The organism is Variovorax sp. 01T432, from assembly GCF_056398605.1.
In genome coordinates this window covers 1-57,671 of the sequence record NZ_JBFTPS010000040.1, presented here as the reverse complement: position 1 = coordinate 57,671, position 57,671 = coordinate 1, and the positions used below count along the sequence as shown (strand labels likewise).

Below are 57,671 nucleotides of genomic sequence, written 5' to 3'. Positions count from 1 at the left end.
CCAGTTCACCAGGGAGCAGATCTCCCAGTGGACCATGATGAACCCGATCATCCTCGACGTGCACTACGCGATCTCGAGCTGGCTCGGGTGGTTCAACATGGCCCGGCCCATCGAGTGGACGAGTGCCTTCAGACACCCGATCACAAACAAGATCACCGAAGGCTCCGCGCGCGACAGCTGGCATGTGCGCGGCGGAGCGGTCGATGCCCGTATCCCCGGCGTTCCGATTGAACAATTCGGCCGCTTCGCGCAATGGCTCGGCGCCGGCGGCGTCGGGGTCTACGTGACCAAGGCCTTCACCCACACCGATTCGGGCCGCGTACGGAGCTGGCGGTCCTGACGCGTGGCGGGGGCCACCGAAAAACAAATTGCTGTTTGCCCCCCCGACTTCCAGCACGGGCCGCATGTCAGAGCGGATCAGGGAGGATCGGCTGGCCGTTTCCCGCAGCGCATCGTCCACCCGATTGAGGAGCCGCGCGATGCCATAGAGCTGTCGGTTTTCACTACACCCTGAATTTGTTGCACTTAGTTTGAACTCGCGCCCTCCGCGCGGCCTGCCTGCGGCGGCCGCCGGCCCGCCCGTAGCTGCTGCAGCCCGATCTGGCACGCCAGGCAGGGGAGGCAAGAGGGGAAGGAGGCGGGGCCGGCGATGGCGCGGCGGCCGCCACGCGCGCGGCCAGTGGGAGAGGCAGAATGCGGCAACCGCCGGAATCGGCCACAAGCGGACGCTCGAACATGGACCAGAATTCGAGCATCGGCTGTCCAGCGCGAGGGGTTCGAGGTGACGTATCTAGAGAAGATTTGGCAGGGAAGCGCGTTTGTCCAGCACCGAATCTTTGTTCTCGGCGAGTCATGGTACGGTGACTATTCGGACGAACTGGTCACCGATGACGGATACATCCGGGCCTACCTTGCCGGTGGCGTCGTCGATGCGTTGTACACACGAATCGCCAACGCGTGCCAGCTTTCGAGGCAGGATTTCTGGGATGGGGTCATGTTCACGAACTTTGTCCAACGCGTGGGAGCGACACGTGATTTTCGGCCGACGCGCCAACAGTACGATGCAGCTGGCGCTCGGCTCGCAGAGCTTCTAGACCAGCATCAGCCTCGCGGCGTATGGATATTGGGCATTGGTCAGGCCGAATACTCTGCTCCTATCGTGGAACGGGCCGGCATCCCATTCGAGGTGACGGCCCATCCGACAAGCTACGGGGTCAAGAGCGCGACGCTCTACGCCAGTTGGAACTCCCTACTCAAGAAGGCGCGAATCCAGGGGACTCCCGCGCATCGCCCCAATCGGCGGCCTCCCGAAGTACAACCCAATGCCGAGGGGAGGCCCAGTGCCGACAGGCCCAGGCCCGCAGTTGCAAGGAGGCAAGAGGTGACGATGAAACTTCGCGAGGGCTTTCATTCCCGTGACGCACAGCCAGACCAGCGCCTGTGGAAGAATCTTGGATATGGCGGCAAGACCTCGAGCGAGGATACTTGGAGGTATTGGCCGCAGTCGGGGGCCGGCCCTTGGACAATCGCTGCCCCATTGGGAGCCGCTGTATACACCCAGGACACCCTACGCCTGTACTACGAAGGCGAGCTCATCTACGAGGCGAAGGACGGCGAGGGGCAGTGGGACGTCACATGGCAAGCTCTCGCGCACTTCTACGGCGTCCTGGCGCGAAGGGTTGCCAAGGGAATTCAGTTGAGCGACGAACCGAGCGGCGCATGACGGCCAGAAGAAGCCGACCTTCGGCGTCGCCGTCCAGTTTGCTAGTAGGTGAGCTGGACCGAGTACTTCCAGTCGCCGTCTTCCTCCAGCCTGACGGAGTACGACGCGGAGCGCCAAATGGTCTCGCGCTCACGGAAGAGGTCGGCGAGCGCGTAGAGGCTCGCATAGATTTCCTCGGTTGGGCTAACAGGCTCCGGCTGCCCGTCTGGAGACGTGATGATGATGGTCATCCGCTCCTGCGGGCCTTTCTGTTCCCGGTCGGCGACAAGGCTGGCCAACTTCCACCATTCCGGGGTCGCAGCAATAAGGGCATTCGCTACCGCCATGTCGAGCGGAGCTTGTCTTTCGAGCCAATGGTCCATCTATGATTCCAACGAGCCGTGTCGACTCAGAAGTTAGCATGCCGCCGGCGGCAGTCCGCCAGAAGCAGCCCTTCGCACGTACGGCAGAATTCGTCCAAACCGCAGCACCGCTCGCGTCGGACTAACAAGGAGCATCGCATCGTGCCACTGCAGAATCGCGTGAATCCGATAGGTCGCCTGTATGCGAATCCGTCCCGAGCAGGCACCCTCATGGGCAACAGGGGTCGACTGCACAACAAGGACCAGACCCTCAGGACCGAATGGGGCTCGGAGCACCGCTGGATTTACTGCACGACCGACGTCGTGTTCGGGAAGCGCGTTCCCATGGACCCGACGCTCAACTCCTACACCGAGCTCTTCTTTCTCGACACCCCCACTGCTCTGGCCGCGGGTCACCGACCGTGTGCGCAATGCAAGCGAGAAGAGCATCTTGCTTTCAAGAGCTTCTGGCTCGCCGCGGGCTTGAGCGAAGGAAGGGACAACCCGATTGTTGTCATTGATGCTGAGCTCAACAAAGAGCGAGGGGCGGCCCTGAGGTGCAGGCCGGAGAAGCTTGCGAACCTCCCCGCTGGCGCGATGGTTCGCTTGCCAGGAGAAAATGCGTTCTTCCTTGTCACCCCTGAGAACCGGCTGCTTCGGTGGTCCTTCGAGGGCTACACGGCTGGCCCCGAGGTGTCGACCGACCAAGACGTCGAAGTCGTGACTCCACCAAGTATGGTCAAGGTGCTGGCAGCAGGGTTCGCGGCTAAGCCGCATCCCAGCGCGCAGGACCTGATGAGCGTGTAGCCTTGCTCCGTTCGGCGTTCGGTTGTCAACAGCGGCAGGCGGCCAGCAGCGGTCACTCGCCGCCATCCTCCAGTTCACCGAGAACAACGCACCGACACAGCGGCCTCATTCTTCTTGAGGAGGCTTCCTTCCGCCTACGCTGTCAGACATGAAGCGCAGTTCTCTTCTTGACATGGAACGCCGGCTTGTCGCGGTGGTCCGTTCGTCGGACGAGTTGATGGCAGCACTCAGAGCCGTCCGCTCTCTTGGGCTGGCTTCCTGATGCATAGGCGCCGGGGCCGTGCGTCCTTGGTCTGGGATGCCTTGCACGGCTTTGGGCGACCTTCGGTGCTTGAAGACGTCAAGAATTACTCAAGCTGCGCAAGACTAGTGTAGTGCGCTCGAAATAGTTGAACTTAATTTATGCGGCACACTCCGACCTGGACGGAGGTCGAGATGCGCATTGCCCCAAGGATCGAACTGGATGCTGCTGTTCAACGAGAGTTGACTGCCTTGGCGCGGCGAGGCCGTGTCGAGGCTCGGGTGCAGCAAAGGGCCAAGATCGTATTGCTGGCCGCTCAGGGCTGGCAGAACAAGGACATCGCCGCCGAGGTCGATTTGGATCGACGCCAGGTGGCCTTGTGGCGCCAGCGCTTCCTGGAAGGCGGGGTGGAGGCCCTGATGCACGACGCGCCGCGCCCCGGGCGTACCCCCAGCGTGACCACCGCCGAGTTTGAATCGAGCATCGTGGACAAGACGCTTCACGACAAGCCCATCGCGGCCACGCACTGGAGCACGCGCACGCTGGCCGCGCAGCTCGGGGTGGGGCCGACGACGATTCGCCGCGTCTGGCAGCGCAATGGCCTGAAGCCGCATCGGCAGAGCAGCTTCAAGCTCTCGCGCGACCCGCGCTTCGAGGACAAGCTGCTGGATGTCGTGGGGCTGTATCTGAACCCGCCCGAGCGCGCCCTGGTGCTCAGCTGCGACGAGAAGAGCCAGATTCAGGCGCTCAACCGCACCCAGCCGGGCTTGCCGATGAAGAAAGGCCGCGCCGGCACTGTCACGCACGACTACAAGCGCCATGGCACGACCACGCTGTTCGCCGCCTTGAACACCCTGGACGGCACAGTGATCTCGATGTGTCAGCAGCAGCACCGGCACGTGGAGTGGCTGCAGTTCCTGCGCCTGATCCAGCGCAAGACGCCCAGGCACCTGCAGTTGCACCTGATCGTGGACAACTACGGCACGCACACCCACCCGGAGGTTCAAGCCTGGCTGGTCAAGCACCCGCGCTTCGTCATGCATTTCACRCCGACGAGCGCGTCGTGGCTCAACATGGTCGAACGCTTCTTCCGCGACATCTCGGAGAACCGCATCCGGCGCGACAGCTTCACCAGCGTGCCTGAACTGGAATTGGCCATCGATTTGTACGTGGCCCACCACAACGCCAATCCCAAACCCTTCATCTGGACCAAGAGCGCCTCCGACATCCTGGCCAAGGTCACGCGAGCCAAGGCCGCGCTGGCAAGGAGTACAAGATAAGTACATATATGAGTGGCGCACTACACTAGCTCGTCACCAGGCGGTGTGCGGCGGAGCCAACGTAAAGCGCAGCCCGAGCGTGCTAGCGTGAAGTCCGTCACGTATGCTCGTGCGGCGTCGACAGCACAATGCGCGAGCGCCTCCCGAATAAGCGCAGCTCCACAACAAGCAGATAAGGCAATGGCAATCACGCTCACTCGACGAGAAATCGACTCGACGATGCCCAAGATTAAAGAGGGCCTCCAGCAGTACGCTTGGCTGCAGGGCGAAGTCGCCAATGGGGGAGCCTTCCCCGCGGACCCTGATTTTCAGAGGCGGTTCAACCACTTCTATCGTGTCCGTCGAGGCGACCCGTGGCGCGAAGCGTTTTACGACCTCATGGACCGGGCCAGGGGGGAGGAGCTGACGTTCAGCGACATTCTCGACGAGCTTCAGCGGTCAACCGGGCGGCTGGAGGGCTCCTTTGCGAGCAAGCTCTACGCGACACTCGAGCCGTCCGCCCCAGTCATCGACTCCAAGGTGCTGGGAAAGCTGCGCCTGCGCCTGCCGCACGCGGGGCACTCGGACAGGCATACGGCTGTCTGTGATTTGCACACCCACCTCGGTCAGCTATTCGACGCGTTTCTCAAGACAGCAGACGGCGCGTATCTTGTCCGCAAGTTCGACCAGACGTATCCCAAGGAGAAGTCCAAGGTGACCGCCGAGAAGAAGCTGGACCTTGTGCTCTGGAAAGCGGAGTAGAACTTGGCAACACAGTCCCCGAGGGAGCGCCCATGAAGTTCTGCCCGCACTGCGGCATGAAATTGGACTCGCAGGGCAGTCGGTTCTGCCAGGAGTGCGGCAAGGAGCTTCGCGCCCCCTCGCAGGAGCCGCCCCAGCAGCCTGACAACCCCGCCGTCGAAACCGGCTTTCCGCGCGTGACGGAAGAACCGGTTCTTTCGACTGCGCCGCCACTGACCTTCAGTGAGAAGTTCGCGGCAGCATTGCTTCCCGTCTCTGTGCCGACGACTGGACCCATGTCACCTTGGTTCTGGGTCGGTTGCGTGGTTCTGGCCCTTTCCTTCTGGTCCTGGTTGTGGCCTGCATTCGGCGGCTATCCGACGCGAGGCAGTGGGTCGGTAGGGCTGGGCATCGTGGTCGTTGTCGGCTACATGAGCGCCTACCTGTTTCGTCGCTCGGGTCGTCGCCGCAACATTGGCTTTGCGTTCGGCGTTGTCATGAGCCTGATGGTGCTTTGGTGCCTGCGGGTGTCCTTGGGCGGTGCGTTCCTGATGGGGGTCGTTCCGGGCTCATCGACGGTTCCGAGCCCGACCAGCGGTGAGCAGGTTCTCCGCGACCCCAAGGGCTGGACGGAGGAGAGCACGGGTTCCGCGGAGATTGGCCCGTGGCTCAAGGCGTCGCCGAATGGTACGCGCTTCTACCGCGATATCGGGGGCATCATCTACCGCCTGTACCCACCAGGCGTGAAGCCAGACGCTGCGCCCGCCAATCCGTTTGACTTCACCGACAGTACCCCGGAACCCCTTGCCCGTTAAGCCTTAGAGAAAAAGCCGGACACCATGAGAGGTGCCCGGCTTTGGAGAAGTAGTCTGGTCCTCTAGCGGGGCTAGGAGGCAAAGGTGGCCTTGAGGGTACTCAAGCGGATGCCGGCGTTGCGCTGCGCTTGATGTCGCTGCGCGATGCTGGGGGGCATGTCATTTCCAAGGAATCCCCAGAGCAAAAGGCCGCGTGCTGACACCTACGGCGACGTGCGTTCGGCAACAATTAACTGCCAGGCGCCGCTCTTCTGCTCTACGCACGGCTGACTGCGAGGTCGTGTGGCACAGTTGCGCGTTAAAGCGGTCGTTCGCGGCGCGCACCTTATTCTGAGCACAGGCAGACTGCCCAATGCATCGCACAGGGACTCGCGGCTGTTGAAAATCAGCTCGAGGAAATCCCCGCTCCAAGACTACAAGCAGGCAGCGCACTCACAACACCTGCTCGTTAACTCAACCATGCTGCACGAATGCGCCTCGTGTCCGCGGGTGCAGGATGCGCTATTGAGCGGCCATTGAGCTTTGCACTCCCTCCGTCGCTCTGGCGGAGCGGTCGGTCGACCCATCTCAGAAATCGCCAGCTAGCAGCGTTCGCGTGCACACGCACACCTTCTCGTCTGCTGGTGGCACACAACCCACCTTGTGAGGCTTGGAATGACACAATGAGTTTTTTGACCAACGGTTCATCGAGGCCATGATTCTTGAAGCAGGTTCGCTTATCTACAAGTCAGTTGACCCGAAGTACTATCGACCGGGCGAAGAGTTCGACACATCGACCTACAACTACGGCCTAGCCGTCACGCGCCGTTCCGGCCGAGAGCGCGCAGAGTTTGACCAGTTCATGAGTACCTCCAGAGCCACGAGACAAAAGCTGGGCAATTTCCTGACGCCAGCGCTATCACGGGTTGGAACGGGCCTGGAAGGCCGAAGGTACGGAGCTGCGTTTCGAGAGCATTTTCTAGAACGGGTGCGAGCAGAAGTCAGCCCTACGGCGCCGCGCCGAAGAGATGCTGTCTTTTTTGGCATGGAGAAGTCGGACGTAGAAAGGTTCTGTGAACTTGCCTCACCAAAGAACTGGGTATTGGTGACCGTGGAAGTGGTGCACTGCGACGCGATGTTCCTGGGGGACATGGCGCTGCTGGACGAGTTCGAGGTCTTTCAGCACGACTACACGCAAGCTCGATACATTGCTGAGCGCTATTGGCGTGGCGAGCGTGTTCAAGACCCGTGCCTTGAGTTGCTCGCACAAGGTCGTTTCAAGTGGGGCCGCTTGGTCTAGAGGGCCGAAGGGCCCTTTTGAGAGGGCCTGGCATATCTGCTCGGGGACCGATGCTACGCGGCGGACATGGAACTGAGTTCCGTGGGCGGGCACGCCGCCAGGGCAGTCGCTTAGTGCCATGTGCCATAGGTCTCGAATGCTTCCACCGAATGGCCAAGTATGCCGCGCCGGCGTCACGGGTCGTGTGACACAGTTCGGCCAGAAGCAATGACCACGAGGGCACGCAGCGAATGACCGCTTTCCGCTGAGTACGATGACCGCTTTGGGCCCAACACGGCTGTTCGCGACCCGGCCGCCGGTGGCGCGTGACCCCTCGCGCGGACGGGAAGATTCAATGTAGGGTGAAAACCCACCGGGAAATGCAAACTATGCTGAAGAACCAGTTCAACGTAGGTTGGTAGATTTGTACGCAAGGCCTTGATGTGCATGGGCCACCCAGGTTCAGCCCTGGTCGCCCATCGACAAGAGCTTTCAGCTACTGGAAGAACGCCCCTGGGCCCGCCATAGTCCGCTCTGGGCTTAAGTTCCGCAGGAGCAAACATGGCGACCGAGGACTTTGCTTTACCGCTCTCGATCTTCAGCTGTTTGTAGTCAGCGGGTTCGTAGGGCACAACGAACCAGCGAATCATTGAACAGCTGTACACCCTCGTAGTGGCCATCGGGCCAACGAACGTTGCTCCAATGGCACGTTGTCGTCCAGCCAGGTGTAGGTCACCATCCAGTTGCCTTCGGGCGGGGTGGGCACAGGAGATAGACCCCTCGGACATAAAGACGGCGCTGCCAGTGGAGATCGATCTCCATCAACCAAAGACCGGAACCACGAACCAGAACGGGTCAATCAAGGCCAAATTGCGAATGGTTGCCAGCGGCTGGGAGTAGGCTGCGTCGCGGCGCCGGCGGCTCGCCCTGCCTGAAAACATCCGTCACGATCCGTTGGTTCGCCCATAACATTGCGTCATCGCGCCCGCATCCCGCGCGGGCTGCATCGACAAGCGAGCCTCCCATGACCCCACCATCCGCCACCGAGATCGCCGTCGTCCGCCTGGGTGAAGGCGACACGGCCCAGTTCGCCATTGGCGCCCTCCCCCGCGCCGGGCGCCTGCCGTTCACCAAGGTGGAGGTACACGCGACGCATCTGACCGTGACCGGCCGCGACGGCGCCACCGAAGAACTGGGTTCGGACGCCGAGCCGCTCGCCCCGGAAGTGATCGAACAACTGTTGTCCCCCGAGGGCCTGGTCTTCGCTGAGCTCGACCAAGACACTGGCGTGCCCCTGGCCATCGAACGCATGAAGGGTTGAGGGCCGGCAGTGATGGAAACAAGCATTTTTGGCGGCACACCGCCAGCAGTCGAAGTCGAGGTCCGCGGCAAGAGCCCCAAGCTAATGCGGGCGGCAGCACTCTTCGCCACAGGCCTGGCTGCTACCGCGGCGATGATGGGGCCTGGAGCCCACAGGATCGGGGAGGTCATCGCTGAGATGGCGTCCCGCAGCGAACAGGCCAAGCAGGCTGCGCCGGCGGCGACCGCTCCAGGCTCATCGCCGACGGCTGCAACCGATGCGGCAGTAGCGCCGGCTCCCGCGTTCACGGTGACTGAGACGGATCGCGCCCGCGTGTTGATCCTCAGCAGGCCCGTGCCATCGGACACAAAGGCCGCGGCCGAGATGAGCCGCTCCATCTCAATCCCGAAGGATACGAAGGTCGAACTGCCATCGGCCGAGCAAACGAAGGTGCTCGAGTACGGGCAGTTCGCCCCTATCGCCGCCCGCGTCTACAACAACGCCACCAAGCAGAAGGAGACCCATTGGACCTTGCACCCTTGGGACGTCGCGCGGCTGGCTGACCAGGCGTCGGCCGAGCTGTATCAGGAACGCCGCATCCGCGTGGAACCTCGACTCATCGCTGGTGCCTACTACACCGAGAGCAGCGGCGTCGTGCAAGTCGGCTTCGATCGCAAGGGCGTGGAGCTGCTCAACCAGGGCATGAGCACTGCGGCCGTCGTCGAGAGCGGTGCCAAGGCCAGCTTTGGCCTCTTTCAGATCGATCAACAGCACCCCGGCGCCACGGACCTGGATCCGGTACGCGGCGCCAAGAAGGCCGCCGAGTTCTTGGCCGAAGGCCAGGAGAATCTGAAGCGCTACCCGCAGCTAGGGATGATCGCGGTCTCCGCCACCTACAACGCCAGCAGCAGCCTGCGCGCGAAAATCTTCGCCGGCGCCGAGCTGAATCCGCGCGAGCTCGAGTCCTTCGAAGGCGTGCGCGATCACGCCGCAAGCATGGCCTACGGTGCCGCGCTCTACGACATCGCGCATCGGACATACCAGCAGCACCTGGCGCAGGCGCACAAGATGGGCGTCCCGGTTGCCGTCGCGGCAAACACCGCGAAGCGCGCCGATCCTCTGAAGGAAGAACGCGTCGACGCGATCTTCGCTTTGACGGGGCGCAAGCTGGAGAACCCGGTGGCAACGGCCACGCCGCCGGCGACCGTGGCCCCCACCGTACCGACCGCACTCGTCGTCGCCGCGGTAAGCCCGTCGACGATGTCGCCAGAGCGGGTTGCCGCTTCGGCTGTCGCCGCACCCGACACAGGACCCAACAGCGCTACACCGGCCAAACCGTCGCTGCGAGAGGCCGTCAAGGCGGCGGCGCCCCCCGGGCAAATTCATCAGAAGGCCGCTCCGGCTAACCACGGTGCGGGCGCGGCGCCTTCACCGCGCGAATATGGCGCCGTGCAGCCCGTCGATCAATTCATCCTCGGGACCGCCTCAAGGTCGGACGCACGCACCCCAACCCCTGAACGCGCAATCGTCGTCTCGCCCCAGGGGCCATCAGCAGCGCGCACAAGGGCGGCACTGGACGCCTCGGTCAGCGAGTGGAAGAACGGCGCGGCATCCCTGCTCGGCAGAGTCGCCGCCTTCCATGAACAGCGCACGCGCGAAATGGCGCAACAGCGCGAAGCCCCTTAGGCCGGAAGCGATTCGCCTCTCGGCGGCGGTAGGTCGTCAGGCGCGATTGTTGCGAAGATTGTTTCGCGGCGAAACAATGAGCGAAACAATGACCCGTGATCGGAGGGCTACCCAGAAACCCGGACCAGCTTGAATTGCGGGGATTGCTCACCGCGCACCGAGGTCTGGATGGCCGCCACCTTGCCCGGGACCACCGACCCGAGCACTTCCTTGTCGATGCGCATCTTCCGCACGGTGCCGTCGAAATAGAGCGAATCCAGGCCCAGCAGAATCTTGGTTCCGCAGTTGGCCAGAAAGTCCTCCGAGAAGTGCGTCGGACTTTGGCTCGCCGCGATCAGCGCGATGCCGAACTTGCGAGCCTCCTTGGCCAGTCTGTCGAGTATGTTGGTGTCCTTGTCGGCGAAGAACTGGTGCGCCTCGTCGACCACGATCACGTCGCGCAGCTCCGCGGCGCCCTTGACGATCCCTCGTTCGCGCGCGTGCTCGAAGATCTCGGTCAGCCGAGTCCAGACGAACATCTTCTGCTCGGTGCCAGAGAGCGCGGTAAGGTTGTATCGCCACACCGGCGCCGTGTCATCGAAGGGCGGCTCGGCGCTGCGATAGATCCCGCTGGCGACGATGGTCTCCAGGCGGTTGACGATCGACCGCATCGTGTCGAGGGTGTCGTAGCGGATGAGGGCATCGAGTTCCTTGCCGGTCGCGATGCCCGCGACGTACTCGCTGAACGACTCCATCACGCCGTCCGCCCCCTGCTCAACTTCCTTGCGGGCTTCTTCAACATCCTCGCCATTGCCCAGTCCTGCGCCGAACTTGCGGGCCTTCGCCTGCCAAGAGACCACGCGCTTGTTGTGCTCCTCGAGCAGCCGCGTCGCCTTCGTCCCGCCGCCGGTGGTCAACGAGCGGAGGCGAGTCTTGGCGAACGCGGCTGCGTCAGCGAGGGATGGATAGTGTTTGCCAAAGCGCTTCCTGGGGTAACGCTCGAGCGGACCTTCGTGGCGATCGGTCCACCAACAACGCGCGTCACGATCGAACTGCAGCGCGAGTCCGGCCGCGCGTGCCGCATCCTTCGCGCCGTCCTTCGATTCGAATGGGATCTCCAGGTAGATGCGCCCTTCGCCCGGCGGCGTCTCGCCCGGCTCTTCATGCCAGGTCGAGGCATCGTCGGCCCGGAATCCATGCTGCGCGAAGAGATCCTGGAGCAAGTTGCGCAGCGATGCCACCTGCCGATCGCCCATCGGTGTGCGGCTGGCGTCGTTCACCATCTCGATGAACGCCTGGATCCTCTTGCGCACGCCGCCGTAGTGCGGATTCGATGAGAGCTTGAGCGGGTTGATGCCGTAGGGCGTCGACTCCGAAAAGATGACGGTCGACGCATCGTCCAACTCCAGGTCGCCGTGCACGTCCATCAGGTGAACGCGCACGTTGCGCTGCGCTCGAATGATCTGGCGGACGATTCTGCGCAGCGTAAACGTCTTCCCGCTGCCCGACTTGCCGGCGAGCAACATGTGGCCGTTGACCGCGTCGGCCTCCGACCAGGCCACCGGGACCTGCTGCCCGCGCTGGAGCAGCGGGTCATCGAACCCGAAGATGATCCGCATCGCGCTTGGAGACCCGGCAGCCGCCGCAACGGGCGTCAGCGGCCTCGAAGTCAGTTCGACATCGGAAATCGCCACGGAGAATGCGCGACCTAGTATTTCGAGGTCGGCCCGGCGCCGATTTCGGGTGCGACGCGATCGCTCCGAGCCTCGTCAAGCATGAGTGCGAGGTGTCCGCGCGTCTGCGGCACCGACAGGCCCTGGTTGGGATCGGTGAGCAAGAGGCGCTGGGCCATCTCGGGGTCGCTCGCGAAGAACTCCTGCCGGTCGTCGATCACCACGATCTCGGCGAGCGTGACCTCGGGAACGTGCGCCTCCCGACGCGCCTCATTGATCCAATCGAGCGATTGCCGGATGAACTCGGGGGCGGGGGCGTTCATATCCACGAAGTAGGACGAAGGCTGGAGCACCCGATCATGGAGATCGCCAAGCAGACTGGCCAGGGTCGCCTGGCCGAACTTCCTGCGCCAGGTCGAATGCACGAGGATTGCCACGTCGGGCCGATCCGCCAGCACGTCGGCCAGGTGGTCAAGCCACACCAGCCGCCGTTGAGCCTTCATCTGCACCGCCAGGAGCGGTCCGCTCACAGGGCCGTCGGCAATGTGGATCGCGTCCGACGCGCGATGAAGAACGCCGTCGAAGTCCAGGCAGAGGATCGTTTGGCAGGATAACTGGAGCGGCGGCATGAGCATCTTTATTCGTTCGCTGGATTGCACCGAGACGGACGTATTGTCGTCACATCTGCCCTACTTCGAGCGGAAGATTTCTCCCCAGCCCCGATTTTCGACGGGCCGTCACCCGATTCGGGAGCACGAGGGTCAGCCAAAATGCTTCGTTCAGCCGGTATTGTTGCGCCGATTGTTCCCCAACGAAACAATACGCGAAACAATCGCACGCAAACCCGTTCTACTTCCGTAGCATGACTCTTTCCCAAATGAAAGAGGCGCCTCGATCCCGGCGGAATGCACATGGACCTGAATCTGATCACCGACCCGCATAAACGCGAACTGGCCTTCCACATCGGCATGGCAGGGACGCAGGAAGGCATCACGATCGGCGCGCTGATGGAGAAGTGCTCGACGGTTCAGGATGTCGCTTCGGGTATCGAGCGCACCGCCGTCTGGCGCCGCCTGAAGCAGCTCGCTCAGGAAGGACTGGTGCAACTGATCGACGCCGGCAGCCGCCGCAGTGCCTTCTACATCCCCACGGACGGTCTGCGACGCGCTGCGCTCCACATGCACTTCGAGTCTCAGTCGTCGAATCGGCAGCGCGTAGCGTACGACCACGACCTCCTGGACAGCTACATCCCGAATACGAGCCATTACCTGCGAGGAAGTGAACTGGCCGCTCTGCACGCCGCGTGCGCGCCGGGAAGCTGGGAGCGCGGCCCGCGACAGGACCGTGAGATGCGGCGCTTCATGAGCGACCTCTCCTACGCTTCCAGCCGCCTGGAGGGCGTCGACTACGGACACCTGGCCACGAAGAACTTCTTCGAAGAGGACTCGCCCATCACCAACCTCGCGCCGCGAGACCGGAAGGTACTGATGAACCATCTCCAGGCGGCCAAGTTCATCGTCGAAGGCATCCACCATCCGAGTCGCGAGGGCGATGTCGGGATCACCGAACACGACATCCGAAGCGTACATGCCATCTTGTCCAGCGGCCTGCTTACAAACCCGATGCGCCAGGGCGCCATGCGTGCCACCGCGGTACGGATCGGCGATAGCAGCTACATCCCGCCCACCATTCCGGCCGAGGTGAAGCGCCTCTTCAGCGTGGTCGTGCAGAAGGCCGCACAGGTGGCCGATCCGTACGAGCAATCCCTGTTCCTGCTAGTGCACCTGCCCTATCTCCAGCCCTTCGATGACTGCAACAAGCGGGTCGCACGGCTCAGCACGAACATTCCGCTCCTGCGAAATGGCATCCTGCCAATCAGCTGGCTGGACGTTAACAAAGACGAGATGGAGCTCGGGCTCGCAGCAGTCTACGAGCAGCAAGACCCGCGGATCCTCGCGGAGGTGTACGTCCAGGCCTGCCACCGCTCATTCGAGAGCTTTTCGATCACCCAGTCCGAGCGCGACCCGGATGGCATCGACCTGCGCTACGACAACGAGCTGCGCCTGGCCGTGCGTCACCGGGTTCTTGAAGGTGGCGACGTCAACGCGCCTGCAAGCATCGACCTGGCCGATTCGGCCGAGTTCATCGACCGGGTCACCCAGATCGTGAACGCTTGCATCCAGAACCCCTTTGTTGGGGCTGCATATGGCCTTCGGGATGCAGACATTGAGCGCTTCGTTCAGCGTCCTGAATCGGAGGTCGAGCAAGCCGGCGAAGGGACTCGCCCGGTGGCATAGGGGAGCCGCCCCGACCTTGCGCCGAGGGGGCGTTCACTCAATGAACCGGGCCTGCTTCAAGCTTCATGGCGCGGCCATCGCCCTGTACCGCCTGTACTCGTTGGCGGCGGCCTTATCCCTCAGGTCTGACCGAAGCTGGGCGAGCACCCTGTCTTCCTTTTCCCTTGACGCGCGAAGACGCTGAGCGTCGGCGACATAGCTCGAGCAGTCGGCCTTCGGAATCACGCCGATGTTCGGTCCGCGCTCCGTGATCATCCTCTCGATCTCGGTCGCGGAGACGTTGCTGCCCGGCTGCACGAGCGAGTCCACGTAGTAGGCCGACGCCTTGATGAAAGCGATTGCCGCGGCCTGGGGGGCGCACTGAGCAACCGAACTGCGCAGGTTGGCCTCGAGCTGCACGAGCTTGTCGAGATCCATGCGAGCGCCGCCGTCTGCCGCAGCAGCTGTGATGCCGAAGGCGGCCAGTAACGTGCCCGCGACGATAGCCCCCACCTTATTCACGGTTGCGTTCATTCTCACGAAGGCTTGCATCAGTTGCCACTTTCATTGCCAGCCGGGCGCCGACCTGCCATTCAGTGCGACGCGACGTATAGCTCGTGCGGCGAGGGATCCGGCCTCGCGAACACCTGCCGCATTCGGGACGCTTCTTCGGCGGGGCCGCGGCCGAACATCCGCTTGAACTCACGACTGAACTGGGACGCACTCTCGTATCCCACCTGGGCACTCGCGAGAGAAGCGGTCACCTCATTCCTGACCATGATCAGCCTGGCTTGGTGAAGGCGCGTCGCCTTGAGGTACTGGATGGGCGATGTCGCTGCGACCGCCTTGAAATGCGCGTGAAAGGAGCTAGGGCTCATGCCCGCCTCTTCCGCCAGCTGGCCTATGTCAAGCTTTTGGTCGAAGTTCGCATGAATCGTCCGAATCGCCTTCGCGATCTTGGCGAACTGACCTTGCCGAGTCAGCGCAGCCCTCATCGAACTTCCTTGCTCGCCAGTGAGAATGCGGAAATAGAGTTCGCGCACCAGGTAAGGACCGAGGATTGTGGACTCCAGCGTGGAATTCATCGCCTCGAGAAACCGCAGAACGGTATGCGCTACACGCTCATCCATGGGCGTGGACATCAACCCCTTCGGGGCCGCTTCCTCGGCAGCCCCGTACTCGTCGAGCTTCATCATGAGTTCCGCGACAACCTTGAAGTCGAGTCGAAAGTAGATCGCGAACAAGGGCTCTTCTGCCGAGGCGTCCGTGTCCATCGAAAAAGGCACGGGAACCGAGACGGCCAAATAGTGCTGCGCATCGTAGAGATAGACCTCGTCGCCCAAGAACCCGCGTTTCCGGCCTTGCAGAACAATGACGAGGCCTGGTTCGTACAATACCGGTGCCCTGCTCAGTGCGCGATCGGATCTGAGAATGCGGACATCGGGCAGCAGCGTCAGGTTGTAGCCTTCAACAGGCGCCAGCGGCTTCACCAGATTGATCATCTGCCTCTGCACGGCCTCGACCGGTAGCGATGTGGATTGCATATGGAAGTCGTTTCGTTTGTGCATCTATTCGGCCACATCGCGCGCGGCGGTCCGATCGCTTCGTAGTTATTGGCAAGCTATATGTGCGACTCGGCATATTCCTTTGCTGGTTCGATCTCTACGATCAGGCTTCCACCATCAAAAGAGCCGACCATGACCCAATTTCAACCTAAAACGTTCCTCATTACGGGCGTCAGCTCCGGATTTGGACGAGCGTTTGCGGCAGCAGCACTCGCAGACGGGCATACAGTGTTCGGGACCGTAAGAACGGACGGCAGCAAGGCTGCGTTCGAGAGCACTGCGTCGGGACGTGCACGCGCCGTCGTGCTCGACGTAACAAATTTCGACGCGATCAACACCACGATTCCCAAGCTCGTGGAAGAGCACGGCCAGATCGATGTCCTGGTCAACAACGCTGGTTATGGTCACGAGGGGACGCTCGAAGAGTCCGACCTCTCGGAGATGCAGCGCCAGTTCGACGTCAACGTCTTCGGCGCGGTGGCAATGATCAAGGCCGTGCTGCCGTCGATGCGTACCCGTCGCTCGGGACACATCATCAACATCACTTCGATGGGCGGCTTCATCACAATGCCCGGTATTGCCTACTACTGCGGGAGCAAGTTTGCGCTCGAAGGAATCTCCGAAGTACTTGGAAAGGAAGTCGCCGGGTTCGGGATCAAGGTGACCGCGGTTGCGCCTGGCTCCTTCAGAACGGATTGGGCCGGCCGCTCGATGGTGCGCTCCGATCGAACAATTGAAGACTATGACTCGTTGTTCGACCCGATCCGGCAGGCAAGGCAGACGAAGAGCGGTGCACAAGCCGGCGACCCTGCGAAAGCGGCCCAGGCCCTCCTGGCAATCGTCGCGCATCCTGGTCCTCCGGCACATCTGCTGCTGGGCAGAGACGCGCTCGAACTTGTAAGGTCCAAGCTCAAAGCCATGACCAGCGAGATCGACGCATGGGAAACTCTGACAAGGTCAACAGATTATGAGTAAGCCCGACACGGCCGTAGTCGGACGACGTGGCCCATGCGGCTCGTGTTGAGCACGCATTCATTCCGGCTCAATCTTTGCCGCTTTGATCACCCTGCTCCACTTCCTGGCTTCCACTGCTTGAAACTGAACCAATTCCTCGGCGGTGGTGGTCCACGGGTCTGTACCCGTATTGTCAAAGAACGCCTTGGCGTGCGGGCTGTGTACCGCATCGACGAGCAATTGGCGCAAACGAGCAGTCACCACGGCCGACGTCTTCGCGGGCGCATAGGCTGCGAACCAGTACCCGATGTCGTAGCCCTTGACCCCCGCTTCGTCAAGCGTGGGTACCTTGGGCAAGACGTTCAGTCGTCGCTGGGTCGAGGCGCCCAGCGCGCGCAGTTTTCCCGACTCGATCTGCGGTATGCCTGTGACCGTGTCGATCACCATGAGGTCAATCTGGCCACCGAGTAGGTCGGTCAGGGCCTGCGGATTGCTTTTGTATGGCACATAGAGAATGTCCGTCTGGCTGAGTTGCTTGAGCATCTCCCCAGCGATGCGACTTGACGAATTGCCTGCGCCGAACGACAGCTTGCCGGGTTGGGAGCGCGCCTTGTCAACTACATCGGCCACGGACCTGTAGGGAGAGGCAGCGGGCACGACCAGCACCTGTCCGCCGCGACCCAACGCGGTCAGTGGTGCGAAATCAGCCACTGGGTCATACGGGAGCTTGCGGTAGAGGTAGGGGTTGGCAACTTGCGTCGTATTGGTGGTAATCAGGACGGTATAGCCGTCCGCTGCGGCACGCGCAGCAGCTTGCGCCGCGATGAGCCCACCTGCACCGCCGCGGTTGTCAACGATGACTGGCTGCCCCGTCTTTTCCGTGATGCCAACGCCGAGCGCACGTGCCAACTGGTCAGTAGCGCTGCCGGCCGCAAACGGCACGATAAACGTGACGGGCTTCTCGGGAAAGCGTACCGACTGAGCCGCAGCAATTGCGGAGAATCCTATACTCGCCAGAGCGATGGCGACCCTTCGATGGATCTTCATGATTGTCTCCTTTGTAGACTTGATACAGGACGTCGCGCTTGGCGACGGTCGCTCAACGGGCATTTGCGAGGAATGCGGTCACCGTGGCCTTGTGCTCGTCACCGCAAAGCAAGATTGCTTGCATCGATGCAGCCATCTCCAGGGCGGCCGGGAGCTCGCTTCGTGCGGATTCACGCACGAGTCGCTTGGCCATGCGCAATGCCATGGGCGGCGCCGACGCGACCTTTGCTGCGAACGCCGCGACCTCGTCCGCCAAGCGATCTTGGGACACCACGCGCGAGACAATGCCGTGCGCGAGCGCCTCATTGACGTCGATGAATTCACTCGTCAAGGTCATCTCCATGGCCTTGGCCGGACCCACAAGACGCGTGAGGAACCAGGCGCCGCCGATGCCCGATACCAGACCTAGACGCAAGAAGCTTTCAGCGAACTGCGCGCGTTCTCCCGCGATGCGGATGTCGCACATCAGTGCGAGGTCGCATCCAGCGCCGATCGCCATGCCGTTTACCTCAGCAATGGTCGGGATCTCGATGGTCGCCAAGGCGCGCGTCAGGCGATGCAGTGTCGCTTGCAACCTTTCGCGCACGTCCGCGACAGAACCGGCCATCAGGTCACTGCCTTCGCGCATGTCCTTGACGTTGCCACCGGTGCAGAAATGCTTTCCGGAACTCCGGATGACCATGCAATGCACCGACTTGTCAACGGCTGCACGCTCGAGCGCGTCTGCGAGCTGCTCCGTCATGGCGACAGTCATCGCGTTGCCCATTGCGGGGGCGTCGAGCACGACGTTCAAGACGGAGCCGGCTTTTTCAATGCGTACGAGCGCCGGAGGGGGGAGTTTGTCAGTCATTGACGATTGCGGGCCCAATGGCCGAAGTTTGAATTGAGGAGGAAGACTCGCTCGGGACATCACTGTCCACGGCGGCAGCTTGGCTGACTGCCCCGCAGGAAACGAGTGCGGCGATCTCGTCGGCGGTGAGGCCGTATTCGCTCAGGACGCGGGTGGAGTGCTCGCCCACCCTGGGCGGCGGCATGTAGGGCGCATCGCTGCTCTCCACATCGCCCAGCGCAAATCCGGGCATGCGTACGATGCCCGCCACAGGATGGACTACGCTGGTCTCAACGCCGCTATGGCGGTATTGCAGCGAGCGTGTGACTTCGCCATAACTCGCGATGGGCGCACAGAGAATATCGACTGCTTCGAGTTGCTCCATCCAGCCGGTGGTGGACTGCAACTTGAATGATTCCGACAGCAACTCGTTGAGTGCCGCGCGGTTGTACACGCGTTGCGCATTCGATACGAAGCGTGGGTCTTCGAGAAGCTCCGGGCGTCCCAGCAACGTGCAGAGGCGGCGCCAGCGCTCAGGCTGATAGGCCGCGACCATGACCCATCCGTCCAATGTCGGGAACGCTTCGTTCGGCGAGGCATATGGCGCAGCGCTGCCCGTTTTCTGCGGCTCGTCTCCGCTTGCCAAGAAGAATGAGAGGCCAACTTGCTGAAGCATCAGCGTGGCGTTGTAGAGGCTGATATCGATGTGCTGCCCCTGCCCGGTGCGCTCGGCCTTACGCAGCGCCGCGAGGATGCCGATGGTCGCGAGGTATCCGGTCGCCATGTCGGCGATCGGCACCGGCACCTTCGATGGGGGTGAACCTGCCGTACCCAAGGTACTCATCAGTCCCGTTACGGCTTGGATGACGCCATCGACGCCGGGCATGTGGCGCTGCGCTCCCGATTGCCCGTAAGCTGATATCGAGCAGTAGACGACGCCCGGACTCAGCTTTGCCACTGCAGCGTAATCCAACCCCAAGCGCGCCATGACGCCGGGCCGGAAACTTTCGACGATCACATGCGCGCATGCCGCCATCTTCATCACGGCTTCGCGCGCGCCCTGGTGGCGCAGGTCCACCGCCAGACCGCGCTTGTTGCGGTTGACACTCAGGGAAACAACGCTTTCTCCGTTGAGCCAGGGCGGCCCGATGGCGCGGCCGAGTTCACCATCAGGTGACTCAACCTTCACCACGTCGGCGCCCATATCGCCAAGCATCATCCCGCACACAGGGCCTGCCACCACATGGGAAAAGTCGATGACGCGGATACCCTGAAGCGTGTCTCGTAGCATGGTTTGTTGTCCTGTGCCCCGCACCCAAGTTGCTTGGCTGCTGAATTGACATGAGCTTAGGATCCCCCGCCGAGGCCAGCAAACGACATTTCATCTCTCGTATTTGACTTTTTGTTAACAGGCTAGGATGCTCAGAGGAGCATGAATCCGCTACCGCCGTTGAACCCGCTCAAGTGCTTCGAAGCCACGGGGCGGCTGCTGAGCGTCACCAATGCGGCGACGGAACTGTTCGTCACTCCGGCCGCCGTCAGCCGGCAGATCAAGACACTCGAGCGGTTTCTCGGCGTCAAGCTTTTCAAGCGGATTCCAGGCGGGCTCGAACTGACGATCGCGGGCGCGCGCTATCTCTCCGACGTCACCCCCATGTTCAGTGCGCTGCGCGACGCCACAAACGTCGTCATGGGTGGGAGTTTTCGCCGCCATTCGCTCAAACTGAGGTCGCCTGCGACGTTCGCGGTTAAGTGGTTGATCCCCCGCCTGGCCTCGTTTCATCGCGAACATCCTGACATTGACGTGCAGCTATCGACGTCTCCAGCACCGTTGCGCTTCGATCGCGAAGATATCGAGGCGGGCGTCCAGCTTGGTGACGGCCAATGGCCGAAGACAAAGGTTCAGCGGCTTGTGGCGAACGAACTCGTGCCGGTGACGGCACCGCGCAATGCCGCGGGATGCAAGCCACTGCGCGAGCCCGAAGATCTCAACAATGAGACGCTGCTGCATTCGATGGCTCGACCCGACGACTGGCAACTCTGGCTGCAAGCATGCGACGCAACGCACGTCAATGGATATCGGGGCATGAAGTATGAGACTTCGCTTCTGGCTTACCAAGCTGCAGCTGAAGGTCATGGCGTTGCCATTGCGCAGAAAGCATTTGTGGAGCGCGAGCTCGCAGCCGGAGTGCTAATTGCGCCGTTTGACTTCGTTCTTGACCGGAAGGCGCACACCTACTACTTCGTCTGGCCCGACAATCGAGCTGAGTCGAAGGCACTGGCAGCTTTCAAGCGCTGGCTCGCGGAAGTCGTCTGAGTTACCGACACCGTATTCAATGACTGGGTGGCATGAGCAAAGTCGAAGCCCGCCAGGTCACGGTAGTCCGGGAAGCGCGCCACTTTAACTGGTAGGCCATCGAGCGCCCCTCACGCTCGGCCGTCTCGGCCTTGAGAAGTTGCGACAGGGCGAATCACGAGGCGAGTCTTACATTACGTCGGGTCGACGATGAGGGCCGCCTTGTACTCTGCTTCCCACACCAACAAGCCGTCGGCATCGGCGTATACCCAGTCGCCAGGCTTGAACGTCACATTGCGAAACGCACGGCGATGTCGCGTTCATATGGCGCCGATGTCGGCGAACTGCGGAGCGTAGTACACAGGGCCTTAACTCTGAAGTCGTAGGTGCCAATCTCCTCAACATCTCGAATCGCTCCGAAACGATGTCACCCGCCCAGCCGTTGCGAATGGCAATGGAGGCCATGGTACCTCCGAACAACGCGATGATGCGTGAGTCGCGCAGGTGTCGCTTCAATCCACCCGAGCGCCAGATTCGAGGGTGGCCTTCTGCCCTCGCGCGTGTCGATCGCCAGGGAGAGTTCGTCCAGCACGAAGCTTACCGGCGCCAAGTCCGCGCCGCCGAGCGGCGGCTTGGCGTGGAGCGCGTACCGGCCGCGGATCAGCCGGTACTCCAATTTCAACCCCGCGGGGCGTCGTGCTGGCGAGGCGCCGCAGCGATCGCGGCTTCGACCGCCTCGAAGGCCGCCTGCGGGCCGAGCCGGGCGATCAGGAATTGCACCTGGGTGTCCACGCCATCATTGTTGACGTCCGACGCGTTCATCGAGATCAGGTCGAGATCCTCCTCGCGCGCCTGCGTTGGGACTGCCAGGTCGGCCGCGGAATGCACCGCCTCGTCCAGCGCCTCGGCGTCGAGCTGAGCATCGCGCATCATGGCGTTAAGAAAGCCCACGATTTCGTCGTTGCTGATGTACAGCCAGGATTGAACGTAGGCGCCTTGCGCAGGCAGGTTGGGATCGTCTTGCGAGATGTTCACCTGCGCGTTCGAGTCGACCTCGAGCTCTCCGTCGCGTTGGCCCATCCGCGCGTACTCGCGGAACACATCACGAGCCAGATCGCTCTGGCTCGCAATCTTGGGCGCTGCCGAGATGAATCCAGTCTCGGAGGCTTTCTTCAGTGCAAACGCTTTGATGTCCTCGTAATAGCTGGCCGCTGGTTCCTGGCCGGCGGTGAGACGACGCGCGAAGTCCGCCTGGAACTCACCTGCCCAGGTTGCGAAAATCTGATACCGGTCACTCGCGTCTGTGGGCAGCGCCAGGTCTGCACGAGCGACGGTTTCGGCGATGTCGATCAGCGGCTCGACGAGCGCTGCAGGAAGGACGTCCTTCGGCGTTGCGGAGGCGACACCCTTCGCAAAGGCCTTGCGCACCACATCGCGCCACTCACCGAGTGATGGAGTCGGGCCGGATAGCGCTGCCAAGAGTTCGTCACATTCGGCGTTCGAGAGTTCGATGGTCTGGACGGGCATGGTGGTTCCTCTTAAGTGATCTGGGTGGATCCGCCGCGACGCTCGCGGCGGTGTCTTCATTCAGGCCGCCGCGCGCTCTGCGTTCGGCTCGTCGTTCGCGGCTGGGCCATCGGCTTCGGCGCAGTCTCCCGCCAACGCGGGCTCCGGCTCGCCGGGCCCAGGCGCGGCCGCCGCGGCTGCCGAGATGGCCTGGCGCACCTGGTCGCGTCGCTGCGCGGTCTCAGCGCGGATCTGGGCGAAGTACTCGCGGCCCACTTCCTTCGCGAGGGCACGCTGCTGCATGCCTCTGGCGTAGATCTCCAGGCCGGTGCCGTGCACCAGTAGGCTCAGGGCGCGGTCCAGCAGCGCCGGCTTGGTCGGGTCAAAGCCGAGCTTCACCGCGACGTAGCCCTGCGGGATGCCCGAGGAGGAACCGGCGGTTGCCTCATCCCCGATGTCCGCCCGCCCATTCAGGCCGACCGCGGCGCGCCCCGTACCAAGACGGCCGTTGCGCGACAGGACGCCGAGGGTGACGTTGAGCGGGTCACGCGCCGGAGTGGCGCGCTCGCCCAGCGCGTCCTTGCGCATCTTCACCTGCTCGCCGCGCATCAAACGCAGCGCGCGCCGCGCATCCTTGGACTTGGTCAGAAGCAACAGCCCCTTGTCGTTGATCAGGACGCCATAGGGCTTGTTGGACGCCATGAACTCGGTCTCGAGCATCAAGCCGTTCGCGCCCTGCGCTTCCACCAGGCGCTTCACGAAGGGCTTGATCTGGCCGCCCCACACGCGCATCGGCATGAACTGCGCGCCGACGTGGCTCATCGTTGCCGGTAGCAGAACGCCGCGCTGGCGCATGCCCTTGTCGTCGGTGTAGATGATCGAGCGGCCGACGCGCGACTTCACCGACCAGTCGTAGGCCATGTACATGTTTCCGCCCAGGACGTAGCCCGAACGACGGTGTTGGCCGACAGGCGCGAGGTCGAATTCGTCGCGCGCCCATGTAACGCGTTGATTGCTCTCCCCGAGCACGTGCGCGAAACGCCAGCCAGGTTCGTCGGGTCGCTGGTATTGAGACGGACGAAGGCGGGAGTAGGCATTGGTCATCAGGGTGCCTGCAACTTCGCCCTTCTTCAGGTCTCCTCGCACCTCCGAGAGCAGTGCCCGCAGCGAATACTCGATTGGGCGCTCTTCGCCCGGGAACACCACCGCGATCTTCCACTTGTGCGGCAGGATCAGCTCGCGCGCCTCCGTCGGCAGCTTCATGTTGAYGATCACGCCAGTCTTCGCGCGCTCGATCACAACGCCGTTGCCGTCAACCTTCGAGTCTTCGTGGAAGAGTCCGCCAGGCACCAGGCCAGCGATGTGGTCCTTCAGCCATTCGGCGCGCAGATGCGCGCGCTGCGCCGGCGGGTTCGTGAGCACCGCCTCCTCGGAGTTGGTCATGCCTGCCGCCACGGCTGCCATGCTGACGATGGCCTTCATGCCGGCGTTCAGCTTGGCCACGACCTCCGGCTTCCAGAAGGCCCGGCCGGTCTCGTCAAGCTGGAAGTGCCCGCCCTCGGCAGCGAGCATCTCGCCGCTCACCGTTGCGGCAGCGACGCACGCCGTCCACGACATCGGCTTCAGGTCCACGTTGAAGGCAATCTTCTTGATGTAGACCGGCCGATCGAAGGCGGAGAGCAAGTCGTCCTGCTCGGTCGCGTCCCCATCCTGGTGCCCGCCGGCGGCCAGGTCGCTCACCTCCATCGTGGTGGGGGCGGTCGTCGCGGGAGCTTCTTCGGCGGCTTCGGGGGCCGCGCCGGCCTCCGTGGTCGTCAGAGCGTCGTTGATCAGTGCCTCGACCATGTTCGCGCGCTCACCGGACGTGTCGCCGAAGAACACGCCCGAGAACTCCTCCTTCGCGCGCCAGTCGTACTCGCGCGTCTTCAGCGGGTTGGTGCCCAGCAGCTCGTGGCGGTTGAAGCTCTCGTCGAAGCGGTTGAAGAGCTGCTCGTAGACCTGGCGCTGCTCGGACACCTTCAAGAGGGGCAGCCGCATCAGGAACATGTTGACGGCTGCGACACCCGGGATCTCCAGGAAGTTGTCCGGCAGGGCCAGCTTCTTCGCCACCAGGGGCTCGTCCTGGACGTAGCTGCGCACAGCCTCCAGGCCGATCGAGTTGAAGAGGTCGGGCACGTCCTTGATCAGCATCGCGTTCTCGCGGCTCGACCGGACGTTGGCGCTCATCTTCTCCAGCTTGCGGTTCTGCATCATGACGAAGCGCAACTCGCCGTAGATGCCGGTCGTGCAGGTCTCCACAAGCGGGAACGTGACCTGGTCGTAGCGATTCACCCGGCCGATCAACTGGATGCGGTCGGTGACGTTCTCGGGGATCTGGTGCTCGAGCAGCACGCGGCGCGAGCGGTCCAGAAACTGTGGCGACGCGTGCATCGAGGCCCCGGTGGCTGCCGAGCGGTTGATCAACAGCGCCTGGATCTCGCCATTGTTGAAGGCGCGCTTGACAGCGTTGACCGCGCGCTTGCTGCGCAGGCGCGGCACGACCTTCCACATCGGGCTCTCGTTGGGGTTCGGCGCGCCGGCAGCAGACATTCGCTCGAGCGAGAAGGACCGGCCGGTGATCTCGCCCACGCTGATTCCGGCGTCGCGCAGCTTCTGCTCGATCACGTCAAACGCGGACACGGGCAGCTCGGGGATCGCGTTGATCAGGCGTTCCAGCTCGGCAACCCCATCCCGGAAGTGCTGGCGATCGGCGTCCGTCATGGCGGGGAGATCCAGGATAGATACGGTTCGGCGCGCCGATACGACCTTACTGCCCCGCTCGGCGGACTCCTCGACAACCGGTGCCGCGGCAGCCAGCGCCTCGTCGAGGTTCACCGCGTCGGCATCGTCGGTCGCGGCAGCCTCGCCGTCGGTCTGGCGCTGCAGGTTGCGCAGCAGACGGGCTTCGCGCTGGGCCGCGACCATCTCGGCGGACGGGGCGGGCTGCTCGCCCTCCTCGCCTTCCGCGTTCAGTTCAGCCGCGGCGCGCGCGGCGGCGTCCGCCAGGGCCGGAGCGTCCTCCACTGGCTCCGCGGGGAGATCCTCTTCAGTGATCTCGCGTTGGACGACGGTGGTGAGGCGCGGCATCAGCACTGCACGAACAGCGTCACGGATCGTCGGCATCTTGATCATTGACGGCAGGCCGCCGGCAGTACTTGGAGCAGCCCCGGCGGCTTGGGCCTGCGCGTCAGCCTGCGCCATGAGCATGCGCGTGAGCGCCTCATTCGTGGCTTCCGACACGATGACCGGCTTCAGGCCGGCGCGGATGTGTTCGATCGCGCGGTCGGCGACCTGGTCTGCGTTGAGCGCACCTTGTACGGCCTTCATCACCTGGTACAGCACCGAGCCCGTGCCGAAGCTCGAACTCATGATGTTCGCCCGGGCAACCGGCGTCTGCGCAGCCGCGTTCGTCTGGTCGACCATAGCCGCGCGAGCTTCCTTGGCCTTGCGAAGCACGCTGACCGCCTCGCGGTTGCCGCGCATGAAGATCTGCGACATGTCGCCGGCCAGGTAGGTTGCGGCGCCCAGCGCTTCGGCGACCGAGTCGCTCACGCGCTCGTTGTGGGCGCGGCGTTCCTCGACCGTGTAGACGCTCACGTCGAGCTTCGAGAGATCGTGTTCGCGGCGGATGAGCGCGCCTTCGGAAGCCAGCATCGAACTGAGCACTTCCGAGAAGGACTCACCACCCTTCTTGATCGCGGCCGCCAGGGAGGCGACATTCACGCTGTCCGGCAACGCCCGCTGATAGATGTGCAGGTTGTCCTCGGTCTTGCTCCAGGTCGCCGAGGCGTATTGCACTCGCTTTGCGAGCCTGGCCATCTCGGAGATGTGGCTGGCGATCTGACTGTCCGAGCCCGCAGCCACATGGGCCTCGTCGAAGATGATGAGGGCGTTGCCGAGCTGGTTCTTCACCCACTGGGCCTTGTCGCTCTCGGCACCGGCGATCTGCGAGTACGTCAGGAAGCAGGTGTTGAGCCCCGCCTCTTCCAGCTTCACCCCACCATCCACCATCGATTTGGTGCGTGCGGCAGCGAAGCCCTGGGCCAGCACCACCGGTGGTTCGCCTGGCCCAGGCTCCCAGGTGATCTCGCCGTCCGTGTTCATCACCATCGGGCGGACCCGGTCCCACTCGCCGATCGCCTTCAGGTCGCGCGCCAAGTCGGAGAACAGGTTTGCCTTGTCCGTCACGAAGAAGACGGGCTGGTTGCGACGCAGCGCCCAGGCCATCATCGCGGCGAGCTGTCGACCCTTGCCGATGCCGGTTTCGTCGGCCAGGATGCTCGCGTAGCCTTCGAGCTGGCGCACGATCATCATGGAGATCCCATCTACCTGCTCAGGCGACAGACGCTTGGCCAGGGCGTTCCCGCCCCAGCCGAGTTCGCGAGTAACGAGCTCGTCGACCTGGCCGTAGAGCGACTCGATGCGGGTCATCGTCGCCTGCAGCGGGGCCTGCATGTTGGAAGGGACCATCGTGCGGGCTTCGCCCACGCGCGAGAAGGCAATGTAGGGGCGCTGAACGCGGCCCTCGAGTGCCGCGCGCTCTACGTCAACGCCCTGGGCCTCGGCGTCCAGAACCTCGGCGCGGGCCATTGCCTCGTCGACGGCCGTCTTCAGGTCGTCCCACGACGAGATGACGGGCAGGCTTGTGATCGGGGTCGCCAGATCCGCCCGGCGGTTGACCACCGAGAGGATACGCAGGCCAGGGTTGTTCTCGGGAACGCCGGCCTTGCGCGAGAGGATCGGAGCGGTCTCGAATGCGCTCTGGATCTGGTAGCGCTCGTTGACCATCTGCAGGAAGTTGCGCGAGGCGACCGACAGCTCGCCCGGCACTGCATCGGCAGCCAGGACGATCACAGCGCGCCCACCTTCCTTGAGCGAGCGCAGCGCATTGATCGCCAGCATGTAGTCCGTGCGGCGGCCGTCATGACTGAGCACGGGGTCCGCATTGATGAACATCGCGTCCGCGCCGACCTCACGGCCGGGCGAGAACTCCCCGTCTTGCCATTCGGTACTGGCGCGCAGGTTGACGACGCTCGAGAGCGCCGACATGTCCTTGGTGCCGCGGTAGGCGCGAACAGTGGTGCCCTCCGGCAGGAAGGCGAAGCTCGCGCCATCGAACGCATTGGGCACCACCACCGTCAGGCCGTCGGTATCGCCCAGCAAGCGTTGGCTCGCCACCGAGATCGGCGCCGGCATCGTGCCGGTACCGCGCAGATGCCCGCGATACGGGGGCAGCATGTCTGTCAGGCGCGCGGACTCACCGTAGGCATCCTGGGCCACCTCGAAGCCGTCGCGCAGGTAGCGCAACAGCGACGTCTCGATTGCGGCGTGCACCTGGTCGTGCTGGTCGATCGTGAAGGCCGGAGCCTTCTCGCCGTTCCTGGTGCCGTGCAGAGCTTGCAGGAAGCGATCCATGTCCTCGCTGTGCTGCACTTCGCCCAGGACCATCGAGCGCACGAAGCCGTCGGCGCACTGGACCATCGACAGCGTGCGGAACTCCGCGGTGCCGTCCTTCGGCAGGCGCAGGAACACGTGGGGCTGGCTCGCGTCGGATTCGTCCACGCGAACCTCCGTGCCCTGGCCGGTGACCTTGATCACGTAGCGTGAGCCGGCGGCTTCGAAGACTCGTTCGCCGTCGGAGTTGCGCCCCAGCAGGATCGCGTTGTTGATGTCGATCGCCGCGGCGCGCTCTTCCTTGCTCGCCGGGCGCTCATCGGGCTTGCGCGCGGTCTGCAGGTTGAGCATGTAGCTCTCGGGCGTCATCTCGCGAACCGCGGCATTCGGGAAGACCGACCGGAAGTCCGAAGGCTTCGGACGCTCGCCGGCCTTCACGCGGCGAACGAGGTACTTTCGCGCGCCGCCTGGATGGAAGCCAAGCTCGGCGATCGACCTGTTCCAGGCAGGGTTGAGGTAGGACAGGCCGGTGACGAACAGGTGCAGGTGCGGATCGCCGCCCACCTCGATCGTCGCAATTTTCAGACGCGCACCAGACGCATCGTTGAGGTCAATCCACTTTGGCATCGCGCCCTACTCTCAGAGAATGGTGCGCACCCTCTGGGCGGCCCGGGAATCCGGGAGCCGAGGGGTGCGGCTTGTTCAGGGAAGGATCAAGGAGAAACTGGATTCGTTCGGAATCCGAAGGAGCCTGGCGGTCCCGTCAACCCGCCAGTCTTCTTCCCGGCCTCTCAGCCGCGGGGAGCAGCTGCGGCGGCGGCTTCGTTCAGGTCGATGCCGTCTTGCTGGTCACCTTCGGCAGGGGCCTGGCTCGAGTTGTGCGCATGGCCGTCCTTCTCCTTGTAGAAGCTCTCCAGACCAGCCGCCGTGAACACGGCGATGTTGTTGATCTCTTCCCAGTCGAGCTGGTCCTTGCCCTGGAAGCGCACGGTCTTCGCCTTCGGCAGGCCGGCCGGATTGCCTTGCTCGTCGACCATGATCTGGCCGTCTTGGCCCGCGTACATCGGGCTGAACTTCGCCGAGGTGGCCGCGCCGGCCGGCTTCACGCTGATGAACGAGCGGTCGCGATCGAACGGCTGACCGTCGCCGATCTTCTCGCCGGCGCGAACCTGGCTCACGTAGATGTCGATCGGGCCGTCGCCATGCGACAGCGCATTGGCAGCCAGAAGGCCGATCACGGTGCGGCCGAGTTGCTGGTCCAGGCGCACCTTCACGCTCTCGCCGTCCGTCAGACGCACGGTTGCGATCGGGTACTCGACCGGCTGCTGGCCGGGCGCGGTGTACGAGTCGGTGCCCACCTTCACGCTCACGACGTTGCCAGTCAATTGGCGCGCGAGCTCGTGCTGTCCCTGCTCGTTCTTGTACAGGAAGCCGGCGAACTTCAGTTCCGGGTTCTTTTCGATGTCGGCGGCCGACAGGTGCTTGTTGGTGCGCTCGACCAGCGAGATGAAGATCAGGTTCTTGCGCTCGGCGGTGTTCTTGGTGATAGCCATTTGTTCAGCTCCTAAAAATGAGAACAAAGATGAGACCGCACACGTTTCGAATGTTCGCGAGGCTTGTGCGGCCTCATCTTTGGCCACGCGAACACGTTTGGGGATGGAGCGCGCCTATCCGCGCGGTGTCTCCGCCATTGGTTCCTCGGCGAACTCGTCCGCGGCTTGTGATTCGCTCTCTTCCTGCGACTGGGCAACCAGCGGGAAGTGGGTGTCGACGTAGCGCTCCATCTCTTCCTTGAGCGCCTTGTCGATCTTGAACACGTGCTGCTCGGTCAGATACGCGTCGAGGTCGATGCCGAATTCGTCGGCATGCTCGGCCAGCTTGTCGGGGTCGATCTTGTCGGCCTTGAACTGCTTCAAGTCGACGCCGAGCGACTTGAGGTGAGCGGCCATGCGCTTCTCGTCGTAGCCGTCCTTCTTGACCACCTTCGCGATCTGTTCTGCTGTCAGGTCGGCCTGGACCTTCTCCGCATCGATCTTCACGTTGGCGGTGAGCGCGCCGGCGCCAGGCAGCACGATCTTGTGACCATCGAGCTTGCGGTTGCTCAGGCCCAGAATCAGCTCTGCCCGCAGCTCCTTCGCGCGATCCTCAGCCGCCTTGGCCAGAGCAGAGACGTTCGCCATGCGTTCGGCCAACTCGGCATGCTTCGCCACGAAGCCTGCGGAATCAGCAAGCACCGGCGTGCGGATGTAGGGCGGCGGCGCGTTGCGCATCACGCAGTCCCACGCCCAGTTGCCGCCGTCGCGCACCAGTTGCTTGAGCTCCTCGCTCACCTCGATGACGTCGTCCTTCAGGCGCCAGCGGGCCCAGTCGTACTGGCTCAGCATCAGGCCGTGGAGCTCGACGCCTTGCTCCTCGCACAGAATCGCGCCCTGCGCGAGCTGGCAGCCGTACTGGAAGTGGATCTCCGCGTCGTCCTCGACCTGGCTCGGCGCCTTGTAGTCGATCAGCCACCGCGACATCGGGCGCGCGGCAGCCATGGGCCGCGTCTGCGCGAGAAGCTTCGATGGCATGAGGACCAGGTCGTCAGGGCTGTAGCGCATCCAGGGCAGCGAGCCCTGCGACGCCTTCAGCGCCTCGAATGCGGCCATGTCGCGATGCGCACCGTACTTCTTGTAGAACTTGCCCGCGTGGAAGTCCTCGTTCTCGTGACCACGCGTCATGTGCTCGTTGGTCTCATCGGGGATCTTGCGCATGAGCTTGCCCAGGACGATGTCGCGAGCGCTGGCCATGTGGTCGGCACGGACGCCGTGCTGGTTGCGAACCAGGACGCCGATCTCCGAGCCGCCGAATCCGTTCAGCCGGATCGCGTGCCAGATGGCTTGCTCGCCATGGAGTTCGACCACGCGGCCGATCCACTGGCGGGCGTCCGAGATCTCGATCAGGTCGCGCTGCGGCAGCGCGTCAACGAGCTTCCACACCTTGGCGGCAATCACGGCCTTCTCTTCTGCGCTCGGCTTGCGGTCCAGATCTTCCATCTCGATGACGTCCTCTATCCGTTGCTGGTGGCGCGCCGGTCGATCGACCACCATCGTTGTTTAATTGTTTGCGAGGATAGCTTGGTGTGGCGGTTTTCTGATTTTTGTTTGAGCGTAGTAATGTGTTGCTATGGCGCAACGAACATTAATGTGATGTCCTTGGCGTCCACGCCAAGAAAGTCGGCCTGGCTATGCGTTGGCGCGCTTGTGGCGCTCATGGTGAGCGGCCGTGTGCATGGCACTCAGGCTGGGAGGCTTAGGAAGCACCATGCTTGGCCGTCGTCTCGCCCATCACCTGATCCTTAGCGTGGAGCGTGCGCGGCGGGTGCGAGTTGCTCGTCGGCGGTCGGCTGCTCAGTGGGTCACTTCACCCCATGACGTCGAGTTGACGTCATGAACTCCCCTCACCAATGCGCCGACTAAACGGTATGGAAAAACATACCGTACGGAAAGACATACCCTATGGACAGGCATACCGTCTGACGCCGCGCTGCTGCTTCACTCGCACGGCTCGTGGAACGGCTGGGGGCCGCTTTCACCCTGAGGGGAAAAGTTCCAGGGGACAGAGCCGCGGGAGTGGCACCTGCGCTACTTCTTGCCCCAACTGCGAAAGTCGATGTCCGCGAGTTGCTGGTCGAAAGTGAACCGCTGCCGATAGAGCCGGGGCCGCGCCGTCAGGACACCGGAGCGCATCTTGCTGCGAAGCCGCCTCAGTGCCCAGAGGATGGTTCGGTTCTTGTAGGCCGCGTAGCCGAACACGACGCAGACGCCAAACGCGATCGCAAGCGTCCACCAGGAGAAGTGAAAGAGCGCGAGCACCATCGGCGCCCCGGCCTGCGGCGGCAGCGGCGTGCCAGGAATGCGGTAAGACTTCCCGGTGCGGGGCCAATAGTTGCTCATGCGTGTGTCGCCTCGGCCGTGGACGTCGAATCCACGCCGTCGCCAGCCGTAGTGGGCGCGCTCGCGGGTATCGAGGTGAGGACCGCCCCGCCGTTCGGGTTGAAGCCGCGATGCGCACAGTACTCGGTTGCTTCGCGCAGCGTCATGGAGGAGACCTCGACGAAACTCTCGAAGCTGATCAGGCCCTCGGCGAGCGCCGCAAATGACTTCGATTCGAAGTCGTTGCCGCGCTCGGCCACCAGCCGACGAACCGCCAAGCCCCACTGGTGAGTCGGCAGGTCCTCCATGCTTCGCTTGACCTCGCGATCGAAGACGCACCAGGATCGGAACGCGATCACCTTGCCGTCAGTGCGGCGCGCGAGCTTCTGCGCGACGACCAGGCGGGTCTGCTCGATGAACTCGTTGGCCACGCGAGCATGTTCCACCGGTGGGAAGAGCTGCAGGGTCCGTGAAAGCGCGCGATCGGGCGTCTCGGTGTGCATCGTTGCATAGGCCGCATGCCCGGTGGCGCCCAGCTCGAACCCGGCGCGCGCGCTCTCCATGTCGCGGATTTCCCCCATCTGGATGACCTGGCCCTTCCGGCGCATCGCGTTGGGGCCGACCATGTCCATGGAACGCAACTGCGCCCCTACTCCAACCTCGGTCTGGGTCGGCTCTGGCATGAAGCCGCCGGCGTAGCCCTTGAGCAGGTACTCCACGGGTTGTTCGTAGGTGAGGATGTGTACCGGATCGTGCCGGCGCTCCTCGAGGCGGTAGCGGTGCGCGGCTGCCAACAGCGTGGACTTGCCCGAGCCCGTGGTGCCGACGATCAGGATCATCCCGTAGCGCGGGAAGAGGTTCTGCATCAACTCGGGCTCCAGGCCCAGCTGCGCACACGTCGGGATCTGCTGAGGCATTGCACGCAGCGTGATGTTCACGCCAGAGGGCGTATTGCCCACCGAGCAGCCCGTGGCGTTCAGGCGGAAGGCCAGGACCTTGTCGCGGGAGATCACCGCGTCGACGCGCGAGTCGATTGCGTTGGCCGCTCCGATCTCCGTCTGTCCGCTCTCGTTGAAGAGCAGCGCGAGGATCGTATTCACCTCAGAGTCGTCCAGGCGGCGATCGGTGACGGGATGCCACAACCGGTTCACCTCGGCCCACACGTAGTCCGTTGAGGAGAACTTGATGTCGGAGACCCCCAGGTCGTAGACCTTGGCCAGGAAGTCGTTCAGGTCCGTGCGCCGGATGTTGCCGATGGGCAAGGAAAAGCGCGGGACCGTCGATTCGGCGGCGTCGAGCACGACCCGTCTACTCCAGGGGCTTCCAGCGGCTCGAATCCTCGAAACCGGCCTGGCGGGTGATGCGGAACATGGTATTCCCCACCGCGATCGTGTTCGGACCCTCCTGATCGACCATGGTCTGGGCGCTCGCGATGACCGGGATCGTGACCATGCCGCGCTTCCACAGATCGTAGAAGAGGCGCATCCCGAAGTAGGTCTTCTCCAGGTTCGCGACGTTCAGGTCGAAGATCTGCTGTGCCTGGGCGCGCCCGGTCGCGATAGCCTGCGCGACCTCTTTCTTCCAGAAAGCCTGTTCGGCGCCGTCGCGCGGCAAGAGGCTCTTCACGGCGGCCATGTCGGCCGAGTCCTCGTTGGGCAGTCCCAGCAGCAGCCAGTCGCGCCAGGTCGGAGCGATGGCCACGAAGCGGGCCGGCTCCTCAATCTTGTAGATCGCGCCGGAGACACGCATGGTGGTGGCCTCGAGCGAGATGGCGTCCTTGCTCTCCATGATGACGGGAGGCAGCACACCCGGTCCCATCATCAAGCCACCGAAGTCGTAGCGCTTGTCCAGCTCGCGGTCGCGCTTGGCGACCTCAGCCGCGATCTCCCGTGAGCGCTGAAGTAGACCGAGGCGCGTGCCCAGGCCAAAGGCGGTCTCGCGCAGCACCGTCTCACGAACCATGCTCAGCCGGCTCTCGGACTCGGTCGAGCCCTGCGCGTTCATGAGCGAGTCAATAGACAAGGATTGGGTCTGGGCTGAAGTGGCCTGTGCCGCGCCAACCACGATGAGGGCGGTGACCAAGCTCAGGGCCTTGCGGCGGAACGGGATTCTGGTCATGTCGGGATCAGAAGGCGCGGTAGCGAATCTCGATGCCCGACGGCAACATGACCAGGTCGGCGCGCTGACCGAGCTGGTATCCGATGTCCCGCATGACCTCGTCGACCGGAACCCCGAGTGCATGCACCTGGACGTACAAAGGAAGCCGCGGCGTTGGCCCGGTGACTGTGACCTTCTGGCCGGTGACCGGCTCGAGCTGCTTCAGGAGGTCGTTCGCATCGCCGCGCCAGGTCACCCAGAGCTTGCCCTCGGCAATCCGGGGAGCCGGGGCCTTTGCGTCGGCGCTGCCGGTGAAGGCGGCCTGGCCGGCGGACTTCTGAAAGAGACGATCCAGCTGGGCTGCGGCGGGATCCGTGGAGGGGGCCGGTGCCGGTGGCGTCGAGCAGGCGGCAAGTGCAAGGAGCGCTGCAGAGACTGCACCAGCGCCGAAGATCCGCGAGATGTGGGTCATTTTGGACGAGCCCGGGAAGGGATATGGATTTGTGTGATCTGCACCGATACTATCGCACGGACAATTCGACCGCCAGAGACGCCCGCCCTTCCGCATCCATGTTCCTGGCAATTGTTGAAGATTTAATACGCCCCGGGGCGTCGCATCGACACCTGCGCGGCGCCCGTCACGCACTCATGCGAGGCGCCCGGTGGTCGACGTCCAGCTCCTTGGGCCAGTGGCCCCGCGCCTCCCGCGCCTTCGCCATCTCTCCGCTACGAAGCGCTTCGAACATCTTTTCAGTCGTCGGAGCCGTCTCCCCCGACACGCGCTCGGCCAGCCACCGGCCACAGTCCTTGAGAACGGCCCAGACTTCCTGGAACAGCCCCCGCGGTGCGGGCTCAGTGATCTCCATCTCTCCGGTGCTCCAGAGGGCGAACGCGTGGGCGGCGCACTCCTCGGGGTGGCTGCATTGCCGGGCGGCGTCGAGCTCGCCCAGATCGATCAAGGTCTGCTGCGTCCGGCGTGCCAGCAACTTGTGGGGTGCGAATTCGCGCTGCATCGCGACCCTCTCGTCGACCGTCAGCATGTTTTCGGTGGCGAAGTGCCACGCTTCGTGGCGCGCGGCGCGGTCCAGATTCTGGGCGTGCAGGTTCAGCAGAATGCCGTTGTTGATGTACTTTCCGGCCACCTGGCGGTGCGTCGCGATGTCATAGAGCGTTTCCATGAGCTTCACGTGCCTGGTCGTCCCCATCATGAGTTCGCACTCCGCAAGGACGCGGTTCACCTCGACCTGACCGTTACGCGCCCCCTTCCAAACCGGCGACAGGCTGTACAGCGGCATCGGGCCTCGAAGGGCTTCCTTGACTGCCGGCGTCATCTCGAACTGCGGGACGTCGTGGGTGACACCGTTGAGGGTGACCTGACCCATCGTCACCCTGGCCCCGTGGGGTTTGAGTAGCTTGTCAGCCAGCTTGGGCAGGATGTTCTTGTAGAAGTCGTCCAGGCTGGCACCACCTCCGGCGCGACCGCCGTTGCGCATGGACTGGGTGATCCAGGCGAACTGGTTCACCTGCGGGATCGCTGCCGCACGCTGCATGAGCCGGCGCAGGACGAGGCCCGACCATTCCTCGGTACTCGTGACGAACGGGGCCGCGGGCGTGCTACCCGTCCAGCCATTGCGGCGCCCCTCTTCCGCAGCGGCGCTCATTTCCGGGTCCTTCGGGTCGTACTTCACTCCCCGCAGTTCGACGGTTGCCTTGGTCTTGATGGCGCCAATGAGCAGTTCCCGCTCCGGGCCTTGCAGGTGAGTCGCACCGAGCTTCTTCGCGAAGAGAGCGATGACTGCCTCGCGAGCGGCGGCCCGGCTTGCCTTGCCGCCAGCCTGCGCCCAGTCGCTCTGGACCTCCTCGACGAAGAACAGCGAGCCGCGTTCGGTGATGCGCGCGTGCGCCATGATGTTCTTGTCGACGCTGCCGTCCAGGGCACCCCGAAAGTGAGATGCGGCATAGTCCCAGGCCTTTGGCAGCAGCTCGCGCAGCGCCTTCATCTGGGCCTGCATCTTTCCTGGCAGTTCCGGATCGTCCATAAGGGACTCGAGGCTGAAGGCCAGATCCGCGGCGTCGTACTGCATCGCCTCGATACGGTACTCAAGCTCGCTCAGCTCGTCCTGGACGTTGTCGCGCTGCGAGTTAAGGACGAAGAGCAGCTCCTTGTACGCGCCGCCGGGATGGCGCCAGTCTGGATAGCGCGGCTGCGCGAGCTCCAGTTCCTTGACCGTGGGCAGCCCCGAAAGCACCAGTCCTGCGACCTCATCCCTCGTCAGCGACTTCGAATCCGATGCCACCAGACTCTCCAGGATCTTGCTGTCCTCGAGTTCCGAGCGCTTCACCCCCTTGGTCTGGAGCGCCTTGATCATGGCGGCCCACTGTTTGGGAGGAGCCTTGCCCTGGCTGCCAGTGACCAGGAGTTGGTGAAGCTTGGAGTAGAAACCGGCGTCACCGGCTGCTCCCACGGTCTCCAGCGTATGGCGGGCGTTGAGGTAGCAGTATCGATCGCCCTTGGAATTAATCATTCGTGCTCGTCCGTTGGTGCGAAGTAATGGGTTAGAACGAGTATAGATTCGACGCTCGCAACATCGGAGGAAACTTTTTCTTGACTCGTCGCGGCCGCCGCCAGCGTGCATGCGCTCGACCTCTCGCGTCCACCGGCCCCGAGGACTTGGTAGAAGTCCGGTAGAAGTCCGGCTAGAGCTTCATGCGCGACCGACTGCCCCAACGGACTTAGCCTAGGGCTAGCCGAAGTCTCGTACAAGTCCGGCYAGRGCCTCATGCGCGACCGACTGCCCCAACGGACTTAGCCTAGGGCTAGCCGAAGTCTCGTACAAGTCCGCGCCAGGGCCTCATGCSCGACCGACTGCCCCAACGGACTTAGCCTAGGGCTAGCCGAAGTCTCGTACAAGTCCGGCCAGGGCCTCATGCGCCATCGACCTCCCCAAGGGACTTAGCCTAGGGCTAGCCCAAGTCTCGTACAAGTCCGGCCAGGGCCTCATGCGCCATCGACCTCCCCAAGGGACTTAGCCTAGGGCTAGCCCAAGTCTCGTACAAGTCCGGCCAGGGCCTCGTGCGCCACTCGCCGGCTCCAGGGACTTAGCCACGACTTCGGCTTGCGCTGGGCTAATCCTGGGCCAAGTCTGCGTCAAAGGCGCCACAGAATTCATCTGATCGCGCCTCCATGACCTTGACGGGAAGGCCGTGCATGTGCGATTCTTCTTTGCAACTGACTAACTATGCAAAGCATTAAGGAATCGCACAATGATCAGCGCTGCAGTCGCACCCGTGGTGATGGCCATCGATCTGGGCTACGGCCTCACGAAGTTCACGAAGCTCAAGCGCCTCGCCGACGGCGCGGGCGTCGTCGAGTACGACCTGTTCCCCTCGGTTGCGTTTGGCGTGGATCGCCGTCGCTATGAGCTCGAGGAACGCCGCAGCGAGGATGTGAAGGTGGTGACATACAACGGCGAGTCGTTTGTTGTCGGGCCGGACGTCATGAGCCGCGCCGCCTCCAGTTCGGACTTCGGCCGCCATCTGGACGACAAGTACTACGACAGTGCGCCCTATCACGCCCTCATGCGTGGCGCCCTTTCATATATGGAGGTCGACCACGTTGACGTGCTCGTTCTGGGCCTGCCCGTCAGCCATTTCCGCGACCCCGGCAAACCCGCAGCTCTCAAGAAGGCGTACACCGGCAAGGTCGCCCTGGACGGTGAGCGCTGCATCGTCATCGACAAGGTGGTCGTGCGCCCGCAGCCCATGGGCGGGTTCTACAGCCTGGATCGGCACATCGACGGTATCAACAAGACCATCGGCCGCTTCCCGCAATCGGGCCTCAAGCCCCTGGCGGACTGGAACCAGTTGGTCGACACCATGACGATCGTGACCGTCGATCCGGGCGAGTACACGCTGGACTGGCTCCTCGTGAACCGTGGCAAGCCGAACACCGACGTCTCGGGAGCCGCCGGCGACGCTGGGCGCCATCGCGTGATGACCACGGTGAAGGAGCATTTGGAAGCCAAGATCGGCCGGGCGATCGCGCCATCGAACTTGGGGCGCCTGAACCATTCGCTGCGTACCGGCGCCGTCTTCAAGCTCGACGGCCGCGCGATTGACATGGCAGACCCGGAAATCCTGGCGGCGGCGCGCCGCGCGGTGCGCGATCCCGTGGGCATCATGATGAACGGCATCAAGGGCGCCTGGGACATCATCGACATGGTTGTGATGGTTGGCGGGCACCCTGCGCACTACGCCGAAGAGATCGCCGAGCGCATGCCGGACATGCCGATCTACCTACCGAAGCACTCCGTCTTCAGCAACGTCGAGGGCTTGCAGCTCATCGGCGAAGGCATCGCGCAAGCCGAAATTGCCGCGTCCGCTGAAGCAGCGTGAGTACGTCGATGGATACCCAACGCCGTGTGGACCTGCGGATCCGAATTGCCGAGGTGGAAAACCCACGGCTGTACGCCAAGCTGGCTGCATTCCAGGGCCACTCGGCCAAACATTCCCGCGGCGCGCTGGTGCGCCGACTCTTGGACCAGGGCCTGCTGCTCGAAGAGCAGCGTGAGTTGCAGGACCCGCTGCCCTCCCCGGCCGCTCGATCTGCACCCAACGAAGCGCCGTCGGCAAGCCCCGCCATTCCGGGCCAGTCAGACGAGGCAAGCAAGGCGGCCATGAAGAAGGCGAAGAGATGAACCCCAACGAGGACGTCCTGGAGATCCGCATCCGGTTCCATCGGGCCGAGAACCCGATGCTGTTTCGAGCCATCTCAGACTTCGACGCTGCGCCCGGCCTTCGTACTCGCAACCTGTTCGTGCGCCAGCTCATGGAGATGGGCCTCATAGTGATGGAAGAGCGGATGCGCCGCCAGGACGACGGCTTGTCGACCCGGGTGTCGGGTGGCGTGGTTGACCAGGTGACGGGACCAGCCTCCGCGATCCAGCGCTCCTCGGCGTCCGTTCAGTCGGATGTTCCTCGACCTCATCCTCCGAGTGCACCAGGCGACGCTCTGGTCACCGCCCCGGCTGCCGCGCAGACGCACACGGCTGGCTCGGCCGAAGCTCTCGCGCAGGATTCGTCAAGCCAACCGACCCTGGCGGCCCACCAAGCGGAATCGGCTGCGCGGCGGCCTGTCACTCCGGTGCCGCCCCCCGCGGCCGGCGACGATGACCGCCCTCCTCCGCGCGTCCCCGGCTTCAACGGCCGCCGCATGCTGGCGGTGAGTCGTTCGAATGATCGTCGAGGCGGCTTGCGAGACGAGCAATTGCTGCTTACCGCTGTAAGCACCAGTTGGGTGGCGAAATCAACAGTGAGTGTCTGTATGGCGGTCAATCGAACTGCTGCTTACCCCGGTAAGCACCAGTCGGGTGGCACTCTGACTCGTCGTTTCGGGTGCGCGCAACTGGCGCTTACCGGGGTAAGCACCAGTTGGGTGACGCCCCGCAATTTTCGCCAGAGTTTCGCGGACGGCAAACCAGTCGGCGGAAATTCTGCGCCGCGTGACGGGCTACTGCGGCTTACCTCGGTTAGCTGCAGTCGCATGCGTCGCGAAAGACACCTTCAAACCACGGCTCAAGAGGTCAAAAACGCCATGCAACTGGTGCTTACCGCAGTAAGCACCAGTTGTGCGCATGGGCCGTTTTCGGGCCCTTTTTGGGAAGTGTTTCCACGACCTCTAGCAGATATTAGCCATTTGGGGGGAATACGGGCTGGACGAGGTGCTCGCGGGGCGCACTGGGACTGGAACCGCACCCCCTGGACCAAGCGCCCCCCGCCCGCCTGACCGCACCCGACCTCAGTCCACCCCAGAGCAAAGCCACCCCGGAACACCAACTCCAACAGGACCCCAGTTCCACCAACCCGCGCCCGGAATGAATCACCCCATGGACAACAATCAAGCCCAGAACCAACCTTCCACGGCGGACCAGGATCTTCCGGGAATCCATTCAGCAACGCCTCACGCCCCGCGGGACTCCAGCTCCAGCCCGAACCCCGATCCATCAGTGACCGGGAGCCCGGTCGAACGGCTGAGCGACTGGTACGAGGCCGCCATACAGCCAGTCAACGACGTGACCGCCGCGCTCTACCGCAAGCGGTACTTCATGATGGTCGATCGCTTGGCAGCGGTTCGCAACATCGACCCCGACTTCGTCTCGATCGAGGACCTGATCGAGGATCTCAGGACAGATCCGGCGCTCGCCGTGGGCACCAAGAACACTTATCGAGCGGCAATCGTATGGGCCTTGAACCAGCCCGACATGGGCTTCTCCGTAGAGGTCCGCGACAAGGGCCTCGAAATCGCTCGCGCCTACAACCCCCGCCTGGGCACTGAGCAGGCGATCCAAGTGCGCCGGTCTCGAGTCTCCGCCCGCGCCATCCCGGAGCAGGATCTCGGTCCGCTTCTGAATGGACTCCTCGCAGCCCGAACCACCCCGCAGAATTGGGCCGCGAAGACTACAGCCTGGCTCAATGCGGGCATCGCAACAGGCGCACGACCCGGTGAATGGGAGACAGCCTATTGGTTCGACCGAGGACGTCACATCCTGCGGCTCCCCAATTCGAAGCTCAAGAAGCAACCATTCTTCAACTGGCGTTTCATCCCCGAGCGCTTGCTCAATCGCGCCGATGCCGACCTGGCTACGATGGCCGGCGCGGACTTGACCAACGTTCCCGCGGTTCTTGACGCCGCGGAGCGCCACGCCGAACTGATCTCCACGAACCTGGCCTTCTTCGATCAGGCCGAGGCGATGGCAGACATCAATAATGAAGTGGCCATCGAAAACTTGCGTCGCCTTCGTGCGTGGGAGCTGCGAAACGCAGGCCTCGCCTGGCGCGACGTCGAGGTGCCGTATCGGTGGGTTGGCGCCGTGGACGCCCACCTCACCAGCTTGCAGCAGTACCTGGCCGGCGGCGGAGAACAAACGTTCGACCGCTATTCCAATGGTTGCAGGGCCGCACTCCGCGCAGCTTGCCTCCGAGCCTTTCCCGACGGCAAGCTCTACTCGCTCTACGACACCCGCTCGACGGCGGCCGCAAACATGAAGGCCACCGTCGGACCAGAGATCGCTGCGATGGTCATGGGCCACTACATGAAGCGCAAGCGGACGATCGCCTCCAACTACGCCGGCTCCGATCGGGCGTTTCGTCGAGCCGGCCGGTTCGCGCCCGGCCTGGCAGACACCCAGAACCAGCGCGACCAAGCCGCCGACCGGGCGTCGGAGCAGTCGCCATCGGAAGGCGGCGTCAGCCCGAACGCGGCGCCCTCGCCCATCGATCCCGACGCGCTGGCGCCCGAATGAGCCTTGGCCTTTCGCACATGGATTCGCGACGCACCATGGAGTCAAATAGATCAGCCGAACGCGAGCGATCTGCGGATAGCCTCAATCTCTGGCCGGCAGCGTCAACGCCCGCTCGCGCCCCGCACCTCCGGCTCATTGATGCGCATTTCGGTACCTTAAACACCCTGTCGTCCACTAGCGCGAATCTCGGAAAATGGGCCCGGCACGCATGAAGACACGAGGGCGGCCTCTGAAACGTAATGTTTCACGGAGTTTTCGGCTGTCAGTTTTTTTCCAATGATGACAGGGAGTTAGCTCTCTTTTCTTCCGCTTAGAGCAGAATGTTTCACGAAAATAGCCTCTCTGAATGCTGTTTCGAGGAAGTATGGCCAAGTGCACCGTATACTTCAGTTACTCAGTAACTAAACCTAGTCATGGCTGAAGTTTCATCGGACACTCCCTTCATGGTTACAGGGTCGAGCGCCGAGGTAGACCTGCGTCTCGCGCCAGTCTCCGGTACCCAAGGTTGGCCGCCGTTCTGCACCCTCGCAGAGCTAGCTCGGATATTGACGATGTTGCACGGCCACCAAGCGCCGACCGAGTCGTCGCTGAAGAAGTGGAGCGCAGCTGGCGAGTTCAGCTCCTGCATAGCCCCCCAGGCCGCGGAGCATGAATTCGGTCCCCCGCCCGCCTCTTTCACCGGGGAGGCGCTGTCGCGCTCGCGCCGCGGCGGGCGGCCAGGTCTCCGGCTGGACACTCGCTTGGCGATTGCTCGGGTCTACGAGCTATGGCCACACTTGACGGACACTGGCTCGCAGGCAATCCTCGACTTGGCTGTTGCCCGGGCAGCCGACAGTCTCGAGCTTCGCCTTACTCGCCTGGTTGCATCCTCACCTGCGCCCTCTTCCCCAGTTCTTGCGGCGGCGCCCGCAACCGCTCACGATTCGTCGAGCGAGCTCCTCGGGGAACTGCTGGGACAGATGAAGTCCCTCCGTCAGGAAATGGCCGAGGTGAAGCGCGAGATGGCCCAATTCTCGGCAATGCGCAACAACCTGATCACGAAGCTGGACGATGCCGTGGCCCGCGCCCAGGAGGCCATCGGCGGTGGATCTCGATCCGGTGGCGGTCCGGATCCTTTGGTTGAGGCCCGGCGCGACAGGGACATGGGTGTTGTGAAGTCGATGCTGAGCGAGATCCTCGAGTCATTGAAAAAGGAATAGATCCTGAGGCGCCGGCGGCGCTCCTACCCAGCGCGCGCGACCGGTCCTATTCCAGGACGTCATGCGACAAGCTCCTGCAGTGCGCGCCCGCATATGATCGGCTGCGAGGACAGGCGAAGCCTACAGGTGGCGACCCGCTTCCCACGTTGTTGGCCGTTCACGTCGCCCATTTCGTTCGGAGTGCCAACTAGGTCCGCGCCCCCTGTTGCGCATTCGCTCCCGCCCGTCTTCGTCGGCGCCGCCCCCTCGGAGGCATCACAGAATATGGGATCGGGTCAGCAAGGAGTGGCCACACTTGACGGACAACGGTTCGCTGGCTTTGCTCGACTTGGCAGCAATCCGGGCGGCCGACAGTCTCGAATCCCGCCTCACTCGCTCGATGGCATCCCTATCCTGCGCCCTCTCCTCCGCTCCACTCCGGGTGTGCGCTGGACTATTTCAGATTCCTAGGCGAGCTCGTGCGGGAGCTGTTGGCGCAGATGACTTTGGTCCGCAAGGAAGCGCCCCAGGTGAAACGCGGAATGCGGAGGCACCGGTGGACCTCGATCCAGCGGGGATGCGGATCCTTTGGCGCAGAGCTCTCCAACTTCGACATGGGCTCTTGAGTCGCCGCTGATCGAGGTCCTGGGTCATGAGAACCAGTCAGATTTGGCCTTCCTGGGCTCGCTAAGTTACGACGGCTTCATATCAATCCCGAGACTAGGGGTCCAAGGTGTCTGACGGTCAGGCACATCGAGYAATGCCGGATTGCTCGCGTTCGCCGGGCGTCCGACACAGCCGGAGCATCAGACGCCCCAGTGCTTAAATTGACTGCAGGTGTCTGACGGTCAGACACCCTCAATATCGGTCTTGGGCGGCTTGCCTTCGACGCGAGTTCTTCCGCAGTCGACTCTGTGCCTGACGGTCAGACACCCCGGGTATGGAGATTGAGTGTGGGGCGTCTGACGGTCAGACACCCCAAGGGGCCGTTCTTGTTCACTGGCTTTGACGGTGCTTCTCCAAACTACCAGACGACCCGTCTGCATGTGTTGAGTTGGGGTTGTCCAAGGGCTATTGACCCCTGCACATCGCTCTTGGGTGGCTGTAAGCTCGACGAGGTCTTCCTCGGCCGACGCAGCGTCTGACGGTCAAACACCTCAGACGGCAGTCCGGATTCACAGTTTCGGCGGAGGTACTACGGACATTCAGACGGCCCGCTGCATATATCCAGTTGGGTGTCTGACGGTCAGACACCCCACATGTCGGGCCCCGGCTGGCTGGCCTTCGACGGAAATTCTTCCCGGCTTGCCCACCATCTGGCGGTCAAATCCCCCAGTGAACGTGTCGGATGGAAGGTGTCTGACGGTCAGACGCCCTGAATATCACTTCGGTTGAGTCGCCTTCAACAGGAATTCTCGGGTAGCCGACCCAGGGTCTGATGGTCAGACACCCAATGAAGTGGATCGAAGGGCGTCTGACGGTCAGACGCCTAGATGCTTGCGCGGCGGGCTCTCGGCATCGCCCCGCCTACTTCATCTCGCTGAACAGCCCCTCAACATATCTGAAAAGCTCTGCCTCCACCGCCGGAGGAAGAACGCCCGGCTTCACTTTGATAGTCAGCCCGCCCTTGCTATCCCGGTTGTAACTGCCTGCTGCCTTTCCGCGAGTCTTAAAACGCACGACCTCGGTTTCAGCCGGTACATCAGGACCCGCGAGTAGCCGACTGAGTACCGCCTTTGGCGACCTGTCTGCATCGCCCAGATCGACGATTTCCTTGGCACGAGCAAGGACTGCATCGCGACTGCTCTCAAGAGCCTTGATCAGGTCAGGCGCCCAGCGGTACTGAAGGCTATGGGGCCGCGGGAATGCACGGACGACCTCGTCCGGTAGCGAAGCAAGTTGGATGGCAACCGCGACCATGCTGTTATTCACGCCAATTTCCTGGGCCATCTTTCGGATTGAAGGGAAAAGTCCAAGCTCCAGAGCTCGCTGATACATTCGACCTTGCTCCCACGGCGACAGGCTTTCCCGATCGCGATTCTCGCGATCCATCTCCGAGAAGAGTTCCTGATCGCTGAGATCGGCGACCGTGGCGGCTACGGGAATCTTGAGCTCTAGGCAGGCCCGATGGCGACGATGTCCAAAGACGATCTCATACTCATGGTCCGGGTCACCAGTCACGGGCCGTACCTTGATCGGCTGAACATTCTTTCCGGCCTGAGCGATCTCCTCGCGTAGCGCCTCAAAGGCCTGGTCCGCAAAGGAACCGGGATGGCGATTCGCGTACTTGCTTGCGCGGATCCGTGTCGGGTCAAGCAACTCGACAAACTCGCGCTTCTCCATTCCTTCAAGCTTCTCTTTGAGAGCCCGGTTCTCTTCCTCGACACCGCGCCCCATAGCCAGCGACACCGAAATCGCACCAATGGCAGTACGCGGCCGATCTTCCGCTTGCGGGCGAGCAGCTTCATCCTCATCGAGACTGTCGAAGTCGATCCCGCTGCCCTTCTTAGCAACCTTGCTCATACAGCAACCTCCGACTCACTGCTCTGGCGCAACCAAGCCCCGACCATTTGTGATTCCACTGTCTCAACGAACTGCTCGTATGCATCCACCGCCCGTTTGATCGTGCGCGAACTTGCCGATCCTGGCTTAAGGTCGTAGATTGAACCGAACTCCGCACTCGCTGTCGCCGCGGTTGAGGTCTTAGGGATTTCGATCGGCAGTACCTTGGAGCCATAGGCGGCGCTGATCCACTCCCGCACGACGTTGGTTGCGATGTCGCTCGAATCGACCTTCGACAAAAGCACATCGACAAATTCGAAGGTCTTCGACCGCCCGCGTTCGGTCAGTTGCTTGGTCACGTCGTGAAAGAGATCCCAGAATTGAACGCTCGAGGCAAAGTCCAGCGCATTCGGGGGCAGGGGAGTGATGATTCCATCCGCTGCCATCATCGCGTTGATGGTGACGTACGACAAGGCCGGAGGCGTGTCCATGATGATGACGTCGTACTCTTGACGGGCTCGCTCTATCCCGTAGTGGATGACGTTCCAGAACTGAAACCCCTTCGAGGCCTCGTCCTTCTGCCGACTCGGCAGGCTGAACTCCGCGCCAAAAAGCTGGGATGTCGCTGGGACGAGGTCGATACCGTCCCAATACGTTGGCCGGATCGCGTACTCAATGCTCTGCTCGTCACCAGTGCACAGCGGAAGGATGGTCTCGTTCCCTTCAACCTCGGCATCCGGCAGGATGCCGAATAGGGTCGTCATGCTGCCCTGAGGATCACAGTCGATGACCAAGACCTTGTGCCCGCGCAAGCTGAGCCCTTGAGCGAGCGTGACCGCCGTCGTCGTCTTGGTGACTCCGCCCTTGAAGTTGGCCACGGCGATCACAATCGCCTCGGAGCCACTCGGCCGCAGGCGATCGGTTCGAAGCTCCCTGGCCCACTGGCGGGTTTCTGACAGAAGAAACTCGCGGCGACTGCCCGCAGCGTTCATCGTTCCGGGAGGAAGCGTGCCTCCTTCCTTCTTGGCGCGATAGTCAACCTGACGGGTGTCTAGCCCAACCAATGTCCCGACCTGGGCCGACGAAAAGCGGGGGGCTTCCTTTGCGACGTTGGGCGCTAACATGGCCTTGCGCACGCGAGCCAGAATCTTTCGCGCGCGCACCGCCTGATCCCCGATGTCAGCAAGCTCTACCCGCTCCCGACCTTCAACAAGTATGTTCGCCACGTTTATCCTCAATGTGAAGTTTGACGTGATTCTACGTTTGAAGAGGTTCTCGACAGCAAATCTGCAATCGAACCCCGAGTCGCCACAGAAGCCACACTTGGCGGACACCCTGGCTATTGCAGCCTTGGGGTGGGAGAAATCGTCAAGATCTTTTAGAACCCCTTTTGGGGAATTCAGAGATTCGCTGTCGTGATTCTCGAATAACTTCAATGACTTACGACGGTATTCGTCCGTGAAGTGTGGCATCACCGTCCGGGATCTGTGGTCCCCACGTCCGGCCAATGTGGCAGCACCGTCCGGAATGTGTGGCCGACGTCCGGTAAGAATGGCCGTGGTTATCCACAGCGCGGCCTAATATGAGCATCTATTAAGCGTCCGTGAAGTGTGGCGTTAGCCTAGCGTCACCCATTGCTGTCCCACGTTTGTAGCGACGCTGCACCTTCGAAGTGCGCGTGCGTGGATGAATCCTTCTGTCCAACGCGCTTGGACGTTAGACTACGGAGATGCCCACGGGTCAACAAGTTTCCTTTCTTCCAGCCGACGAGCGCACTGCTGCCACGTCGCCGCCGAGGATATTGACCAAGTCGGTTCACGCGCTGGCCATCGAACCGCTCAACATGGCCCTGACTGTGACGGGCCGCAAGGCGTACAACGTCATGCTGTACATCTCGCAGCACTCCAGTCCCGATCGAGAAGGTTGGTATTCCTCCCCTGTGAGTGCGATCTTGCGAGGGTACGGATCCACCACAAAGGCGTCGGAACGCCTGCAACGGTACATCGAGCAAATGGTCACCACCGCGGTCGTGTGGAGGCCGCTGGCCGCCAGCGAGCAGGGCAGGTTGTTCTCACCGGAAGGAGCCGGGGACACCGACATAGATCCGGACGCCCCGGACGACACGCAACAAGGCGGACGCAACAAACTGGCGGACGACGACGAGGCCAGGACCTTTCCGTTACTTGCCGAAGCACGGCTTTCCCGACGCAACGGTGAAGCCTGGGCGAAATGGGTGTATCCCCCTTCCATCAAGGAACAGCTGATCAACCCAGATCGGTATGCGCAGGTCGAGCTTCAGTCGATCGCGCTGCTGACAACATACACTTCGGTCGCTTTGTACGAGATCTGCGCGCGATTCAAGAGCAGCCCTGGTGCGCTCACAAGCCGCGCCTCCGTCGACTTCTGGGGGCGCGTCCTGCGTGAAGGCGGCGACATAAAGCCCAGGGAATGGCGAAAGATCAAAAACGAACTTGTCGCTCCAGCAATCGCCGAGATCAACGAGGTCACCGAACTCACAATCGAGCTCGTTGAACACCGGCCAGGCAACGCCGTTGTCTCCGCTCAGTTCAGGGTCACCAAGAAAGCGAGGGAGCGCGCTCGTGCAAGCGGGCCAGCGGACGTAGCCCAAGTGCTGCGCGCAGCCAGACTCGAGATCCGCGAAGCTGACTTCGACTCGCTCACTGCAAAATACGGTTCGTTCAAGGTTGCGGAAGCGCTCGACGCTCTTGAGTCATACGCAAATGACCCTGCCGCGACGAAGATCGTCAATCGGACCGCGTACCTCAGAACGATTCTTGCCAATCGCTATCCCGACAATCAGACAGAGATTCTGGCGCCGCAAGAGTCCGCGTCATCCGGAACCGTCCAACAGGCCATCGATGGCGATAGCCGAGAGCATCTTGTGAAGAAGTGGGTTGCCGGCCGTTTCAAGCAGCTCAACGCAGAATTCGGGCAGCTCTCCGATGACGAGCGAGCGAAGTGGATCGACGCAACCGCGACCAGGTTCACGACGCCGGCCGTCAAGCGTCGCCTGGAGAACCGAGACTGGGTATCTCCGTTGGTGAATCACCTGGTCCTCGACGCCTACGCGGTCGGAACCTACGGCAATGGATGGAAGACCCCGACCGACATGGACTTGGCGATGTTCAAGGTAGCCGAGACACGACGCTCATGATCGTGCCCAGTTGTTTCGCTGATCGCTTCGCCGCGAACTAATCCCCGCAAAAAACTACCACCGCGAATCTGACAACCGTATTATTGCGTTCATTGTTTCGCGGAGAATCGAAGGGCAGGGGAGGGCGGTGGCGCGGGCCGGTCGCTCTCGGCTGACCTCGTTCTCGACGGGCCGACCGTGCCGCACGGGCCGCAGCCGTCGGAGACACCCAGGAGGTCAACTCACACGGAATTTCTTTGTCTTAGAAGAAGAATCCAAAGGGAGCCAGTTCGGAAGGAATCTCGTCTGGATGGGCAAGACCAGGCCAGGATCATGGCTCTGGGAGTGGACGGCCCTGGCGGGGCGCGGGCGGCGACCGAGAATGACACCCAAAGGGCTTACTCGACTCGCAGGACCACGCAAATGACTACCTCGCCGCTTTACCTTCACAGCTCAGGGCCAGGCAACTGCATCATGAAGCACCGTTGTTGATTTCCATCCAGAAGTGACCCACTGGGTCAGGATTCCATGGAAATCAACACCGACGGGTGTACTTCAGAACGATGTGGCGCCTCGGCTTCGTCACTCAGTGCCCGATCCATCTGTGTGAAATGCTCGCTCGCTGCCCGGCCTGCGGGGCGGGAGTGTGGCCGGTTGGGGCGGCAGTACCTCGATTGTTCGAAGTCGATAGGCCGACGTACTACATGCGATGCGCACGTTGCGGATTTCAACTCTGCACCGCCGACGTCTAGTTGGCTCCCGAAGGGGAGGCTGCTGCGTGGTGGGCAGCTTCCTTTGACGGATGGGATGCCCCAGCAGATCTCGCGGGAAAGGTCGGTAGGGAGCATGGACTACCTGCAGGCGTTGGACGCGATCTGTCATCTGTTCATCCGCAAGCGTGCTCGAGCGCAAATTCTCTCGGGGCCTTGAACCTGGGCGGCGGCCGCCCGGAGCTTGGTACTGGAGCCAGGGACGAACCAAGTCGAGCTCCTAGGTGTGGAGGATCGTCGAATGGTGGTGAACCTTGCTCGGCCCATGCTCGAAGCATGGCCAGATGCCTTCATGGACTTCGCTAAGCAGACGGGATTGAGCCAAGAACACCTCAGTGGGGCCGAACTCCTGATGCCGGACTGGATGTGCTCGGCCGTCTATCGGAGCCTGCGAAAGCAGAACAGGGTGTCCGTGGAAGCCGTCTCGGCCCAAATCGCGGCCATGCAATCCGCCGGGCTGCGAGTTACCAAGCAGGCGCTGCGCGCGCGGCTTGGAAGCGATTCGAAGGCGATCCGAGTCCTCCTCCCGGGCAGGCGGAGGGCGACCTGGTGGGAATTGAGGGCCTTCGCCCGGAGGATGACGAGCAAGCGCCAACGCCGGCGGCGGCGCCAGACTGTTGCGCTCGTCCGAAATCAGCTTCACGTGATCCTCGCGGTACTGTCTGGACAGACCCTGGATGCAGTTGCGTCGATGTCGACCCGACCTATTCACGCATCGACGGCTTTGGCGAGCCGCCAGGGCCTTCCGAGCGCGTGCGGTTGCGCTGTCGTTCGGGCTGAACGACAACCTCGTGCATCAATGGCGTCGCGGTCGCGGGACCAGTCCCGTGCGATCGGAAGCATCGACGACGGTTGCCGGGTCTGCGCCCGAGTTCGTTGCACTGTCATTGCCGGCGCCGCCGCTTGCACCGACGTCATCACGCGCGGCGGCTGCACCCGCCGAGGCGATCCGGCTCGAGCTCAAGCGCGGCGCTCTCGGTGTGAGCGTCGTGTGGCCGATCTCGGCGGCCGCCGACTGTGCGGCATGGCTTCGCGAGCTGCTGCGATGATCCGCATCGACGCCTGGTGGCTCTGCACCCAGTTGGTCCAGTCGATCGCTCTTTCTTTGGCCAGCATCGCCCGTGCCGTGTGCGCCAGGGCTTGGCCCATACCAGTCCTTGGCGCTGCGACGGCACACCCTGCTTGTGCCTCACCAAGGCTGCGGGCCTGCTGCATCAAAAAACCCTCCGGTCTGCCCATCGTCCGGCAGCAAGGCGAGCCGCACAGCCGCAGCGGCGCCTTCGGCCACGGTTTGGTATCCGCGATGACCGTTCAGATCGGTGGCGGTGTAGCCTGGGTCGGCAGCGTTAACCTTGATGCGGGCCTCTCCCAATTCGGCCGCTAGCTGCACGGTCAGCATGTTCAGTGCCGCCTTGGAGGCGTTGTAGCCTATCAATCTAACGCTTGCAAACTGCGACTTTGGGTCGGCGTTGAGCGCAATCGACCCAAGCCCGCTGGAAACGTTCACGATCCGTCCCGAAGCCGAATTCATAAGCAGAGGCACCATGGCCTGGGTCACTTCGAGCGTGCCAAAAAAGTTGGTGTCAAAGATCCTGCGCACCGCAGCCATGGCGGCCTCCGTCGGCGGCCCGTCCGCCTGGTCTGTGATGCCCGCGTTGTTGACCAGCACATCAAGGCGGCCGTGCGCACTGGCAATCATGCCGGCCGCCACCGCGGGCGTGTCAGCGCGGCCGAGGTCGAGGTGAACGAAGCTTACGTCCAGGCCTTCCCCTTTGAGCAGCAACGCTGCGGCTTCCCCGCGCGCCACGTTGCGTGCGCCCAATAAGACGTGTGCGCCAGATCGGCCGAGTTGGCGAGCAATCTCCAGACCAATGCCCTTGTTGGCCCCAGTGACGAGTGCGATGCGGGGTGAAGAGTTAAGCATAGGGTTCCTTGATTTGTGCTGGGCCGTGTGGCCCACTTCTCAGTTTATGAAGGAAGCTTCGACTTTTGAATTCGCATATGAAACCGTTACCCGCCACCAGCCTCGCGCCACGCAGGACGCCACGTCAAGCCCGATCGATCGCCACGGTAGAAGCGATCTACGAGGCCACTATTCAGGTTTTGCTGAGCGAGGGTCAGGATCGACTTACCACCACCCGGGTCGCGGACCGTGCTGGCGTTTCGGTCGGCACGATGTACCAATACTTCCCGCACAAGCGGGCCTTACTGTTTGCCGTACTTCAGGAGCACCTTGGCGTTGTGGCGCTCGCTGTGGAGGAAGCAGCGCGGCGCTGCCGTGCGCAGCCAATCGTCTCAATGGTTGATGGTCTTGTTGGTGCGTACTTGGATGCGAAGACGACGCGCTATGAGGTCGCGTCGGCGTTGTATCGGATGGCCGGCGAGTTGGACGCGGCGGAGATGCTCTCGGCTATTTCAAAGCGCATTCACAAGGCAATCTCCAGCTTGCTGGCGAGCGCGGTGGACGTCACGTTCGAAAATTTGTCTGAGGTGACTTTTACGCTTTCTGCAGCAATGGCAGGCGCGACGCGCGTCGTGTTCGAGCGCGGGGCAACGCCGACCATGGTGCGGACGTTGCGTAGTGAATTGCCGGTGATGTGCTACGCGTATCTGGCGAAACGCGCAGACCGCCCGAGTTGACAGATGCACGCGCTTGGAGTCGGGGTGCCTGCGAACGCCTGCTGCTGGGCCAAAAGCCGAAGTCTAGCTTGCCGGCAAGGGAGCTGATACTGGGTCAAGATGGGATGGCTGGTCGCTTACATGCAGGTACCGCTGTCATGGTTTCTCGCCGGCATGCACCCCTTCCTGGCGCGACTGGCACCTCGCATACCGCGCTAGTTCGGCTCGTCCTCGCCGTCGCAAATGCCGGCACGCTGCGGGTGATCCTGCCATTGTCAGAACGCACCAAGGCCAGGTGCCACGACCCTGTACGCCATGGCCCCTGAATCGGTGAGAGCGCTCAAAGCACGTGGGTGTGACAGCGCAAGGGTGCATTCAATGCGCCGTACATAGGACCCCCGAGCCTGCGCACCCCCGAAGGTATTCGCATCCCTGATCGATCACCGCATTCCTCGGCGCGCGGCTGTGAGACGATGCGGCGTTCCATGTCAACCGGGAGTCAGCGTCCGGTGTCCCTCTTTTGGGCCACTATGGCATGGCGAGCGTCAACAACGGCGAAGTCCAGACGAACGGCCCCCCGATCTGTCGCGAATACATCGCGCGTATTGTGAAAGGACGAACGCCTCTTGGCTGCATTGCTTTACTGTGCGCTGAAACGACGCAAGGTCATCGTTGCGACGAGGCTCGGTTCCAGTTATGAAATCCAGCGCAATCGGCGCTCCATTCGCATCTTTCGCCAGTCAACCTTGGCGAAGCCGTAGACGACGGCGAGCAGTCCAAACTGCGTCGCCACGAAATACAGCAGCGAGTCAGAAAAGCTCAACTCCAATTCGAGGTGCTCCGACAGCGCGGACGCACTGACGAATGCGATCGTGTAGCTGACGACTCGCCCGACGAAGAATGGGCCTACCAGGAGCCACATGGGCGCCCGCGTCAGTCCATAGGCCAGGAAGAGCACGTTGGACGGCAAAGGGCTGAAGGCGAAGAGCAAGAATCCGAACGCACTCGCGGAGCGGCGTCGGGAGATGGTATCGGCGACCTCCGACAGACTCTCACGCATCGCAGGCGAGACATGGCGGCTACACATGATTCGCTGGGCGAAATGTGCGAGCACTGCACGTCCGCAGGTGGCAGCGAGTGCCGCGACCCCTGCGGCCAACCATGGACTGGAGGCCGGATAGTGCAGGCCGAGGTAGGACAGGATCATCCACGTTGGGGGCGCGAAAGCGGGCATGACATTCACGACGAAAATGACGGCGAAGAGCAACGATACGGAACCCATGCGGCATTCTCCAATGGGAAGTCAGGCCGCCCATTCGATGCCGACCGCGAGGCCACCCAGGCGGCGGGAGCGCCCGATGGTCACCGTGGCCTGCTGCACGGCCGCGATGCGGCGCACGATCGACCATCCCAGGCCGCTGCCGCTCTCGCCGCTGCCCAGGACGCGGAAGAAGCGCTCCCCGCAACGCGCCATGTCCTCGTCCTTCATGCCGGGGCCGCTGTCCTCGATGCTGAAGCGCACATGGCCTTGCGACCGGATGATCTCGATGCGGATGTCGGCTCGCCGCGGGCTGTAGCGAATCGCGTTGTCGACCAGATTGCGCACGAGCACGGCGAACAGGGTCGGATCGCCGCGGACCGGGCATTCCTCCACCGCATCGACCTCGATGCTCTGCTCCCGGTGGATGGCCGACGGGGCGGCATCGGCCACCACCCCGCGCACCAGTGCATCCAGTGCCACCATCTTCCATTCGAGTTCGGCGCCGGCCTCCAGCCGCGACAGGATGAGGAGCTGCTCGACCACGCGCGCGGCCCGGTCGCAGCCCGCCAGCGTCGCCCGCAGGGCATGTCGACGCCTGGCGTCGTCGGCCTCGGCGAGCGCCACCTGGGCCTGCGCCCGAATGGCGGCGATGGGCGTGCGCAATTCGTGGGCGGCGTCGGCGGTGAAGCGGCGCTCCGATTCCATCAACTCCCCGATGCGGCGGAACAAGCCGTTGAGCGCGTCCAGCATGGGCGCCATCTCCGAGGGGGCGCCATCGATGACGACCGGGCTCAATGCCTGCGGCTCACGCCGAGCCAGCGTCCTGCCGAGCCGCCGCAGCGGCATCACGCCTCGATGGACCGCCCACCACACCGCCAGCGCGAGCAAGGGCAATGCGACGAACATCGGCCAGAGCGTGCTGCGCAGAACGGCGCGGAGGATTGAATCCCTGGAGTCGATCTGCTCGCCCACGTAGACCTGCACGTCGCGCTCGCTGCCCTGGGCCGCGAATACGCGCCATGGCGCGCCGCCGATCCGGATCGTGCTGAAGCCCGACTGGAATCGCCCTCCGGCGTCGATCATCGGCTGCGACGGTGCATTGGCCGAGCGAAGCGTCAGGCGGCCTTCGTGGAAGACCTGGAAGGCCACCTTGGGCGCATAGCGGTGCAGCGTCGGGGCCTCGATGCCCGGGGCCTCGTCGGAGGACTCGGGCATCTGTTGCGCGACCAGCAGCGCGGCACCCTGCGCGAGATGGCTGTCGAGCAGTTCGTCGAGTTCGTGGCGCACGTCGAGCCAGGTCATGGCAGCAGTCGCCAGCCACACGCTCGCCACCATGCCGAGCACCAGCGACAACAGGCGGCCTTGGAGCGAGCGGGGCATCGTCGTCAGCGGCCGGGCTTTTCGCGCAGGAGCATGTAGCCCACGCCACGCACGGTCTGGATGAGCGAGGTGCCGAGCTTTCGGCGCAGGTGATGGACGTGCACCTCGACCGCATTGCTTTCCACCTCCTGCCCCCAGCTGTAGAGGTGCTGCTCGAGCTGCTCGCGAGAGAGCACGCGCCCGGCGTTGAGCATCAGCGCGTGCAGCAGGTCGAATTCGCGGGACGACAGCGTCACCGGCTCGCCTGCAAGATGCACGGTGTGGGCGCCCGGATCGAGCACGACATCCTGGGCGCGCAGGCGTTCCTGGACCTGGCCGTGAGCGCGGCGGATCAGCGCTCGCAGACGTGCCGCGAGTTCGTTCAGGTCGACGGGCTTGACGACGTAGTCATCCGCGCCCACGTCAAGGCCGCGGATGCGGTCGGGCACGCCGTCGCGCGCTGTGAGGACCAGGATGGGGATCGAGATGCCCGCCTTGCGCACGCTGGCGAGCACCGGCAGGCCGTCCTTCAGCGGAAGACCCAGATCGAGGACAGCCGCGGCATAGGGCTGCGCGCGCAGCTCGCGCTCGGCGGCCTCGCCGTCGCGCACCCAGTCGACCTGGAAATCAAGCTGACGCAGGCCCGCGCGGAGACCGTCGCCAAGCAGGGGATCGTCTTCGGCGAGCAGGATGCGCATGGGGGATTGTGAGCGCGAGGAGCTGCGTCGCTTCAGTCGTCGTCGCGATCCTGTCCGGCGGCCTTGCCGGACACGGCGGCCGGACCGCCGGTCGTGCCCGCCGGCGCGCCCTGCCACTGCATCCACCAGAAGCCCAGGACTGCGGCCAGCATGAGGATGCCGACGCTGCGCCATGCACTGCGCACCCCATCCTCGGGGCGGCCCGGCTTGCGCCCCGTGATCATGGCGCCGACCAGGTTGTCGCGGTGCAACCAGCTCGCGAGCAGCACGCCGGCGACGTGAACGCCGACCATGCCTAGCATGAGGTTGGCCGCGGCTTCATGGACTTCTTCCAGCCAATGGCCGCCGACGTCCTGGTACGTGGCCCAGCCTGACGCCGTGACCGCGAGCGCCAACCCGAGCAGTGCGACGATGGCAAGGGCGCCCGCGGGGTTGTGCCCCGTAGGGGGCCGCGTGTGCCCGCGAAGCATGCCGCCGAGGTAGGCCGCGACGGCGCGCGGTCCGCGCACGAAGTTCGAGAAGCGTGCGTATCGGGTGCCCACGATGCCCCACACCAGACGAAAGACGACAAGCGCCGCCATCGTGTATCCGAGCGTCACGTGGACCAGGCGCCACGACTCGCTCTCCGCCGTGAGGTAGGCGCCGCCAAAGCACAGCACGATGAGCCAGTGGAAGACGCGCACCGGCAGGTCCCAGACGAGGATCCTGCCGGGCCCCGGCTCGGCCGCCGGGCGCTCAGCGGGGGATGCGGACTGTATGTTCATTGAAATCTCCTTGATCGGCTTGGGTGTGACAGGCCGCGCAGTTGGCGGCATTCCTGACGCTGGGCAGCTTCCATGCGGCGGTCGCCACCTCGCGGTGTTCGCGGATGAACCAGTTCGAGCGCGTGATGCGGTCCTCCGGCGGCGACTCGCGCGTGCGCGCGCCGGTGCCGGCGTTCGCCGTCAGCCAGTTCGCAAGCGCGCTGACGGTGCCGGGGTCCAGCGAGGCATCGGTGCCGTAATGGCGGGGCAGATTCGCCATCACGCGTTGCCAGGATGCTGCCGGCAGCATGCCGGGCGGGTAGGCCAGATGACAGGCCGCGCACTCCTGGACGTACTTCGGCAGCAACGACGTGCGCGCCGGGCGGGTGCTGTCCTCGGCCCAGGCCTGGGGCCCCAGCAGGGCGGCGAGCGCGCAGGCCCACGGGCCTGCACCGCGAACGCGGGGGAGATATCTCATCCTGGATTCCTGTGGGTGAAGTTTCGATGTCGACGCCGCTTCACGGTTTGAGCGTGATCAACCAGCTCAACACGTCGGCCTTCTCCGCGGCGGTGCATTCGCGACCCACGACGTCATTGCAGTTGCGGCGGAACCACTTGTCGGCCTTGGCGGCGTCGGTGAAGCGCTCGGGGTTGAATGCGGGGGCGAGGGCGACGATCGGCTTGCCCGTGGCCGCATGACGGCCGGGCGCGGTGGGCACGGCGCCGTGGCAGGAGGCACAGCTCCATTCGCGGCCATGGCTGCTGTTGAACAGCTGCTGCCCGCGCTCCGGCCTCGCGGCGGCGCCTGCCTCCTTGCCGTAGCCCGCCAGCAGCTCGGCGGGCGTGGCGGCGCCAGCCGCGGGTGCGAGGACCGCGACAATGGTGGCGGCTGTCCAGGCCGCGGTGGCGCGGTAACGATGCGCGGTCCGATGTGTCTTCAACAAGCTCATGGCGACTCCTTGAGGGGCATCGTGTCGCCGCGGTCTTAGGGTTTTCTTAACGCAGGGCCCGCAAGCCGGCGCGCTCCTTCGGACGTCGCGGACCGGACCCGCAGCGCTTGACCGAGGTCAAGGGCCGGCGCCGAGCCGCGTTGCAACATCGACCATCGCCGTCCCATCGTCGCCCGCATCTCCCGTCTTCCGTGCCCGAGGCCTGGGCAAGACCTACCACGCCGGCGACGTCGATGTCGTGGCCCTGCGCGACGTGGATCTTGACGCGTATGCGGCGCTGTTCAATGACATCGCCTCGAATCCCCGCTCATTGACGAGGCGCTGGAGCAGCTAGCGTTGACTGCGCGGCGTGACGACTTGCAGTCACAACTCGAGGGTCGAACAGCAGCGCGTGGCGATCACGCGCGCTATATGGACTGATCTCGAAACGTCGGGCCTGAAACTGGTGCCGATGGACCTTGCCATGCATGTGGCGGCCGCCTACTTCGCAATGTTATTGCACCGGTCATGTCTTGTGCGGGGTGAACGAGCCGCCAGGGGACTTCATGAAATCAAACCCCTGAACGATGTCCGAGTGATCCGCCTCTCGCCGCACGAAGTCCACGTGTATAGACATTACTTGGGCGAACTCTTTCTTGGCTGCGATCTTCTTCTCAACGGCATAAACAATCTTCCCAGCCTCGTCGCCGCGAGCGGCGGGGTCGCCGCTGTTCAGCTTGCTGTTGACCATGACAATCGTGATCTGGTGTGCCGCCGATTTCAGCTCGACCGCCGCGGGATGGGACGTGGCCGCCGCGAAGGCCGCGTCATGGAGGGCAGGGATTGATAGGGCTTGCCGTTGTACAAGCGCTTCGTCAACTGAAGCGTCAGCGCACCACCCACTTGCCGAACCGGCTATCCCGGAGAGAGCTAGCATGCCCGCGATTGCGAATCTGAAGTCCATTTCAAGTTCCTATGAAACCAGCATGAGATGAGAACCCTCGTGTCGGCTCTCAGCTTAAGACTTACGCGACGCGCAAACTTGATCTTTCGCAAGGATGCTGCCCATGGCCGGCCAGCCACGAACGGGTTGGCGATGGTGCTTGCGTCAAGGCGTGCAGAAGGACATGGCGTACTCCGGTTGATGTCCTGCGGCGGCGCCTCGCGATCCGCAAGTTGACATTGGTCAAGCGCAGCGGTGTGCGTGGCCGGGCGAGTCGTCGCGTCCGCCTACACTCGGCGGAGATCGCAGCAACCTCAGCATCAAACCATGAAGATCCTTGTCGCTACCGATGGGTCCAAGTATTCCCTCCGCGCCGTCAAGTACGCCGCGCGGCTCGCGCATCTGCTGCGCACCGCGTCGAACAAGATCACGCTGATCAGCGTCCATGACGATACCGGCCTGCGCCATGCCAAG

Annotated in this window: 46 protein-coding genes and 1 pseudogene (1 of these 47 running past the window's edge); 19 read left to right on the top strand and 28 right to left on the bottom strand. The window is 63.2% G+C overall.

Annotated elements, in window-relative coordinates; translation table 11 throughout:
- Positions 1 to 340, top strand: partial view of a YcbK family protein gene (locus AC1DNF_RS25270; protein WP_478151395.1) — the 3' end only. It extends 395 nt beyond the left edge of the window; 340 of the gene's 735 nt are visible here — the last part of the coding sequence; its start codon lies off the left edge, out of view; the stop codon is at positions 338 to 340.
- Positions 341 to 781: 441 nt separating this feature from the next.
- Positions 782 to 1,723, top strand: coding sequence for a hypothetical protein (locus tag AC1DNF_RS25265; protein ID WP_478151394.1), 942 nt, complete (start codon positions 782 to 784; stop codon positions 1,721 to 1,723).
- A 41-nt stretch (positions 1,724 to 1,764) separates the two neighbouring features.
- On the opposite strand, the gene AC1DNF_RS25260 is transcribed toward AC1DNF_RS25265, so the two are convergent.
- Entirely contained in the window at positions 1,765 to 2,085 is a 321-nt protein-coding gene (locus AC1DNF_RS25260) for a hypothetical protein (RefSeq protein WP_478151393.1), read from the bottom strand.
- Positions 2,086 to 2,226: 141 nt separating this feature from the next.
- On the opposite strand from AC1DNF_RS25260, the gene AC1DNF_RS25255 reads away from it, so the two are divergent.
- The 7 genes from AC1DNF_RS25255 (at position 2,227) to AC1DNF_RS25225 (ending at position 10,171) form a co-directional block, all read left to right on the top strand.
- On the top strand, positions 2,227 to 2,871 hold the full coding sequence (locus AC1DNF_RS25255; RefSeq protein WP_478151392.1) for a hypothetical protein: 645 nt from the start codon (positions 2,227 to 2,229) through the stop codon (positions 2,869 to 2,871).
- Positions 2,872 to 3,306: 435 nt separating this feature from the next.
- Positions 3,307 to 4,392, top strand: a complete 1,086-nt coding sequence (locus AC1DNF_RS25250) for an IS630 family transposase (protein ID WP_478151391.1) — start codon at positions 3,307 to 3,309, stop codon at positions 4,390 to 4,392.
- A gap of 180 nt (positions 4,393 to 4,572) precedes the next feature.
- Positions 4,573 to 5,133, top strand: a complete 561-nt coding sequence (locus AC1DNF_RS25245) for a hypothetical protein (RefSeq protein ID WP_478151390.1) — start codon at positions 4,573 to 4,575, stop codon at positions 5,131 to 5,133.
- A gap of 32 nt (positions 5,134 to 5,165) precedes the next feature.
- A complete protein-coding gene (locus AC1DNF_RS25240) occupies positions 5,166 to 5,927 on the top strand; it encodes a hypothetical protein (protein WP_478151389.1) in 762 nt (253 codons plus the stop codon).
- A 694-nt stretch (positions 5,928 to 6,621) separates the two neighbouring features.
- Complete coding sequence (locus AC1DNF_RS25235) at positions 6,622 to 7,206, top strand: hypothetical protein (protein ID WP_478151388.1); 585 nt, start codon at positions 6,622 to 6,624, stop codon at positions 7,204 to 7,206.
- A 1,003-nt stretch (positions 7,207 to 8,209) separates the two neighbouring features.
- The gene (locus AC1DNF_RS25230; protein ID WP_478151387.1) at positions 8,210 to 8,506 is read left to right on the top strand and encodes a hypothetical protein; all 297 of its coding nucleotides are present in this window, start codon (positions 8,210 to 8,212) and stop codon (positions 8,504 to 8,506) included.
- A gap of 12 nt (positions 8,507 to 8,518) precedes the next feature.
- Positions 8,519 to 10,171 carry a hypothetical protein gene (locus tag AC1DNF_RS25225; RefSeq protein WP_478151386.1) on the top strand — a complete coding sequence of 551 codons (1,653 nt, stop codon included), beginning with the start codon at positions 8,519 to 8,521 and terminating at the stop codon, positions 10,169 to 10,171.
- Between the two features lie 107 nt (positions 10,172 to 10,278).
- Here the strand turns inward: AC1DNF_RS25225 and AC1DNF_RS25220 are convergent, their stop codons facing one another.
- Positions 10,279 to 11,844, bottom strand: a complete 1,566-nt coding sequence (locus AC1DNF_RS25220; RefSeq protein ID WP_478151385.1) for a helicase HerA domain-containing protein — start codon at positions 11,842 to 11,844, stop codon at positions 10,279 to 10,281.
- A gap of 14 nt (positions 11,845 to 11,858) precedes the next feature.
- A complete protein-coding gene (locus AC1DNF_RS25215; protein WP_478151384.1) occupies positions 11,859 to 12,452 on the bottom strand; it encodes an HAD domain-containing protein in 594 nt (197 codons plus the stop codon).
- Between the two features lie 276 nt (positions 12,453 to 12,728).
- Between AC1DNF_RS25215 and AC1DNF_RS25210 the strand changes: the two genes are divergently transcribed.
- On the top strand, positions 12,729 to 14,120 hold the full coding sequence (locus tag AC1DNF_RS25210; protein ID WP_478151383.1) for a Fic family protein: 1,392 nt from the start codon (positions 12,729 to 12,731) through the stop codon (positions 14,118 to 14,120).
- A 63-nt stretch (positions 14,121 to 14,183) separates the two neighbouring features.
- Here AC1DNF_RS25210 and AC1DNF_RS25205 read toward each other — a convergent pair whose 3' ends face one another.
- Positions 14,184 to 14,651 carry a hypothetical protein gene (locus AC1DNF_RS25205; protein WP_478151382.1) on the bottom strand — a complete coding sequence of 156 codons (468 nt, stop codon included), beginning with the start codon at positions 14,649 to 14,651 and terminating at the stop codon, positions 14,184 to 14,186.
- Positions 14,652 to 14,692: 41 nt separating this feature from the next.
- Positions 14,693 to 15,643 (bottom strand): AraC family transcriptional regulator, encoded by a 951-nt coding sequence (locus AC1DNF_RS25200; protein WP_478151381.1) that lies wholly within the window; start codon positions 15,641 to 15,643, stop codon positions 14,693 to 14,695.
- A 153-nt stretch (positions 15,644 to 15,796) separates the two neighbouring features.
- Here AC1DNF_RS25200 and AC1DNF_RS25195 point away from each other — a divergent pair, with 153 nt between their 5' ends.
- Positions 15,797 to 16,639: an oxidoreductase gene (locus tag AC1DNF_RS25195; RefSeq protein ID WP_478151380.1), complete on the top strand. Its 843-nt coding sequence runs from the start codon at positions 15,797 to 15,799 to the stop codon at positions 16,637 to 16,639.
- 57 nt (positions 16,640 to 16,696) lie between these two features.
- Here the strand turns inward: AC1DNF_RS25195 and AC1DNF_RS25190 are convergent, their stop codons facing one another.
- Genes AC1DNF_RS25190 through AC1DNF_RS25180 form a run of 3 tightly spaced genes read right to left on the bottom strand, consistent with a single transcriptional unit; the run spans position 16,697 to position 19,785 of the window.
- Positions 16,697 to 17,665 carry a Bug family tripartite tricarboxylate transporter substrate binding protein gene (locus tag AC1DNF_RS25190; protein WP_478151379.1) on the bottom strand — a complete coding sequence of 323 codons (969 nt, stop codon included), beginning with the start codon at positions 17,663 to 17,665 and terminating at the stop codon, positions 16,697 to 16,699.
- Positions 17,666 to 17,717: 52 nt separating this feature from the next.
- Positions 17,718 to 18,515, bottom strand: a complete 798-nt coding sequence (locus tag AC1DNF_RS25185; protein ID WP_478151378.1) for an enoyl-CoA hydratase-related protein — start codon at positions 18,513 to 18,515, stop codon at positions 17,718 to 17,720.
- Positions 18,508 to 19,785: a CaiB/BaiF CoA transferase family protein gene (locus AC1DNF_RS25180; protein WP_478151377.1), complete on the bottom strand. Its 1,278-nt coding sequence runs from the start codon at positions 19,783 to 19,785 to the stop codon at positions 18,508 to 18,510. The genes AC1DNF_RS25185 and AC1DNF_RS25180 overlap by 8 nt, the downstream gene beginning before the upstream one ends.
- Before the next feature lie 141 nt (positions 19,786 to 19,926).
- On the opposite strand from AC1DNF_RS25180, the gene gcvA reads away from it, so the two are divergent.
- Positions 19,927 to 20,811 carry a transcriptional regulator GcvA gene (gene gcvA, locus AC1DNF_RS25175; RefSeq protein ID WP_478151376.1) on the top strand — a complete coding sequence of 295 codons (885 nt, stop codon included), beginning with the start codon at positions 19,927 to 19,929 and terminating at the stop codon, positions 20,809 to 20,811.
- Positions 20,812 to 20,840: 29 nt separating this feature from the next.
- Here gcvA and AC1DNF_RS25170 read toward each other — a convergent pair.
- The 10 genes and pseudogenes from AC1DNF_RS25170 to AC1DNF_RS25125 form a co-directional block, all read right to left on the bottom strand.
- Positions 20,841 to 20,959 (bottom strand): annotated as a pseudogene (locus AC1DNF_RS25170) (ATP-binding protein); the annotation flags it as partial.
- 509 nt (positions 20,960 to 21,468) lie between these two features.
- Entirely contained in the window at positions 21,469 to 22,317 is an 849-nt protein-coding gene (locus AC1DNF_RS25165; RefSeq protein ID WP_478151375.1) for a hypothetical protein, read from the bottom strand.
- Between the two features lie 60 nt (positions 22,318 to 22,377).
- Positions 22,378 to 28,356, bottom strand: coding sequence for a strawberry notch C-terminal domain-containing protein (locus AC1DNF_RS25160; RefSeq protein ID WP_478151374.1), 5,979 nt, complete (start codon positions 28,354 to 28,356; stop codon positions 22,378 to 22,380).
- A 164-nt stretch (positions 28,357 to 28,520) separates the two neighbouring features.
- Positions 28,521 to 29,282, bottom strand: a complete 762-nt coding sequence (locus tag AC1DNF_RS25155) for a hypothetical protein (RefSeq protein ID WP_478151373.1) — start codon at positions 29,280 to 29,282, stop codon at positions 28,521 to 28,523.
- 114 nt (positions 29,283 to 29,396) lie between these two features.
- Positions 29,397 to 30,818 (bottom strand): YqaJ viral recombinase family protein, encoded by a 1,422-nt coding sequence (locus tag AC1DNF_RS25150; protein WP_478151372.1) that lies wholly within the window; start codon positions 30,816 to 30,818, stop codon positions 29,397 to 29,399.
- 534 nt (positions 30,819 to 31,352) lie between these two features.
- The gene (gene icmT, locus AC1DNF_RS25145; protein WP_478151371.1) at positions 31,353 to 31,664 is read right to left on the bottom strand and encodes an IcmT/TraK family protein; all 312 of its coding nucleotides are present in this window, start codon (positions 31,662 to 31,664) and stop codon (positions 31,353 to 31,355) included.
- On the bottom strand, positions 31,661 to 32,944 hold the full coding sequence (locus AC1DNF_RS25140; RefSeq protein WP_478151370.1) for an ATPase, T2SS/T4P/T4SS family: 1,284 nt from the start codon (positions 32,942 to 32,944) through the stop codon (positions 31,661 to 31,663). Before AC1DNF_RS25140 ends, icmT begins: the two co-directional genes overlap by 4 nt.
- 7 nt (positions 32,945 to 32,951) lie before the next feature.
- The gene (locus tag AC1DNF_RS25135; RefSeq protein WP_478151369.1) at positions 32,952 to 33,761 is read right to left on the bottom strand and encodes a type IV secretory system conjugative DNA transfer family protein; all 810 of its coding nucleotides are present in this window, start codon (positions 33,759 to 33,761) and stop codon (positions 32,952 to 32,954) included.
- Positions 33,762 to 33,768: 7 nt separating this feature from the next.
- Entirely contained in the window at positions 33,769 to 34,212 is a 444-nt protein-coding gene (locus AC1DNF_RS25130) for a DotD/TraH family lipoprotein (RefSeq protein ID WP_478151368.1), read from the bottom strand.
- Between the two features lie 166 nt (positions 34,213 to 34,378).
- Positions 34,379 to 36,265: a hypothetical protein gene (locus tag AC1DNF_RS25125; RefSeq protein WP_478151367.1), complete on the bottom strand. Its 1,887-nt coding sequence runs from the start codon at positions 36,263 to 36,265 to the stop codon at positions 34,379 to 34,381.
- A gap of 739 nt (positions 36,266 to 37,004) precedes the next feature.
- On the opposite strand from AC1DNF_RS25125, the gene AC1DNF_RS25120 reads away from it, so the two are divergent.
- The 4 genes from AC1DNF_RS25120 to AC1DNF_RS25105 all read left to right on the top strand — a co-directional run bounded on the left by AC1DNF_RS25120 (position 37,005) and on the right by AC1DNF_RS25105 (position 42,240).
- Complete coding sequence (locus tag AC1DNF_RS25120) at positions 37,005 to 38,135, top strand: ParM/StbA family protein (RefSeq protein ID WP_478151366.1); 1,131 nt, start codon at positions 37,005 to 37,007, stop codon at positions 38,133 to 38,135.
- Positions 38,136 to 38,143: 8 nt separating this feature from the next.
- Positions 38,144 to 38,437 (top strand): hypothetical protein, encoded by a 294-nt coding sequence (locus AC1DNF_RS25115; RefSeq protein ID WP_478151365.1) that lies wholly within the window; start codon positions 38,144 to 38,146, stop codon positions 38,435 to 38,437.
- Between the two features lie 1,188 nt (positions 38,438 to 39,625).
- A complete protein-coding gene (locus AC1DNF_RS25110; protein ID WP_478151364.1) occupies positions 39,626 to 41,041 on the top strand; it encodes a hypothetical protein in 1,416 nt (471 codons plus the stop codon).
- 776 nt (positions 41,042 to 41,817) lie between these two features.
- Positions 41,818 to 42,240, top strand: coding sequence for a hypothetical protein (locus AC1DNF_RS25105; protein WP_478151363.1), 423 nt, complete (start codon positions 41,818 to 41,820; stop codon positions 42,238 to 42,240).
- A gap of 1,506 nt (positions 42,241 to 43,746) precedes the next feature.
- Here the strand turns inward: AC1DNF_RS25105 and AC1DNF_RS25100 are convergent.
- A complete protein-coding gene (locus AC1DNF_RS25100) occupies positions 43,747 to 44,742 on the bottom strand; it encodes a ParB/RepB/Spo0J family partition protein (RefSeq protein WP_478151362.1) in 996 nt (331 codons plus the stop codon).
- On the bottom strand, positions 44,739 to 46,193 hold the full coding sequence (locus tag AC1DNF_RS25095) for a ParA family protein (protein WP_478151361.1): 1,455 nt from the start codon (positions 46,191 to 46,193) through the stop codon (positions 44,739 to 44,741). Before AC1DNF_RS25095 ends, AC1DNF_RS25100 begins: the two co-directional genes overlap by 4 nt.
- 257 nt (positions 46,194 to 46,450) lie before the next feature.
- Between AC1DNF_RS25095 and AC1DNF_RS25090 the strand changes: the two genes are divergently transcribed.
- Positions 46,451 to 47,896: a hypothetical protein gene (locus AC1DNF_RS25090; protein ID WP_478151360.1), complete on the top strand. Its 1,446-nt coding sequence runs from the start codon at positions 46,451 to 46,453 to the stop codon at positions 47,894 to 47,896.
- A gap of 1,938 nt (positions 47,897 to 49,834) precedes the next feature.
- Here AC1DNF_RS25090 and AC1DNF_RS25085 read toward each other — a convergent pair.
- Positions 49,835 to 50,569 (bottom strand): SDR family oxidoreductase, encoded by a 735-nt coding sequence (locus AC1DNF_RS25085; RefSeq protein ID WP_478151359.1) that lies wholly within the window; start codon positions 50,567 to 50,569, stop codon positions 49,835 to 49,837.
- A gap of 77 nt (positions 50,570 to 50,646) precedes the next feature.
- Here AC1DNF_RS25085 and AC1DNF_RS25080 point away from each other — a divergent pair, with 77 nt between their 5' ends.
- Positions 50,647 to 51,285 carry a TetR/AcrR family transcriptional regulator gene (locus AC1DNF_RS25080; RefSeq protein ID WP_478151358.1) on the top strand — a complete coding sequence of 213 codons (639 nt, stop codon included), beginning with the start codon at positions 50,647 to 50,649 and terminating at the stop codon, positions 51,283 to 51,285.
- A 673-nt stretch (positions 51,286 to 51,958) separates the two neighbouring features.
- Here the strand turns inward: AC1DNF_RS25080 and AC1DNF_RS25075 are convergent.
- The 7 genes from AC1DNF_RS25075 to AC1DNF_RS25045 form a co-directional block, all read right to left on the bottom strand.
- Positions 51,959 to 52,546, bottom strand: a complete 588-nt coding sequence (locus AC1DNF_RS25075; protein ID WP_478151357.1) for a hypothetical protein — start codon at positions 52,544 to 52,546, stop codon at positions 51,959 to 51,961.
- A 21-nt stretch (positions 52,547 to 52,567) separates the two neighbouring features.
- A complete protein-coding gene (locus AC1DNF_RS25070) occupies positions 52,568 to 53,905 on the bottom strand; it encodes an ATP-binding protein (RefSeq protein WP_478151356.1) in 1,338 nt (445 codons plus the stop codon).
- A 5-nt stretch (positions 53,906 to 53,910) separates the two neighbouring features.
- On the bottom strand, positions 53,911 to 54,582 hold the full coding sequence (locus AC1DNF_RS25065) for a winged helix-turn-helix domain-containing protein (RefSeq protein WP_478151355.1): 672 nt from the start codon (positions 54,580 to 54,582) through the stop codon (positions 53,911 to 53,913).
- A gap of 32 nt (positions 54,583 to 54,614) precedes the next feature.
- Positions 54,615 to 55,346, bottom strand: a complete 732-nt coding sequence (locus AC1DNF_RS25060) for a cytochrome b/b6 domain-containing protein (RefSeq protein WP_478151354.1) — start codon at positions 55,344 to 55,346, stop codon at positions 54,615 to 54,617.
- Complete coding sequence (locus AC1DNF_RS25055; protein WP_478151353.1) at positions 55,318 to 55,803, bottom strand: diheme cytochrome c; 486 nt, start codon at positions 55,801 to 55,803, stop codon at positions 55,318 to 55,320. The genes AC1DNF_RS25060 and AC1DNF_RS25055 overlap by 29 nt, the downstream gene beginning before the upstream one ends.
- A gap of 40 nt (positions 55,804 to 55,843) precedes the next feature.
- Positions 55,844 to 56,275, bottom strand: coding sequence for a DUF1924 domain-containing protein (locus tag AC1DNF_RS25050; protein ID WP_478151352.1), 432 nt, complete (start codon positions 56,273 to 56,275; stop codon positions 55,844 to 55,846).
- A 505-nt stretch (positions 56,276 to 56,780) separates the two neighbouring features.
- Entirely contained in the window at positions 56,781 to 57,218 is a 438-nt protein-coding gene (locus AC1DNF_RS25045; RefSeq protein ID WP_478151351.1) for a hypothetical protein, read from the bottom strand.
- Between the two features lie 306 nt (positions 57,219 to 57,524).
- On the opposite strand from AC1DNF_RS25045, the gene AC1DNF_RS25040 reads away from it, so the two are divergent.
- Positions 57,525 to 57,671 (top strand): universal stress protein (locus AC1DNF_RS25040; RefSeq protein ID WP_478151403.1); only part of this gene is annotated, 147 nt, incomplete at its 3' end.

Excerpts from the sequence above, each read along its gene's own strand:
- AC1DNF_RS25260 (WP_478151393.1), bottom strand. The coding sequence starts at position 2,085 with ATGGACCATTGGCTCGAAAGACAAGCTCCGCTCGACATGGCGGTAGCG.
- AC1DNF_RS25245 (WP_478151390.1), top strand. The coding sequence starts at position 4,573 with ATGGCAATCACGCTCACTCGACGAGAAATCGACTCGACGATGCCCAAG.
- AC1DNF_RS25240 (WP_478151389.1), top strand. The coding sequence starts at position 5,166 with ATGAAGTTCTGCCCGCACTGCGGCATGAAATTGGACTCGCAGGGCAGT.
- AC1DNF_RS25235 (WP_478151388.1), top strand. The coding sequence starts at position 6,622 with ATGATTCTTGAAGCAGGTTCGCTTATCTACAAGTCAGTTGACCCGAAG.
- AC1DNF_RS25230 (WP_478151387.1), top strand. The coding sequence starts at position 8,210 with ATGACCCCACCATCCGCCACCGAGATCGCCGTCGTCCGCCTGGGTGAA.
- AC1DNF_RS25225 (WP_478151386.1), top strand. The coding sequence starts at position 8,519 with ATGGAAACAAGCATTTTTGGCGGCACACCGCCAGCAGTCGAAGTCGAG.
- AC1DNF_RS25215 (WP_478151384.1), bottom strand. The coding sequence starts at position 12,452 with ATGCCGCCGCTCCAGTTATCCTGCCAAACGATCCTCTGCCTGGACTTC.
- AC1DNF_RS25210 (WP_478151383.1), top strand. The coding sequence starts at position 12,729 with ATGCACATGGACCTGAATCTGATCACCGACCCGCATAAACGCGAACTG.
- AC1DNF_RS25205 (WP_478151382.1), bottom strand. The coding sequence starts at position 14,651 with ATGCAAGCCTTCGTGAGAATGAACGCAACCGTGAATAAGGTGGGGGCT.
- AC1DNF_RS25200 (WP_478151381.1), bottom strand. The coding sequence starts at position 15,643 with ATGCAATCCACATCGCTACCGGTCGAGGCCGTGCAGAGGCAGATGATC.
- AC1DNF_RS25195 (WP_478151380.1), top strand. The coding sequence starts at position 15,797 with ATGACCCAATTTCAACCTAAAACGTTCCTCATTACGGGCGTCAGCTCC.
- AC1DNF_RS25190 (WP_478151379.1), bottom strand. The coding sequence starts at position 17,665 with ATGAAGATCCATCGAAGGGTCGCCATCGCTCTGGCGAGTATAGGATTC.
- AC1DNF_RS25185 (WP_478151378.1), bottom strand. The coding sequence starts at position 18,515 with ATGACTGACAAACTCCCCCCTCCGGCGCTCGTACGCATTGAAAAAGCC.
- AC1DNF_RS25180 (WP_478151377.1), bottom strand. The coding sequence starts at position 19,785 with ATGCTACGAGACACGCTTCAGGGTATCCGCGTCATCGACTTTTCCCAT.
- gcvA (WP_478151376.1), top strand. The coding sequence starts at position 19,927 with ATGAATCCGCTACCGCCGTTGAACCCGCTCAAGTGCTTCGAAGCCACG.
- AC1DNF_RS25165 (WP_478151375.1), bottom strand. The coding sequence starts at position 22,317 with ATGCCCGTCCAGACCATCGAACTCTCGAACGCCGAATGTGACGAACTC.
- AC1DNF_RS25155 (WP_478151373.1), bottom strand. The coding sequence starts at position 29,282 with ATGGCTATCACCAAGAACACCGCCGAGCGCAAGAACCTGATCTTCATC.
- AC1DNF_RS25150 (WP_478151372.1), bottom strand. The coding sequence starts at position 30,818 with ATGGTGGTCGATCGACCGGCGCGCCACCAGCAACGGATAGAGGACGTC.
- icmT (WP_478151371.1), bottom strand. The coding sequence starts at position 31,664 with ATGAGCAACTATTGGCCCCGCACCGGGAAGTCTTACCGCATTCCTGGC.
- AC1DNF_RS25135 (WP_478151369.1), bottom strand. The coding sequence starts at position 33,761 with ATGACCAGAATCCCGTTCCGCCGCAAGGCCCTGAGCTTGGTCACCGCC.
- AC1DNF_RS25130 (WP_478151368.1), bottom strand. The coding sequence starts at position 34,212 with ATGACCCACATCTCGCGGATCTTCGGCGCTGGTGCAGTCTCTGCAGCG.
- AC1DNF_RS25125 (WP_478151367.1), bottom strand. The coding sequence starts at position 36,265 with ATGATTAATTCCAAGGGCGATCGATACTGCTACCTCAACGCCCGCCAT.
- AC1DNF_RS25120 (WP_478151366.1), top strand. The coding sequence starts at position 37,005 with ATGATCAGCGCTGCAGTCGCACCCGTGGTGATGGCCATCGATCTGGGC.
- AC1DNF_RS25115 (WP_478151365.1), top strand. The coding sequence starts at position 38,144 with ATGGATACCCAACGCCGTGTGGACCTGCGGATCCGAATTGCCGAGGTG.
- AC1DNF_RS25110 (WP_478151364.1), top strand. The coding sequence starts at position 39,626 with ATGGACAACAATCAAGCCCAGAACCAACCTTCCACGGCGGACCAGGAT.
- AC1DNF_RS25100 (WP_478151362.1), bottom strand. The coding sequence starts at position 44,742 with ATGAGCAAGGTTGCTAAGAAGGGCAGCGGGATCGACTTCGACAGTCTC.
- AC1DNF_RS25095 (WP_478151361.1), bottom strand. The coding sequence starts at position 46,193 with ATGCCACACTTCACGGACGAATACCGTCGTAAGTCATTGAAGTTATTC.
- AC1DNF_RS25090 (WP_478151360.1), top strand. The coding sequence starts at position 46,451 with ATGCCCACGGGTCAACAAGTTTCCTTTCTTCCAGCCGACGAGCGCACT.
- AC1DNF_RS25085 (WP_478151359.1), bottom strand. The coding sequence starts at position 50,569 with ATGCTTAACTCTTCACCCCGCATCGCACTCGTCACTGGGGCCAACAAG.
- AC1DNF_RS25080 (WP_478151358.1), top strand. The coding sequence starts at position 50,647 with ATGAAACCGTTACCCGCCACCAGCCTCGCGCCACGCAGGACGCCACGT.
- AC1DNF_RS25075 (WP_478151357.1), bottom strand. The coding sequence starts at position 52,546 with ATGGGTTCCGTATCGTTGCTCTTCGCCGTCATTTTCGTCGTGAATGTC.
- AC1DNF_RS25070 (WP_478151356.1), bottom strand. The coding sequence starts at position 53,905 with ATGCCCCGCTCGCTCCAAGGCCGCCTGTTGTCGCTGGTGCTCGGCATG.
- AC1DNF_RS25065 (WP_478151355.1), bottom strand. The coding sequence starts at position 54,582 with ATGCGCATCCTGCTCGCCGAAGACGATCCCCTGCTTGGCGACGGTCTC.
- AC1DNF_RS25060 (WP_478151354.1), bottom strand. The coding sequence starts at position 55,346 with ATGAACATACAGTCCGCATCCCCCGCTGAGCGCCCGGCGGCCGAGCCG.
- AC1DNF_RS25055 (WP_478151353.1), bottom strand. The coding sequence starts at position 55,803 with ATGAGATATCTCCCCCGCGTTCGCGGTGCAGGCCCGTGGGCCTGCGCG.
- AC1DNF_RS25050 (WP_478151352.1), bottom strand. The coding sequence starts at position 56,275 with ATGAGCTTGTTGAAGACACATCGGACCGCGCATCGTTACCGCGCCACC.
- AC1DNF_RS25045 (WP_478151351.1), bottom strand. The coding sequence starts at position 57,218 with ATGGACTTCAGATTCGCAATCGCGGGCATGCTAGCTCTCTCCGGGATA.